This window comes from Sphingomonas sp. 35-24ZXX (assembly GCF_000786215.1).
In the GTDB taxonomy this organism is placed as follows: Bacteria; Pseudomonadota; Alphaproteobacteria; order Sphingomonadales; family Sphingomonadaceae; genus Blastomonas.
The window spans coordinates 169,430-225,120 of record NZ_JROG01000007.1 but is presented as its reverse complement, the minus strand read 5'-3'; the positions used below and the strand labels follow the sequence as shown (position 1 = coordinate 225,120).

General features: G+C 64.9%; 56 protein-coding genes and 1 tRNA gene (2 of these 57 running past the window's edge). 28 read left to right on the top strand and 29 right to left on the bottom strand.

Annotation, left to right across the window (positions count from 1 at the left end; translation table 11 throughout):
* The 4 genes from LI72_RS14150 to LI72_RS14135 all read left to right on the top strand — a co-directional run.
* Positions 1 to 464, top strand: the 3' portion of a protein-coding gene (locus LI72_RS14150; RefSeq protein ID WP_033926574.1) for a class III extradiol dioxygenase subunit beta. The gene continues 379 nt to the left of window position 1, outside the view; 464 of the gene's 843 nt are visible here — the last part of the coding sequence; its start codon lies off the left edge, out of view; it ends in the stop codon at positions 462 to 464.
* Complete coding sequence (locus LI72_RS14145; protein WP_033926573.1) at positions 461 to 1,402, top strand: Gfo/Idh/MocA family oxidoreductase; 942 nt, start codon at positions 461 to 463, stop codon at positions 1,400 to 1,402. The genes LI72_RS14150 and LI72_RS14145 overlap by 4 nt, the downstream gene beginning before the upstream one ends.
* Positions 1,399 to 2,577 carry a 4-hydroxybenzoate 3-monooxygenase gene (gene pobA / locus LI72_RS14140; RefSeq protein ID WP_033926572.1) on the top strand — a complete coding sequence of 393 codons (1,179 nt, stop codon included), beginning with the start codon at positions 1,399 to 1,401 and terminating at the stop codon, positions 2,575 to 2,577. The genes LI72_RS14145 and pobA overlap by 4 nt, the downstream gene beginning before the upstream one ends.
* Positions 2,578 to 2,747: 170 nt before the next feature.
* On the top strand, positions 2,748 to 5,105 hold the full coding sequence (locus LI72_RS14135) for a TonB-dependent receptor (RefSeq protein WP_081985023.1): 2,358 nt from the start codon (positions 2,748 to 2,750) through the stop codon (positions 5,103 to 5,105).
* A gap of 75 nt (positions 5,106 to 5,180) precedes the next feature.
* Here LI72_RS14135 and LI72_RS14130 read toward each other — a convergent pair whose 3' ends face one another.
* The 6 genes from LI72_RS14130 to LI72_RS14105 form a co-directional block, all read right to left on the bottom strand.
* Complete coding sequence (locus LI72_RS14130; protein ID WP_052129873.1) at positions 5,181 to 5,708, bottom strand: nuclear transport factor 2 family protein; 528 nt, start codon at positions 5,706 to 5,708, stop codon at positions 5,181 to 5,183.
* A gap of 1 nt (position 5,709) precedes the next feature.
* Positions 5,710 to 6,462 (bottom strand): SDR family oxidoreductase, encoded by a 753-nt coding sequence (locus tag LI72_RS14125; RefSeq protein ID WP_033926570.1) that lies wholly within the window; start codon positions 6,460 to 6,462, stop codon positions 5,710 to 5,712.
* Positions 6,459 to 7,013 (bottom strand): nuclear transport factor 2 family protein, encoded by a 555-nt coding sequence (locus LI72_RS14120; protein WP_052129871.1) that lies wholly within the window; start codon positions 7,011 to 7,013, stop codon positions 6,459 to 6,461. Before LI72_RS14120 ends, LI72_RS14125 begins: the two co-directional genes overlap by 4 nt.
* Positions 7,014 to 7,015: 2 nt before the next feature.
* Entirely contained in the window at positions 7,016 to 7,909 is an 894-nt protein-coding gene (locus tag LI72_RS14115; RefSeq protein ID WP_052129869.1) for an SDR family NAD(P)-dependent oxidoreductase, read from the bottom strand.
* 83 nt (positions 7,910 to 7,992) lie between these two features.
* Positions 7,993 to 8,958, bottom strand: coding sequence for a winged helix-turn-helix transcriptional regulator (locus tag LI72_RS14110; RefSeq protein WP_033926569.1), 966 nt, complete (start codon positions 8,956 to 8,958; stop codon positions 7,993 to 7,995).
* 63 nt (positions 8,959 to 9,021) lie between these two features.
* On the bottom strand, positions 9,022 to 9,555 hold the full coding sequence (locus LI72_RS14105) for a nuclear transport factor 2 family protein (RefSeq protein WP_197051917.1): 534 nt from the start codon (positions 9,553 to 9,555) through the stop codon (positions 9,022 to 9,024).
* A gap of 133 nt (positions 9,556 to 9,688) precedes the next feature.
* Here LI72_RS14105 and LI72_RS14100 point away from each other — a divergent pair, with 133 nt between their 5' ends.
* Entirely contained in the window at positions 9,689 to 11,191 is a 1,503-nt protein-coding gene (locus tag LI72_RS14100) for a carotenoid oxygenase family protein (protein ID WP_231562484.1), read from the top strand.
* Here the strand turns inward: LI72_RS14100 and LI72_RS14095 are convergent.
* Entirely contained in the window at positions 11,188 to 12,897 is a 1,710-nt protein-coding gene (locus LI72_RS14095) for a class I adenylate-forming enzyme family protein (RefSeq protein WP_033926567.1), read from the bottom strand. The genes LI72_RS14100 and LI72_RS14095 overlap by 4 nt on opposite strands.
* Positions 12,898 to 13,056: 159 nt before the next feature.
* Here LI72_RS14095 and LI72_RS14090 point away from each other — a divergent pair, with 159 nt between their 5' ends.
* Genes LI72_RS14090 through LI72_RS14080 form a run of 3 tightly spaced genes read left to right on the top strand, consistent with a single transcriptional unit; the run spans position 13,057 to position 16,130 of the window.
* Complete coding sequence (locus tag LI72_RS14090) at positions 13,057 to 14,064, top strand: NAD(P)H-dependent amine dehydrogenase family protein (protein ID WP_052129866.1); 1,008 nt, start codon at positions 13,057 to 13,059, stop codon at positions 14,062 to 14,064.
* Positions 14,061 to 15,206 (top strand): acyl-CoA thiolase, encoded by a 1,146-nt coding sequence (locus tag LI72_RS14085; protein ID WP_033926565.1) that lies wholly within the window; start codon positions 14,061 to 14,063, stop codon positions 15,204 to 15,206. Before LI72_RS14090 ends, LI72_RS14085 begins: the two co-directional genes overlap by 4 nt.
* Positions 15,207 to 16,130 (top strand): NAD(P)H-dependent flavin oxidoreductase, encoded by a 924-nt coding sequence (locus LI72_RS14080; RefSeq protein WP_033926564.1) that lies wholly within the window; start codon positions 15,207 to 15,209, stop codon positions 16,128 to 16,130. It abuts the gene before it with no gap.
* Between the two features lie 12 nt (positions 16,131 to 16,142).
* Here LI72_RS14080 and LI72_RS14075 read toward each other — a convergent pair whose 3' ends face one another.
* The 5 genes from LI72_RS14075 to LI72_RS14055 all read right to left on the bottom strand — a co-directional run bounded on the left by LI72_RS14075 (position 16,143) and on the right by LI72_RS14055 (position 21,132).
* The gene (locus LI72_RS14075; protein WP_033926563.1) at positions 16,143 to 16,931 is read right to left on the bottom strand and encodes a DUF1295 domain-containing protein; all 789 of its coding nucleotides are present in this window, start codon (positions 16,929 to 16,931) and stop codon (positions 16,143 to 16,145) included.
* Between the two features lie 36 nt (positions 16,932 to 16,967).
* Positions 16,968 to 18,749, bottom strand: coding sequence for an AMP-binding protein (locus LI72_RS14070; RefSeq protein WP_033926562.1), 1,782 nt, complete (start codon positions 18,747 to 18,749; stop codon positions 16,968 to 16,970).
* A complete protein-coding gene (locus tag LI72_RS14065) occupies positions 18,746 to 19,177 on the bottom strand; it encodes a nuclear transport factor 2 family protein (protein WP_033926561.1) in 432 nt (143 codons plus the stop codon). Before LI72_RS14065 ends, LI72_RS14070 begins: the two co-directional genes overlap by 4 nt.
* Positions 19,174 to 20,400: an acetyl-CoA acetyltransferase gene (locus LI72_RS14060; protein ID WP_033926560.1), complete on the bottom strand. Its 1,227-nt coding sequence runs from the start codon at positions 20,398 to 20,400 to the stop codon at positions 19,174 to 19,176. The genes LI72_RS14065 and LI72_RS14060 overlap by 4 nt, the downstream gene beginning before the upstream one ends.
* A 99-nt stretch (positions 20,401 to 20,499) precedes the next feature.
* Positions 20,500 to 21,132, bottom strand: coding sequence for a flavodoxin family protein (locus tag LI72_RS14055; protein ID WP_033926689.1), 633 nt, complete (start codon positions 21,130 to 21,132; stop codon positions 20,500 to 20,502).
* A gap of 188 nt (positions 21,133 to 21,320) precedes the next feature.
* Between LI72_RS14055 and LI72_RS14050 the strand changes: the two genes are divergently transcribed.
* From LI72_RS14050 to LI72_RS14040, 3 genes are all read left to right on the top strand, one after another.
* The gene (locus LI72_RS14050) at positions 21,321 to 21,815 is read left to right on the top strand and encodes a DUF427 domain-containing protein (RefSeq protein ID WP_033926688.1); all 495 of its coding nucleotides are present in this window, start codon (positions 21,321 to 21,323) and stop codon (positions 21,813 to 21,815) included.
* A 162-nt stretch (positions 21,816 to 21,977) separates the two neighbouring features.
* On the top strand, positions 21,978 to 22,514 hold the full coding sequence (locus tag LI72_RS14045) for a heme NO-binding domain-containing protein (protein ID WP_033926559.1): 537 nt from the start codon (positions 21,978 to 21,980) through the stop codon (positions 22,512 to 22,514).
* Entirely contained in the window at positions 22,511 to 24,550 is a 2,040-nt protein-coding gene (locus tag LI72_RS14040) for a bifunctional diguanylate cyclase/phosphodiesterase (RefSeq protein ID WP_052129864.1), read from the top strand. Before LI72_RS14045 ends, LI72_RS14040 begins: the two co-directional genes overlap by 4 nt.
* 287 nt (positions 24,551 to 24,837) lie before the next feature.
* Here LI72_RS14040 and LI72_RS14035 read toward each other — a convergent pair whose 3' ends face one another.
* Positions 24,838 to 25,278, bottom strand: coding sequence for an ATP-binding cassette domain-containing protein (locus LI72_RS14035; protein ID WP_033926558.1), 441 nt, complete (start codon positions 25,276 to 25,278; stop codon positions 24,838 to 24,840).
* On the opposite strand from LI72_RS14035, the gene LI72_RS20510 reads away from it, so the two are divergent.
* Positions 25,198 to 25,470 (top strand): hypothetical protein, encoded by a 273-nt coding sequence (locus LI72_RS20510; protein ID WP_231562488.1) that lies wholly within the window; start codon positions 25,198 to 25,200, stop codon positions 25,468 to 25,470. The genes LI72_RS14035 and LI72_RS20510 overlap by 81 nt on opposite strands.
* Before the next feature lie 95 nt (positions 25,471 to 25,565).
* On the opposite strand, the gene LI72_RS14030 is transcribed toward LI72_RS20510, so the two are convergent.
* Positions 25,566 to 25,658, bottom strand: a tRNA-Ser gene (locus LI72_RS14030).
* Positions 25,659 to 25,983: 325 nt separating this feature from the next.
* Here LI72_RS14030 and LI72_RS14025 point away from each other — a divergent pair.
* The 5 genes from LI72_RS14025 (at position 25,984) to dut (ending at position 30,226) form a co-directional block, all read left to right on the top strand.
* On the top strand, positions 25,984 to 26,727 hold the full coding sequence (locus LI72_RS14025) for a DUF1134 domain-containing protein (protein WP_443018123.1): 744 nt from the start codon (positions 25,984 to 25,986) through the stop codon (positions 26,725 to 26,727).
* A 244-nt stretch (positions 26,728 to 26,971) separates the two neighbouring features.
* Positions 26,972 to 28,147 carry an amino acid aminotransferase gene (locus LI72_RS14020; RefSeq protein ID WP_033926556.1) on the top strand — a complete coding sequence of 392 codons (1,176 nt, stop codon included), beginning with the start codon at positions 26,972 to 26,974 and terminating at the stop codon, positions 28,145 to 28,147.
* A 62-nt stretch (positions 28,148 to 28,209) separates the two neighbouring features.
* Entirely contained in the window at positions 28,210 to 28,533 is a 324-nt protein-coding gene (locus LI72_RS14015; protein WP_033926555.1) for a hypothetical protein, read from the top strand.
* A 33-nt stretch (positions 28,534 to 28,566) separates the two neighbouring features.
* Positions 28,567 to 29,775, top strand: a complete 1,209-nt coding sequence (coaBC, locus tag LI72_RS14010; RefSeq protein WP_033926554.1) for a bifunctional phosphopantothenoylcysteine decarboxylase/phosphopantothenate--cysteine ligase CoaBC — start codon at positions 28,567 to 28,569, stop codon at positions 29,773 to 29,775.
* Positions 29,762 to 30,226, top strand: coding sequence for a dUTP diphosphatase (gene dut, locus LI72_RS14005; protein ID WP_033926553.1), 465 nt, complete (start codon positions 29,762 to 29,764; stop codon positions 30,224 to 30,226). The genes coaBC and dut overlap by 14 nt, the downstream gene beginning before the upstream one ends.
* Before the next feature lie 74 nt (positions 30,227 to 30,300).
* Here the strand turns inward: dut and LI72_RS14000 are convergent, their stop codons facing one another.
* From LI72_RS14000 to LI72_RS13985, 4 genes are all read right to left on the bottom strand, one after another.
* Positions 30,301 to 30,993, bottom strand: coding sequence for a DUF4136 domain-containing protein (locus LI72_RS14000; protein WP_033926552.1), 693 nt, complete (start codon positions 30,991 to 30,993; stop codon positions 30,301 to 30,303).
* 116 nt (positions 30,994 to 31,109) lie between these two features.
* Positions 31,110 to 32,114: a tryptophan--tRNA ligase gene (gene trpS, locus LI72_RS13995; RefSeq protein ID WP_033926551.1), complete on the bottom strand. Its 1,005-nt coding sequence runs from the start codon at positions 32,112 to 32,114 to the stop codon at positions 31,110 to 31,112.
* A gap of 35 nt (positions 32,115 to 32,149) precedes the next feature.
* The gene (gene murJ / locus LI72_RS13990) at positions 32,150 to 33,727 is read right to left on the bottom strand and encodes a murein biosynthesis integral membrane protein MurJ (protein ID WP_033926550.1); all 1,578 of its coding nucleotides are present in this window, start codon (positions 33,725 to 33,727) and stop codon (positions 32,150 to 32,152) included.
* Positions 33,728 to 33,766: 39 nt separating this feature from the next.
* Complete coding sequence (locus LI72_RS13985; RefSeq protein ID WP_033926549.1) at positions 33,767 to 34,273, bottom strand: protein-export chaperone SecB; 507 nt, start codon at positions 34,271 to 34,273, stop codon at positions 33,767 to 33,769.
* Positions 34,274 to 34,477: 204 nt separating this feature from the next.
* On the opposite strand from LI72_RS13985, the gene LI72_RS13980 reads away from it, so the two are divergent.
* The 3 genes from LI72_RS13980 to LI72_RS13970 are packed head-to-tail and all read left to right on the top strand — an operon-like array spanning position 34,478 to position 37,113.
* Positions 34,478 to 35,140 carry a Tim44/TimA family putative adaptor protein gene (locus LI72_RS13980; protein WP_033926686.1) on the top strand — a complete coding sequence of 221 codons (663 nt, stop codon included), beginning with the start codon at positions 34,478 to 34,480 and terminating at the stop codon, positions 35,138 to 35,140.
* Between the two features lie 23 nt (positions 35,141 to 35,163).
* The gene (gene mltA, locus LI72_RS13975) at positions 35,164 to 36,480 is read left to right on the top strand and encodes a murein transglycosylase A (protein ID WP_033926548.1); all 1,317 of its coding nucleotides are present in this window, start codon (positions 35,164 to 35,166) and stop codon (positions 36,478 to 36,480) included.
* 3 nt (positions 36,481 to 36,483) lie between these two features.
* Positions 36,484 to 37,113 carry a Smr/MutS family protein gene (locus LI72_RS13970; RefSeq protein WP_033926547.1) on the top strand — a complete coding sequence of 210 codons (630 nt, stop codon included), beginning with the start codon at positions 36,484 to 36,486 and terminating at the stop codon, positions 37,111 to 37,113.
* A gap of 80 nt (positions 37,114 to 37,193) precedes the next feature.
* Here the strand turns inward: LI72_RS13970 and msrB are convergent, their stop codons facing one another.
* The 5 genes from msrB to LI72_RS13945 all read right to left on the bottom strand — a co-directional run bounded on the left by msrB (position 37,194) and on the right by LI72_RS13945 (position 42,290).
* Entirely contained in the window at positions 37,194 to 37,592 is a 399-nt protein-coding gene (msrB, locus tag LI72_RS13965; RefSeq protein WP_033926546.1) for a peptide-methionine (R)-S-oxide reductase MsrB, read from the bottom strand.
* Positions 37,593 to 37,638: 46 nt separating this feature from the next.
* Positions 37,639 to 38,676, bottom strand: coding sequence for a DNA polymerase III subunit delta (holA, locus tag LI72_RS13960; RefSeq protein ID WP_052129859.1), 1,038 nt, complete (start codon positions 38,674 to 38,676; stop codon positions 37,639 to 37,641).
* A 12-nt stretch (positions 38,677 to 38,688) separates the two neighbouring features.
* Positions 38,689 to 39,189: an LPS assembly lipoprotein LptE gene (gene lptE, locus LI72_RS13955; protein ID WP_033926545.1), complete on the bottom strand. Its 501-nt coding sequence runs from the start codon at positions 39,187 to 39,189 to the stop codon at positions 38,689 to 38,691.
* A gap of 119 nt (positions 39,190 to 39,308) precedes the next feature.
* Positions 39,309 to 41,822, bottom strand: a complete 2,514-nt coding sequence (leuS, locus tag LI72_RS13950; protein ID WP_033926544.1) for a leucine--tRNA ligase — start codon at positions 41,820 to 41,822, stop codon at positions 39,309 to 39,311.
* Between the two features lie 24 nt (positions 41,823 to 41,846).
* Entirely contained in the window at positions 41,847 to 42,290 is a 444-nt protein-coding gene (locus LI72_RS13945) for a DUF3576 domain-containing protein (RefSeq protein WP_033926543.1), read from the bottom strand.
* Positions 42,291 to 42,585: 295 nt separating this feature from the next.
* Here LI72_RS13945 and LI72_RS13940 point away from each other — a divergent pair, with 295 nt between their 5' ends.
* Positions 42,586 to 43,329 (top strand): hypothetical protein, encoded by a 744-nt coding sequence (locus LI72_RS13940; RefSeq protein ID WP_033926542.1) that lies wholly within the window; start codon positions 42,586 to 42,588, stop codon positions 43,327 to 43,329.
* A gap of 103 nt (positions 43,330 to 43,432) precedes the next feature.
* Here LI72_RS13940 and LI72_RS13935 read toward each other — a convergent pair whose 3' ends face one another.
* The 4 genes from LI72_RS13935 to LI72_RS13920 form a co-directional block, all read right to left on the bottom strand.
* On the bottom strand, positions 43,433 to 43,783 hold the full coding sequence (locus tag LI72_RS13935) for a hypothetical protein (RefSeq protein WP_033926541.1): 351 nt from the start codon (positions 43,781 to 43,783) through the stop codon (positions 43,433 to 43,435).
* The gene (locus LI72_RS13930; RefSeq protein ID WP_156139623.1) at positions 43,783 to 44,259 is read right to left on the bottom strand and encodes a hypothetical protein; all 477 of its coding nucleotides are present in this window, start codon (positions 44,257 to 44,259) and stop codon (positions 43,783 to 43,785) included. The genes LI72_RS13935 and LI72_RS13930 overlap by 1 nt, the downstream gene beginning before the upstream one ends.
* 86 nt (positions 44,260 to 44,345) lie before the next feature.
* Positions 44,346 to 44,654: a PadR family transcriptional regulator gene (locus tag LI72_RS13925; protein WP_052129851.1), complete on the bottom strand. Its 309-nt coding sequence runs from the start codon at positions 44,652 to 44,654 to the stop codon at positions 44,346 to 44,348.
* A gap of 169 nt (positions 44,655 to 44,823) precedes the next feature.
* Positions 44,824 to 45,348 carry a thiamine phosphate synthase gene (locus LI72_RS13920; RefSeq protein ID WP_231562482.1) on the bottom strand — a complete coding sequence of 175 codons (525 nt, stop codon included), beginning with the start codon at positions 45,346 to 45,348 and terminating at the stop codon, positions 44,824 to 44,826.
* 56 nt (positions 45,349 to 45,404) lie between these two features.
* Here LI72_RS13920 and LI72_RS13915 point away from each other — a divergent pair, with 56 nt between their 5' ends.
* From LI72_RS13915 to LI72_RS13900, 4 genes are all read left to right on the top strand, one after another.
* The gene (locus LI72_RS13915) at positions 45,405 to 46,070 is read left to right on the top strand and encodes a YggS family pyridoxal phosphate-dependent enzyme (protein WP_156139633.1); all 666 of its coding nucleotides are present in this window, start codon (positions 45,405 to 45,407) and stop codon (positions 46,068 to 46,070) included.
* Between the two features lie 111 nt (positions 46,071 to 46,181).
* A complete protein-coding gene (locus tag LI72_RS13910; RefSeq protein WP_033926537.1) occupies positions 46,182 to 46,961 on the top strand; it encodes a hypothetical protein in 780 nt (259 codons plus the stop codon).
* 8 nt (positions 46,962 to 46,969) lie between these two features.
* A complete protein-coding gene (locus LI72_RS13905) occupies positions 46,970 to 48,157 on the top strand; it encodes a M48 family metallopeptidase (RefSeq protein WP_231562481.1) in 1,188 nt (395 codons plus the stop codon).
* Positions 48,154 to 48,750: a hypothetical protein gene (locus LI72_RS13900; RefSeq protein ID WP_033926535.1), complete on the top strand. Its 597-nt coding sequence runs from the start codon at positions 48,154 to 48,156 to the stop codon at positions 48,748 to 48,750. The genes LI72_RS13905 and LI72_RS13900 overlap by 4 nt, the downstream gene beginning before the upstream one ends.
* A 26-nt stretch (positions 48,751 to 48,776) precedes the next feature.
* On the opposite strand, the gene LI72_RS13895 is transcribed toward LI72_RS13900, so the two are convergent.
* Both LI72_RS13895 and LI72_RS13890 read right to left on the bottom strand, forming a co-directional pair.
* Positions 48,777 to 49,529 (bottom strand): LuxR family transcriptional regulator, encoded by a 753-nt coding sequence (locus tag LI72_RS13895; RefSeq protein ID WP_033926534.1) that lies wholly within the window; start codon positions 49,527 to 49,529, stop codon positions 48,777 to 48,779.
* 236 nt (positions 49,530 to 49,765) lie between these two features.
* On the bottom strand, positions 49,766 to 50,782 hold the full coding sequence (locus tag LI72_RS13890; RefSeq protein WP_033926533.1) for a tetratricopeptide repeat protein: 1,017 nt from the start codon (positions 50,780 to 50,782) through the stop codon (positions 49,766 to 49,768).
* Between the two features lie 261 nt (positions 50,783 to 51,043).
* Here LI72_RS13890 and LI72_RS13885 point away from each other — a divergent pair, with 261 nt between their 5' ends.
* The 3 genes in view from LI72_RS13885 to LI72_RS13875 are tightly spaced (at most 46 nt apart) and all read left to right on the top strand, a layout consistent with a single transcriptional unit that may run on beyond the window.
* A complete protein-coding gene (locus tag LI72_RS13885; protein ID WP_081985005.1) occupies positions 51,044 to 53,599 on the top strand; it encodes a cyclic nucleotide-binding domain-containing protein in 2,556 nt (851 codons plus the stop codon).
* 3 nt (positions 53,600 to 53,602) lie between these two features.
* Positions 53,603 to 54,514, top strand: coding sequence for a hypothetical protein (locus LI72_RS13880; protein WP_033926531.1), 912 nt, complete (start codon positions 53,603 to 53,605; stop codon positions 54,512 to 54,514).
* A gap of 46 nt (positions 54,515 to 54,560) precedes the next feature.
* A protein-coding gene (locus LI72_RS13875; RefSeq protein WP_033926530.1) for a cytochrome c3 family protein crosses the window boundary here: on the top strand, positions 54,561 to 55,691 show its 5' portion. The gene runs 741 nt beyond the window's last position; the window shows 1,131 of its 1,872 coding nt (coding positions 1-1,131); the start codon lies at positions 54,561 to 54,563; its stop codon lies off the right edge, out of view.

Here is a 55,691-nt window from a genome sequence, read left to right as displayed (position 1 = left end):
TGACCGTGCCGCTCAGCATGATGTTCGGGGCGTGCGAGGCATGGCCGACCACGGTCATTCCGCTCGCGGTCAATGTCGTCACCTATCCGCCGCCATCGGGCAACCGCTGCTGGGCGCTGGGCGAGGCGATCGCGCGCGCGGTCGCCAGCTTCCCTGAAGACCTCAATGTGCAGATCTGGGGCACCGGCGGCATGAGCCACCAGCTGCAGGGACCGCGCGCAGGCCTGCTCAACCGCGAATGGGACAACCGCTTTCTCGATATGCTCGAGGCGGATGACGACGCGGTGCGGCACATTCCGCACATCGAATATCTGCGCGAAACCGGCAGCGAGGGCATCGAGATGGTGATGTGGCTGATCATGCGCGGCGCTTTGGGCCAGCGCGTCAGGACGCTGCACCGCCATTACCACATCCCGTGCAGCAACACGGCCATCGGACATTTAGTATTGGAGCCGCAGACATGAGAATTGCCCTCGCAGGCGCAGGTGCCTTTGGTGAAAAGCATCTCGACGGATTGAAGCTGATCGACGGGGTGGAAATCACCTCGATCGTCAGCCGCCGTCTGGAACAGGCCGAGGCTGTCGCGCAGAAATATGGCGCGGTTCATGCCACCACCGAGCTCGACGAGGCGCTGGCTCGCGACGACGTCGATGCCGTCATCCTGTGCACGCCGACGCAGATGCACGCCGCGCAGGCCATCGCCTGCATGAACGCGGGCAAGCATGTCCAGGTCGAGATTCCGCTGGCCGACAGCTGGGCCGATGCGCAGGCCGTGCTCGACAAGCAGAAGGAAACAGGCCTCGTCTGCATGGTCGGGCACACCCGGCGCTTCAATCCCAGCCACCAATATGTCCACCACCAGATCCAGGCAGGCGCGTTCAACGTCCAGCAGATGGACGTGCAGACCTATTTCTTCCGCCGCAAGAACATGAATGCCAAGGGTGAACCGCGCAGCTGGACCGACCACCTGCTGTGGCATCATGCCGCGCACACCGTCGATCTGTTCGCCTATCAGGCGGGCCGCATCGTCAAGGCGAACGTGCTGGAAGGTCCGCACCATCCCGATCTCGGCATCGCGATGGACATGTCGATCCAGCTCAAGAGCGAGAGCGGCGCGATCTGCACCTTGTCGCTGAGCTTCAACAACGACGGGCCGCTGGGTACCTTCTTCCGCTATATCGGTGACACCGCGACCTATATCGCGCGCTACGACGACCTAGTGAACGGCAAGGAAGAGCCGATCGACGTGAGCAAGGTGGACGTCTCGATGAACGGCATCGAGCTGCAGGACCGCGAATTCATTTCCGCGATCCGCGAAGGCCGCGAGCCCAACAGCTCGGTCGCACAGGTGCTCGATTGCTACCGGGTGCTGGGCGAACTCGAACAGCAGTTGCTGGCATGAGCGCGCGCCGCACCCAGGTCGCGATTATCGGATCGGGCCCCGCCGGGCTGTTGCTCGGTCATCTGCTCAAGGCCGAGGGCATCGGTTGCGTGGTCCTGGAACGCCAGACCCGCGAACGTGTCGAAAGCCGCATCCGCGCGGGCGTGCTGGAGACGGTGACCACCGATCTGATGCACCGGTTGGGGCTGGACGAGCGGATGAACCGCGAGGCCATGGTCGAGGACGGTTTCAACCTGGCCGATGGCGACATGCTGGTGCGCATCGACATCAAGGCTCTCACCGGCAAGACCGTGGTGGTCTATGGGCAGACCGAGCTGACCCGCGACCTGATCGCCGCTGCGCCGCAGCGCGAGCTCGAGATCGTGTTCGAAGCCGAAGACCTGGCGCTGCACGATGTCGACAGCGACCAGCCCAGCGTGACCTACACCAAGGACGGCGTGGCGCACACGCTGCAGTGCGATCTGATCGCGGGCTGCGACGGCTTTCACGGCCCTTCGCGCCGCGCGATCCCGGCGCATCTGGCGCGCGAATACATCCACGAATATCCGTTCGGCTGGCTGGGCATTCTGGCCGATGTGCCGCCCTGCCACGACGAGCTGATCTATGCCAATGGCCCGCGCGGTTTCGCGCTGGCCTCGATGCGGTCGACCACGCGCAGCCGCTATTACATTCAGGTGCCTTTGACGGAGCGTATCGAGAACTGGCCCGAAGACCGGCTGTGGGACGAGCTGGAAGAGCGGTTCAACGGCATTTCCAAGCATGGCGTGACGCGCGGCCCGGCGCTCGAAATGTCGATCGCGCCGCTCCGATCCTATGTGTTCGAGACGATGCGCCATGGCCGTCTGTTCCTGGCAGGTGATTCGGCGCATATCGTGCCGCCCACCGGCGCCAAGGGCCTCAACCTTGCGGCATCCGACGTGCACTATCTTTCCGATGCGATCATCGGATTCTACCGGCGGCAGGATGAGCAGGCGATGCTGGGCTATCAGGCCAAGGCGCTGTCGCGAATCTGGAAGGCCGAACGCTTCAGCTGGTCGCTCACCAAGCTGATGCACAGCTTCCCCGAGCAGGGGCCGTTCGAGCGGCGGATGCAGATCGCAGAGCTCGATTATCTGTCGCGTTCGCCCGCGATGCAGACCGCAATTGCGGAGAACTATGTCGGTCTGCCGGTGTAAGGCGGCCGGCCGACTCTGATTTTCCTTTACGGCATCGGGCGCTCGCGCTTGGTCCCTCTCAACTGCCCCCGAACCGAGGGCAGTAACTTGCATTGACGAACCTTTGAGTTAGGTCTAGTATTGCAAGTGACCGGCGACAAGCGCTGGCGATGAGGGGGAGGAACTGATTGATGCCAAAGCACAATTGCGTCGCGCGTTGCCGATTCAACCGTATTTCGATGACCGCGCTGGGCGTCGCGCTGATGGCGGCGGTCGCCACGCCCGCAACGGCACAGGATGCCGGAGAGCAGGCCGGGGGCGAGCAGGATAGCCAGGGTCCGCAGATTGCCGATATCGTCGTCACCGCGCAGCGGCGCGATTCCACCGTGCAGGATACGTCGGCCGCAATTTCGGCGTTCAGTGCAGAATCGATCGAAACTGCCCGCATCCTGAGCTTCGAGGATCTCGCCGGGCAGGCGACATCGCTGAGCTTCACCGCGCTGTCGCCGATCGACCAGGAATTCAACATTCGCGGCATCACCAATACCCGGCTCGACAGCCCCTCGGCGGACCAGTCGATCGGCATCTTCGTCGACGATGTCTATGTTGGCCGCTCGGGCCTGTTCAATTTCGACATGTACGATATTGAGCGGGTCGAGGTCGTTCGCGGGCCGCAGGGCGTGCTGCTGGGGCGCAACGTCGTCGGCGGTGCGATCAGCATTTACAGCGCCCGCCCGCAAGCCGATACGGGCGGCAGCCTGGCGGTCTCCTACGGCAATTACAACGAGAAGCTGGCGCGCGGTCATATCACCGGAACGATCAGCGGACCGCTGACCGGACGCCTGAGCTTCCAGTATCGCAACCGTGACGGCTTCAACCAGGATCTGCTGCACGATGTCGATCTCGACGATGTCGACAGCATCCAGTTCCGCGGCCAGTTGATGGTCGAGCCTGACGACAGCGATTTCACCGCACGGCTGGTATTCGACTATACCAAGGACAAGTCGAACGGCTTCCATTCGGTCGCCATCGATGGCCCGGCCGCAGGCTCCGGCCCGTGGAGCGCGGCGCGCGCTGCGATCGGCGTGATCCGCGGACGCCCGCTCAAGCTGCGCGAAGGCCTGCCCGAATGGCCGCGCTACAAGGGCGAGACCGCCGATACGCCGCAACAGCTCAACCGTGAGGCCTGGGGCCTGTCGTTGCGCATGGACCAGGGGCTGGGCGGCCTCGGCACGCTGTCGTCGATCACCGGCTATCGCAAGGGGGATGCGTTCAACGTCTATGACCAGACCGGCATCGGGCCGGACAACGGCTTTGGCGTGATCTCGCCGACGCTGTTCACCTTCCCGGTCAACGAGGACGAGAATATCCGCCAGTTCAGTCAGGAACTGCGTGTCGTCTCGGAAGAACAGTCGGATCGCGGGTTCGACTGGATTTTCGGCGCCTATTACCAGCACGACAAGGTGACCAAGCTCGACCGGTTCTGGGCCGAGGTGCCGCTGACCGTGCTGACCACGCTGTCGGGCGAAAGCCGGTGGGACAATCGCGCCACCAACGAGAGCTACGCGTTCTTCGGCCAGCTCGGCTATCGCTTCTCGCCGCAGTTGCGGGTGGTGGCGGGTGTCCGCTATTCGAAGGATCGCAAGTCGGGCCGCGTGACCGGTACCGCGGTCGAAGGCGGCGACAAGTTCAATCCCAACGACCAGGTGGCGCTGACTCCGCTCGCGGGTACGTTCCGCGAAGGGCAGAGCTTCACCGCGCGCTATTCGGACAGCTGGAGCGAGATCACGCCGCAGGCGACGATCGAGTTCAAGCCCAATGACGACATGCTGTTCTATGGCACCTTCTCGACCGGCTACAAGGGCGGCGGCTTCGAGGACGATCCGGCCAACGCGGCTGCTGCCGTCTCGAGCTATGACCCCGAGACGGTGACCAGCTTCGAACTGGGCGGCAAGGTCGATCTGTTCGATCGCAGGCTGCGGCTCAACGTCGCGGTGTTCGACATGAAGTACAAGAACCTGCAGGTCACCCAGACCTCCGCCGCGTGCCTGTGCAACATCACCGACAACGCGGCGGACGCCAAGATCCAGGGGGTCGAGGCCGAAGCGACGATTGCAGTGGCGACGGGGCTGACGCTGTCGGGCGGGCTGACGTTGCTCGACACCAAGTACATCGCGTTCACCGATTCGCTGGGCAACAACAATTCGGGCAACTTCCTGCAGCGCACACCCAAAGCGCAGTGGAATGTCGCGGCCGATTTCGTCACCGATATCGGCGACTGGTCGGATGCGCTGCGGTTCAACGTCAATTACAGCCACCAGGCGCGGCTGTTCTGGGCTCCGGACAATCTGCAGCGCGAAGGCGGCTATGGCCAGCTTGGCAGCCGCGTTTCGTTCACCCCGGGCAATGGCGACATCACGTTCTCGCTCTGGGGCCGCAACCTCACCAACACGCTCTATCGGACCAACATCATCGCCTTCTTCGGGGATGAGGTCAGCCGTCTGGGCGCGCCGCGCCAATATGGTGCGGAGATCTCGGTCAAGTTCTGACCGGGGTTGCCGGGTAACAAAAAGGGGCAGCCGGTCCGCACCGGCTGCCCCTTTTTCGTGACGGCTTCTGTCAGATCAGAAGCGGTTGTAGCTGAGGTCGCCTCGGCCCTTTTCGCCCATCAGCATGCGCGGATCCTCGGGCTTGAACAGGCCCAGGCACCAGCCTTCGGCCATCGGCATGTCGCGGTTCCAGTCGAGCGTGATCTTGCGGTGCGCGATCCGCCATTCGCCGTCGCGCTTCTCGAACCGGTCGACAATCCGTCCGCCGGTCAAGGTGTCCCATTTTTCGCCCTGCTTGGAAAAGCGCGCGAAGGTCAGCACATAGCATTCGGCATAAGCGAGCGTGTCGCTTTCGAACTCGACATGCAGGTTGCAAAGATAATGGCCCATGACGTCGCCGCCCTGCATCCGCTGGATAGCACCGTCGATATAGGCGCGCGCCGGGCCGGAATAGCTCGAGCCATGCTCCTCGATGCTGTCATCGAAATAGCAGCTGTGCAGCATCTCGCCGTCGGCGCGGTCGACCCCGCGCGCATAGCGCGCGAGGCAATCGGCAATGTCCTGCTTGGCGAGCATCGTCTCGAGCGTGTTGGCGTATTTCATTTCAGCGCCTCCCGTCGTGCAGGGCCTTGGCCATCGACCGTTTGAGCGTGTGCGGATCGCGCGCCAGGAAGGCGCGGACCGATTCGGCATGCGGATCGGTATCGTGCTCGTCGATGCGGCGGGCAGCGGCCATCAGCCCGGCCTTGCCGATATCGCGCGGGGACGATTTGGCCTGCCAGGTGACATGCTCGGCCATCCGGGTGTCGACCGACCCGACGATCAGCGCGGCGACATGCGTGCCCTGCGGTTCCAGCTCGGCGCGCAGGCAGTCGCTTGCGGCGCGCGCGGCAAACTTGCTGGGGCTGTAGCCGCCCATGTTGGGCACCGCGCAGATGCCGCCCGCCGACAGCACGTTGACGATGGCGCCGCCGCCGTTTGCCTTGAGGATCGGTGCAAACGCGCGGACCATGGCCAGCATGCCGAGATAATTGGTCTCGATCTCGTCGCGCGCGAAGCTGATGTCCGGCGCTTCGAGCAGGGTCTGGCGGTGGAAGGCACCAGCGTTGTTGACCAGCAGATCGACATCGGTGCAGCGCTCAGCGGCTGCTGCGACCTCGTCATGCTTGGTGACGTCGAGCTGGATCGGCACGACGCGGGCATCGCCGGTCTGCGCAGCGGCGGCCTCAGCGTCCGCCAGCTTGCGAGCAGCCAGATAGACCCGCGCTGCGCCCTGATCGAGCAGTTCCTCAATGAAACCAAAGCCGATGCCGCGGTTGGAACCGGTGACGATGGCGGTGCATCCCTCGATCTTCATGCTGCGGCCTCCACCTTGCTGCGCTCGCGCGCCCAGGCGCCATAGAGAATGTCGTCGGGCTTTTTCGCGCCGCGCACCGCCTTGCCCATGTCGGGGATGATCATGCCGCGGCCCCAGGTCTCGTTGATCGGCATTTCGTGGTTCCATTCCCAGGCGAGCCTGCGGTGCGCGATCTTCCATGCGCCTTCGCGCCGCTCGAACCGGTCGACGCAGCGGGCCATGGTCAGGCTGTCGAACGATCCATTGTCGGCCAGGCGGCGCGAGAAGGTGAGGAAATAGCATTCGGTCACGGCCAGATCGTCCTCGACGAACTCGACGGAGATGTTGGTGCAGATGTGCGACATCAGCGGCGCGGTGGGCAGGATCTTGGCCATCAGCGCGACATAATCCGCCGCGGGCCCGACATAGACGCCGCCATGATCCTCGATGGCGTCAGGATGGTAGGCGGCATGGATCAGATCGACATCGGCGCGGTCGGCGCCGCGCGCATAGCCGATCAATATGTCCTCTATTTCCTGCCTGTCGAGCAGTTGTTCCACGGTCAGTCGCATCCTCATTCTCCGGTTTCTGGGTGTTCCATGCTGGCATAGAGGTCGGCAAAGGCCGCCTCTGCGCCGGTAAATTCGCGGGTGTCGTCCATCGCGGCGATGGCGGCGATGTTGGCTTCGACCCAGCTGCTGCTGTTATCGGCGGCAAGCGCGCCGCGGCCTTCGATGGTGCGTGCGCGCCGATAGCGGCGGCCGCCCGCGAGAAAGATCTGGCCGTTGAGGGTGCACGCTGCGCTGGCAAGATAGGCCGCCATCCCCGCCGCATGGTCGGGCGCAAGCCTGGGGTCGTCGGCCACGCCATCCTGCGCGGTCATCGGGGTGGCGGCATAGGGGCACAGCACGTTCACGCGCACTTGGGTCCGCTTCAATTCATCGGCCAGCGTCAACGCCATGGCATTGAGCGCACCCTTGGATGCTGCATAAGGGATGCGCCCGCGCACGCCATGCAGCCCGGCGGAAGAGGATATGAACACCATCCGCCCAGCGGGGCTTTGCAGCAAGTGGGGCAGGGCGGCTTGCGCCAGCGCGGCCTGGGCGAAGAAATTGGTGTTCAGCACATCGTGCAGCGCAGCCATGTCCATATCGGGCAGCTTGGCAGCCGGGCCCATGATGCCCGCATTGAACACCACCGCGTCGATCCGCCCGAAGGCGCCGAGCGCTGCCTGCACGAGAGCCTCTGCTGCGCCTTGGGCTGCCACATCCTGATGGTTGGCGATCGCCACGCCGCCACGGGCACAAATTGCCTCGGCAATGGCTTTTGCGCTGTCGGGCTGGCCATCGCGCAGCCGGTTGTTGACCAGCACCGCAGCGCCGTCAGCGGCAAGTGCCTGCGCAAAAGCTGCGCCCAGGCCCTTGCCCGCACCTGTGACGATGACCGCGCGTTCGACGCTGGAAACCATGGCCTGTTCTCTCCCGATGGGGAAAGGCTAGCCAGTTTGGTATGATAATGAAAGCTTAAAATCGCCGGGTTCGGCGATGGCGATCAGGCGGGAATGGCATCGTGCCGCGGGGCCTCTCTTTCGGCGATCTCGACGATGCGGAAGTCCACCTGATGCGCCTCGATCGGTTCGCGGCAGTGCGAGCACACCACCTGCGGTTCGAGCCGATGACCACAATCGCGGTGCGTCAGCAACACCGGCGGGCCGTCGGGCGAGCAGAAATATTTGTCGCCCCACATCATCAGCATCAGCAGCGCGGGGTAATAATCCACCCCCTTGCGGCGCAGGCGGTATTCGAAGCGCGGCGGGCTCTCGACATATTGCTGCTGGCGGATCACCCCGATCGAGGTCAGCCAGGCGAGCCGTTCTGCCAGGATGTTGGTGGCGATGGCGGTGTCACGGCGGATATCGTCGAAGCGGTTGATGTTGGTGAAGATCGACCGCATGATCAGGCTGGCCCAGCGGTCGCCGATGATGCGCGCGGCCTCGTCGAACAAGGATGTCGCATCCTGCGTCGTCTCGCGCTGCTGGCGGCGGCGCGAATAGACCGGCTCCATCATGCCGACGCCGGGGCCGGGCTCCCACTCCACCTGTGTCGCGTCGATCGTCTGGTTGCACGCGCGGCACGCCGGTTCGGGCTCGAAGGTGTGGCCGCAGGTCTGATGGGTCAGCTCGACCTTGATCTTGTTGCGGCCCAGGCCCCAGCGCTGTTCCCAGCGCAGCAGCATTAGCGAGGTCCAGTAGAGATCGCGCCCCTTTTGGGTGAGCACATATTCGTGGCGGTTGCCGCCGTCGCTGCTCGGGCACTTCTCGATCATGCCATTGGCGATCAGACGCTTGAGCCGATCGCTCAGCAACGCCTTGAGAAGCCCGGTGCGCTTGCGCAGCGCATCGAAGCGGCGGGTGCCCAGCCAGATTGCCTCGATCACCAGCACCGTGGGCGCATCGCCCACCACTTCCAATGCGCGCCAGATCGAGCAGGTACGGATTAATTGCGGTTCAACAGTCACGGGACGGACAATAAGCGCGCCGGAGCGCTTCGTCGAGCCTTTCGCTCCGGCGCGGCTTTTGCCTCAATGGGCTGCGGCGGGCGTATGGAATTCTTCCTGGATGCCCATCTCGCGCAGCAGCTCGGCACGGTCGTAATATTCGCGCCAGACCTTCACGTGATCGCCCTCGACCTCGAGGATGCCGACCACCGGCACCTTGCCCTTGTGGCCCTTGTAGACGAACTCGTCGGTGCGCTCGATCACCACGACATCGCCGATGCGGCCGATGTTATGGATGTGCAGCGTGATGCTCTCGATGCCTGCGCCCAGCGCGTTGATCCGCTCGGCAATCGCGGGGCGGCCGTTGACCGGTTCGATCATCATCGAATGCAGCACGCCGTCCTCGGCGAACAGATCGCCCACCATCTTCCAGTCGCGGCGGTTCCAGGCGTCGATCATCTTCTCGACGACAGCAATCTTGGGGTCGGTCATTGCGCTCTCCTTGGCTGCGGAATCGGCTGCCACGTCATCCTTCGCCCAGGCCGTGCCGGGCAGCAATGCGCCTGCGGCCAGCGACAGGGCGGCAAACGCCCATGCAGCGGTACGGAATTGGGTCATGGCATCCTCCTTGGTTTTGGTTATGCGGCCGGTGCGTCCGGCCTGCCGCATCGCTGTACCGCAAACACACTTGCGTAACCAGACCATTCTGCTATCCGGACGGGATAGGACTGAAAAGCCAGAGGATGAGGTTATGGCCATGAGGATCGAACGGTTGCCTGCGATCCGTTCCACGTTGCAGCCGAGCAACCATCCGTATCTCACCGGGCCGTGGACCCCGCAGTACGAGGAGGTCAACGCCTTCGATCTGGATGTGATCGAAGGCGCGATCCCTGAGGACCTTGACGGCATTTACCTGCGCAACACCGAAAACCAGGTGCACCAGCCGCTAGGCCGCTATCACCCGTTCGATGGCGACGGCATGATCCACCAGATCGATTTCCGCCGCGGCACGGCGCATTACCGCAACCGCTTCGTCCGTTCGCGTTGCTTTCAGGCCGAGCAGGAGGCGGGCGGGTCGCTGTGGGGCGGGCTGCAGGACAGGCCGAGCCTCTCGCGTCGTCCCGGCTTCGGCGCGCACGGCAGTCTGAAGGACAGTGCCTCCACCGACATCATCGTCCATGCCGGCCAGGCGATCGCCACCTTCTACCAGTGCGGCGAGGGCTATGTGATGGACCCCGAAACGCTCGAGCCGATGGGTCCTGCACCCTGGGTGCCGATCGACGGCATTTCCGCGCACCCCAAGGTCGATGACCGCACCGGCGAGCTCTTGTTCTTCAACTATTCCAAGCATGCGCCGTTCATGCATTACGGCGTGGTCGACCCCGAAGGCCGGCTGACGACTTATGCGCCGGTGCCGCTGCCGGGGCCGCGCCTGCCGCACGACATGGCGTTCAGCGAGAACTGGGCGATCCTCAACGATTTTCCCGTGTTCTGGGATGAGCAGCTGCTCGAGCGCAACATCCACGCGGTGCGGATGCACGATCTGCCCTCGCGCTTTGCCCTGGTGAACCGCCATGATCCGTCCGACATCCGCTGGTTCGATGCCGCGCCGACCTATGTGCTGCACTGGCTCAACGCCTGGGAAGAAGGCGAGGAGGTTGTGCTCGACGGCTATTTCCAGAACAACCCCACGCCCGATCCGCTCGAGCATGAGGGCGGGCATGGCGCGATGATGGCGCATATCGACGAGAACAGCTTCAAGCCCACGCTGCACCGCTGGCGGTTCAATCTGCGCACCGGCAAGACGCGCGAACAATCGCTGGGCGATCAGCTGGTCGAGTTCGGCATGATCAACCAGCGCTATCTGGCGCAGCCCTATCGCTATGCCTATTCGACCACGACCCGGCCGGGCTGGTTCCTGTTCAACGGCTTCGTCAAGCACGACCTGCACACGGGCACATCCACCACGATCACGCTGCCGGAAGGCCGCTATGCCTCCGAAGCACCGTTCGCGCCGCGCGTCGGGGCCGAGGACGAGGATGACGGCTATCTGGTGAGCTTCGTGATCGACGAGAACCAGGGCACGTCCGAGTGCATCATCATCGATTGCAAGCGTTTTGCCGACGGCCCCGTCTGCCGCATCGCGCTGCCGCACAAGATCAGCAGCGGCACCCATTCGCACTGGGTCGAGCGTGATGTGCTGGAGCGCGACAAGGCCGCGCGGCGCGAGCGGGCCATGGCGGTCGCGGCCTAAGCCGCGCCGTTCATCGCTGCCAGCACCGCCTCGCGCAGATCGGCGCGGACCACCTTGTTCATCGCGTTGCGCGGCAGCGCGGGCAGGACGACCAGCCGTTCGGGGCGCTTGAACACCGCCACGCCTGCCGCCGCCAGATGCGCGCCGATGCCGGCGATATCGGGCGGGCTCGTGCCGTCGTCGATGACGACCGCAACGGCAATCCGTTCGCCCAGATCGGCGTCGGGAATCCCGACCGTGGCCGCCTCGCGCACGCCCGGCAGGGTGACCAGCAGTTCGTCGATCTCGGCCGGCGAAATGTTCACCCCGCCGCGCACGATGATCTCCTTCGATCGCCCGACAAAGCGGTAGAAGCGCGCCAGCGGTCCTTCGCCTGCGATCTCGAACAGGTCGCCGGTGCGGAACCAGTCGCCGTCGAAGGCGGCTGCGGTGAGCTCGGGTGAACGCCAATAGCCCGACATCACGTTGCCGCCCGCGATATGCATCTCGCCCGGCTGGCCAGGTTCGGTGATCACCGCGCCGCTCGCCGGATCGACCAGCCGGGTGCGCATCACGCCCGAGACCGGGTTGGACCATTCGACACCCTCGGCGCCGAAGCGGGGGAAATAATGCGCGCGCTCGGCGCGGTCGGGAATGTCACCGGGGGACGACATCAGCGCCATGCCCTCGTTCGATCCGAAGATGTTGCAGATCTCGATGCCGTGCGCTTGCGCCCAGCCCTCGATCAGCCAGGGGGTGAGCGGCGCAGAACCGCTGCCGATCGCGCGCAGCGACGACAGGTCCACCGAGGCGGCAATCTGCGGCTGCTTGAGCAAAGCGGTGAGCACGGCGGGCGGCGCGATCGTATAGGTGACGCGCTCGGCTTCGATCTGCTTGAGGAAGACGCTCAAGTCGAACGGGTGGTGCAGCACCAACGTGCCGCGCACCTCCAGCCAGGGCAGCACCAGCCCGCCGATCGAGGCGATGTTGACCAAGGGGAAGGGGTTGAGCAGCACATCGCCCGCCACCATGCCGGTTCCCCAGACGATCACCTTGGCGTTGAGCACCCAGTGGTTGTGATCGCGCGGCACGCCCTTGGGCCGCGCTTCGGTGCCCGATGTCCAGCAGATGGTCAGCACCTCGCCGCCATCGACGGGGTTTGCGGCGCACCATTCCGTCACCGGCGCGGGGTCTGCAGCGGCGGCGAGCGCCTTGAGATCGGTGCCGTGGGCCGCCGGGCCCATGGTCAGCACCTGCATGCCTGGGCGCACCTCGGCCAGACCTGCCGCCATCGCGCAATGATCATGGCCGTGGAACGTGGGCACGGTGACGAACGCCCGGGCATCGGTGAGCGACAGGATATGGGCCAGCTCGTGCTCGCGATACTGCATCACCACCGGGCTGACGATCAGCCCCAGCCGGGCGGCAGCAAGAAACAGGATCACCGCATCCACCGTGTTGGGCAGTTGCGCGCAAACGACATCGTCCCTGGCGAGCCCCAGCCCGATCAGGGCGGCGGCCATCGCATTGACCCGCGCATCGAGTTCAAGCCAGCTCAGCCGCTCCGGCGCGCAGCCATCGAGTGTTTCGCGGTTCATCGGATCGACGATCGCCAGCGCGTCGCCGCATTCGCTGACCGCGCGGCGCAGCATCGCATCGACGCTGATCCCTTCCCACCAGCCGCGCGCCATGTGGTCCGCAATCCGCTCTGCTGGGGTCAGAAACATCGCGCTCTCCTGTCTTGTGCTTTACAGCTTTCATAAAGATACCTAAACCCTTCGCAAGCCAAAGCTGCGGCCCGGGGGTGATTTATCGACCCCCTGAAAACAAACGGAACTGGGGAGGCTGGCATCACCATAAAGGTCATCCAATGGGCGACCGGTGCGATGGGTCGCACCGCGCTGCGCCGCATCATCGACGATCCCGCGCTCGCTCTGGCAGGCGTGCATGTCTATTCGCAGGGCAAGGCGGGCCAGGACGCAGGCGAGATCGCGCGCCGTCCGCTCACCGGCGTGCTGGCGACGTCCGATCTGGCCCAGACGCTGGCGATTGACGCCGATGTTGTCATCCACACGCCGCGGATCACCTTGCCCTATGATGCGCTGGTACCCGATGTCGAGGCGCTGCTGCGTTCGGGCAAGAACGTGATTTCCACCGCCGGTTTCCATTGGCCTGCAGCGCAGGGGCCGGACTATGCTGATCGGCTGCACCGCGCCGCGATCGAAGGCAATGCCACGCTGGCGGGCGTCGGGGTGAGCCCCGGCATGATCGTCGAGCGGATCGCGCTGGCCGCCACCGCGATGTCGGTCGAGGTCGAGCACATCCATGTCAGCGAGACGGTCGATGCCTCGGCCATGGCGAGCGCCGCGTTCGTGTTCGATCTGATGGGGCTGGGCAGCGATCCTGCGGTGCGCGACATCCGCACCGGGCCCCTGGCAGAGCTTTACCGTGCGCTTTTTTCCGAAGTGCTGGTGTTTGCCGCGCACCAAATGGGTACAAAGGTCGGAAAAATCGAACCAGATCATCGGCTGACCATGGCCCCCGCCGACATTGTCATACCCGCCGGTACCATCCCGCAAGACACCGTGGCGGCGACCGAATGGCGCTGGACCGCGCATTACACCTGCGGCACGCGCTTCACGCTGGCGATCCTGTGGACCGCTGATCCGGCGCTGCACGAGGGCGGGCGTGGGCATTGGGACGTGCGCATCGAAGGGCGTCCCAATATCCATCTGACCATGGACATCACCGAAACCGATCCGAACGCGCCGCCCTCGCGCGCGCTCACTGATGCGACGGTCGCGGTGGCGATCAACGCGATCCCCGCCGTGATCGCGGCACCGCCGGGGCTGTTCGCCTTTCAGCCGCCCAGCGCGTGGAGGGCTCCGGCATGAGCGAGGCCTATCTGCATGTCGCTTTGCGCACGCCGCGTGGGAGGGCACGGCCCGATGGCGGGCTGGCGCAAGAGACGCCGCACGGGCTGGTCGCGCATCTCGTCGATGCGATGGAGGCGCGCGGGGCCGATCCGCGCGGGCGCGCCGAGCGGATGACCCTGGGCTGTGTCGGCCAGGTCGGCGCGCAGGGCGGGCATATCGCATTGGTCGCCAAGCTGAAGGCCGAACTCCCCGATGGGGTTGCGGTGCATACGCTCAACAATTTCTGCGCTTCGGGCCTGTCCGCCATCGGCGCGGCGGCGGCGGCGGTCGCCTCGGGCCAGGCGCAATGGGCGCTCGGCGGCGGGGTGGAGATGCTGTCCAAGGTCGCCTTCATGGCCGACAAGGCCGATTATTATACCGCCGCCGACATGCCGCCCGACCGGCGTTACATGCAGGTGGCGCTGGCGGCCGACATGCTCGCTGAAAAGGAAGGCATTCCCCGCGCCGAGCTTGATGCGGTGGCGATGACCTCGCAGGCGCGCGCGGCGGCGGCAGAGGATCGCCCCGAATTGCTCGCCTCGCGGATCGCGGTGGCAGGGCTGGATCGCGAGGAAGCGGTGCGGCCGATGACGCTGGAGCGGCTGCAGGCGCTGCCGCCGGCGTTTCCGGCATTGGCCGAGGGCTATCGTGCGGTATTGGGCGAAAGGCAGATCGACCACCGCCACAGCGTCGCGCATGCCCCGCCGATGACCGATGGTGCCGGGCTCGCGCTGGTCGGCCCGCGCGAGGGTGCGATCGCGCGCATCGTCGCGCATGTCGAAGTTGGCGGCGATCCTTGGGATTCGCTGACCGCAGGTTTTGCCGCGATGGACAAGGCGCTGGCCAGAGCGGGGGTGACATTGGCGGACATGGACCGCATCGAGTTCATGGAGGCGTTCGCGGTCACCCACGCCAAGTTCCTGCGCGACCGCGCGCCCGATCCGGACAAGGTCAATGTCAGCGGCGGCCATGTCGCCAAGGGGCACCCGATGGGCGCGACCGGCGCGATCCTGCTTTCGACGCTGATCGATGCGCTGACCGCGTCGGGCGGCACTCTGGGCCTTGTGGTGGCGACCGGCGCGCAGGGCGTGGGCGTGGCAACAATCGTGGAGCGAATCTGAATGATCATCGACAAATTGCGCCTGCCGGTGGTGGCCGCGCCGATGTTTCTGGTGTCGGGCCCCGAGATGGTGATCGCAGCAGCGCGATCGGGCATCATCGGGTCGTTCCCCACGCCCAACTGCCGCACAGCCGCGGACCTCGACGCCTGGATGACGCGGATCGCCGCCGAGACCGCGGGTGCTCCTGGGCTGTGGGCGGCGAACCTCGTGACGCACAGCAGCAATCAGCGGCTGGCGGATGATCTGGCGCTGATCGCCAAGCACAAGCCGCCGATTGTGATTACCGCTCTGGGCAGCCCGGCCCCTGCGGTGGAGACGGTGCACGGCTATGGCGGCGTCGTGCTGGCCGATGTCATCACCGTGGCGCTGGGTCGCAAGGCGGCAGCGGCGGGCGCGGATGGACTGGTCTGCGTGTCGGCGGGCGCTGGCGGGCACACCGGCTTTCTCTCGCCCTTCGCCTTCATCACCGCGCTGCGCGCCGAGTTCGACGGCATCATCTGCGTCGGCGGGGGAATTTCGGACGGCGCGGCGCTGGCAGGCGCGATCGCGGCGGGCGCAGACCTCGTCTATATGGGCACGCGGTTCCTCGCGGCAGAGGAAAGCATGGCGGTGCCGGGCTACAAGCAGATGGTCGTCGACAGCGGGCTTGAGGATCTCGTCGTCAGCCCCGCGATCACCGGCACGCCCGCGTCCTGGTTGATCCCGTCGCTGGTCGCCTACGGCTATGACCCCAAGGACCTCGGCAAGCCCGCTACCCGCGATTATGGCGGCGATCCGCATGCCAAGTGGAAGGATCTGTGGGCCGCAGGGCAGGGGGTCGGCACCGTCCGCAGCATCGAGCCGATCAGCGCCATCGTCAACGAGATCGAGGCCGGTTTCCGCACCGCATCTGAGCGACTGGGTCAGCGGGCCGGAACCAACTGACCCGCGGGCCGCTCAGCCGCGTTTCGGCGGCATCGGGATGAAGCCGGAGGTGCGCGCGACATACTCGGCATAGCCTTCGCGCGTCTTGGCCAGCCGCTTTTCGACCGTCGGCGCGCCCGACCATTTCATCAGCGTCCAGGTCAGCAGCATCGGGCCGATGATGGCGGCGAGCCCGGTCGAGGTCTCTGCCGCGATCAGCCACAGACCCCACCAAGTGGTCGCATCGCCAAAGTAATTGGGGTGGCGGGTGTAACGCCACAGGCCGCCGGTCATCAGCTTGCCCTGATTTTCCGGCCTCGCCTTGAACGCAACCAGCTGCGCATCGCCGATCGTCTCGAACGCGATCCCGAACAGCGCAAGACCTGCGCCGATCAGGCCCAGCAGGCCAACGGGTGGCGCGGCATCGATCTGGCCCAGCTGCACCGGCAGGCAGACGACGAACAGCAACGGTGCCTGCGTGGCGAACACCAGCTGGCCCGAGGCGCGGGCAAAGCTCCAGCCCTTGTGCTGCTGGGCCTTGCCGAGCAGCGCCGAATAGCGCCTGTCGGGCCCATGGCTGCGCCAGCGCCACAGCATGAAGCTGCCCAGTCGCGCGGCCCACAGTCCGCAGATCGCCAGCAGCATCAGCATGCGGGTCGGGTCGCCTTCGGCCTGGACATAGGTGGATGCTGCCATCACCAGCATGCCCCACGCCCAGAAGCTGTCCACCGGGGTCACGTCGCGTGTCCCCAGACAGATCAGCCATAGAGCGACAAAGCATGAGCCCAGCACAGCCGCGTTGATCGCCAGAATCGTCAGCATCCCGTTTTCTCCCGATTATCGTTGGTATTGCGTGCGTCAGCCGGTGATGGCGACGCCTTGGCCTGGTGGATCGGCAAACACCCGCTCCACCCATTCGCGCCGTCCATCGAGCACCGCACGGCGGTTGATCGTGCCCTTGTCGGAAAGCTCGTGCGCGCCCGCATTGGGCGGCGTGTCGAACAGGGCTACCCGCCTGATCACCGCCCCGCCGCGCGCGCCTGTGTTATAGCTGCGCACTGCATCGGCCACCGATTCCAGCGTCGCGCCCGGCTTGGGCCAGGCGAGCATCGCAAGATAAGGCCGGCCGTCATCGGCCAGCACCAGATCGGCGATCAGACCGTCGCAGGCCTTGAGCAGCTTCTCGCGCACCGCGCCGCCATAGACCCAGTTGCCATTGGCGAGCTTGAACTCTTCGGCGAGCCGTCCGGCAAAGGCGAGGCCCTGGCCGGGATCGGTCTCGTCGTGGAAGACCGCGACGTCGCCGGTGCGGTAGAAGCCTTCCTCGTCAAAGGCCGCTGCCGTCTTTTCGGGATCGTCGAGATAGCCCTTCATCACGTTCGGCCCGGCGAGGCGCACCTCATAGCGGCCATCGCACGGCACCAGCTTGAGCGCCAGGCCCGGCGCGGGCAGGCCGATGCCGACCCGGGTGGCGGGAAAATGGATCGCCATGCAGCCCGAGACCGTCTCGGTCATGCCATAGCCGGTGGTCATGTGGACGCGGTGACCGGTCTCGGCGATCGCCAGTTCCTGCAACCGGTCGTAGACCGGCTGGGGGAGCCCGGCACCGCCATAGAGCATCAGCCGCATCTTGGCGAAGAAGCGCGCGCGCAGCTGCGCGTCCTTCTCCATCGCATCGACCAGCATCGCATAGCCGGTGGGCACGTTGTTGAAATAGGAGACCGAAATCTCGCGCAGGTTGGCGATGGTCTGGTCGAAAAGGCCGGGAAGCGGCTTGCCCGCATCGATATGCAGCGTGCCGCCTTCAAGCAGGCAGGTGCGCATGACGGACGCACCCGCCGCGTGATGCCAGGGCAGCCAGTCGAGCATGACGTCATCCCAGCCTGCTGCCTTTCCGATCATGTCCAGCCCCTGCGCGCCGCATGCGGCGAGCGCGGTCAGGCTGTGCGGCACGATCTTGGGCAGGCCGGTCGAGCCGGAGGTGAGCATGTAGATCGCCGGGGCCGCAGGATCGACAGCGGCGATGGCGTCATCTGCGACCGCACCGGGATCGGTGGCGATGACATCGGCATAGGCGGTCGCCCCGGCGAAGGGGGCAGGGTCGCTGCTGATGATCTGTGCGCCTTCCGGTGCGGTCGCTGCCAGCGCAGCGGCGATCGCGGGGTGCGGTTCGGCCAGGATCACATCCGGCGCCGTCCGCGCAACCACGTGTCGGAGACGCGCGTAATCGCCGCCCGCCAGACCGTAAGCGATGCTGACCGGTACGATGATCATGCCCGCAGCCCAGGCGGCAAAGGTCATCACCGCGACTGGCAGGCTGTTCTCGGCGATGATCAGCAGCCGTGTGCCACGCGGGAAATGGTCGGTGAGCCAGCGGGTCGCGCCATCCATGTCGCGCTTGATCTGCGCATAGCTGCGATAGGCCCATTGCCCATCGGCGCCGCGCCAGCCGATCGCCGGAGCATCGCCCTTCAACGCCGCGCGTGCCGCGAAGGCGCGCGGGATATTGGCGTCGAAATCGCGCAGCGGAACGCGGCTCTGGAGGATGATCGTGCCATCAGCGCGCCGTTCGACATCGAGGTCGACCGGCATGAACTCGGCTTCGCGAAACGGCGCGTCGGCCAGCATGATCGTCGTCATGCGGCGGGCCGGTCGAGCAGTTCCTTCACCTGAGCAGGATAGGGCTTGCCCGCCTTGATGGCGTCGACCGTCGCGCGGTCGAGATAATCGCGCCAGCCGATGATCTTGTCGCCGCTGTATTCGATGATCCCGGCATAAGGCGCGGCGACGCGGACGCCATCGGTGGTGACATATTCGTCGACGCCCTCGACAAACAGCCGGTCGGCGGTTTCGGCATGCGCGAAGATCCGCCAGTTGACCTCGGCAATCGTCGCTCCGAAGCGTTCGATGAACGCACGCGCCTCGGCCTTGCCGCGCGCGGGCGGGGCGATGGCGGCAGCATAATGCCACACGACATCCTCATGCAGCATGCCAAGCACGGCTTCGGCGTCCTTGCGGGTCCAGGCGGCGATCAGTTGCTTGAACTGGTTGAAACGGGCATCGCTCATGCTGCCTGCTCCACGATGAAGCTGACCGTGGTCGTGGTCGATCCACCGATGTTCAGCGTCTGCACGCGGCGCGCGCCTTCCACCTGGTTGTCGGCGGCATTGCCCGTCACCTGGCGGTGCGCGTCGAGCAGCATGCGCACGCCCGTGGCGCCCACCGGATGACCCAGGCCGATCAGCCCGCCCGAGGGGTTGATCGGCAGCTTGCCACCGATCTCGATATTGCCGCTTTCGACCGCCTTCCATGCCTCGCCAGGGGCGGTGAGGCCGAGATGGTCGATTGCCATGTATTCGGTCATCGCAAAGCAGTCATGCGTCTCGACCGCATCGATGGCCTCGACACCCGCGACACCGGCGCGGGCGCGCGCGTCGTCGATGGCGCGCTTGACCTGCGGAAACAGGTAAGGACTGTCGCCCGCCATGCGGCGCTTGTCGCGATAACCGAGCGCTGCTGAACGGTGGCCCCAGCCGGCGATGCGCGACAGCGATTCCATCGGAATGCCCCGCTTGGCCGCATATTCGCGGGCGCGGCTTTCCGACGCCAGGAACACCACTGCCGCGCCGTCGGTGACCTGACCGCAGTCATTCTTGCGGGTGCGGCCTTCGACGACCGGATTGGCCTCGTCGTTTTCCTTGAAGCTGTCTGGGCCGAATTGCCATTGCCGCGTCTGTGCGGCGGGGTTCCGCCTGCCATTGGCGAAGTTGATTTCGGCAATGCGGCCGAGGTGATCGTAATCGAGGCCGTAGAGTGCGTCATATTCCTCGGCCAGATCGGAAAAGGCGCGCGGCCACACGAACTGCGCATCGCCGAACTCGCGGCCCTGATAGGCGGCAGCGCCCAGATTTTCGGCCGCCTTCTGCCCTGGCACATTGCGCATCATCTCGATGCCGACGACGCAGGCAAGGTCATAGCGGCCCGCCTCGATCTCGGCGGCGGCGGCGAGCACCGAGACGCTGCCCGAGGCGCAGGCCGCTTCGTGGCGAGAGGTGGGAAGACCATCGAGCGCAGGGTCGACATAGGCGAAGAACCCGCCGAGCAGGCCTTGCCCTGAAAACAGGTCGCCGACGAAATTGCCGACATGGCCGCTTTCGATCTCGGTGGCGTCGAGGCGGGTCGCTTCGAGTCCCTGGCGGACCGTCTCGACAAAACCGTCACCTATCGAAAGGCCCTCACGCGCCCAGTTGCGCGCAAAATCGCTCTGGCATCCGCCCAGCACATATACCATCTCGCCTCTCCTGCTTTGATGGTATGCTTATACAAGCTTGAGGCGTCGCGCAACCGCGGCGTGACGGTTTATGTGCGGCGGCGGATACCGGCTCGCCGATCAGCTTTCGTCGTCATGCTCTTCGTCGCCGGGATAGGGCTTGGCCTTGAGCAATCCGGCCAGATGCGCGGTATTCGCCGCCAGCATCCGCGCCGTTTCGAAGGTCGCTTGCGGGGTCTCGTCCAGATCCTGGAAATCGGTGCTGCTCATCGCTTCGCCGACCCAATAGCAGGCCGCGCTCGCCGGGATGGTGAAGCCGACATCGTTCAATGCCTGGAACAGGTCGGCCGAAGTGCGGTGCGCGCCATCCTCGTTGCCGACGATCGCCGCCACAGCGACCTTGGAAAAGCTCGGCATCCGGCCAAGCTCGTCGGTTTCGCTCAGAAAGGCGTCCATCCGCTCGAGCACCCGCTTGGCGATGCTCGACATCTGGCCCATCCAGATCGGGGTCCCGAAGATGAGGACATCGGCGGCAAGGATGCGCTTGCGCAACTTCGGCCAGTCATCGCCCTCGCCCTCGTCCGAGCTGACGCCGGGCAGCACATTGTAATCGGCGATGCGGATCGTCTCGGTCAGCTCCACCTTGTGTTTGGCCAGCTGCTCGGCGATCAGGTCGATCATCGCGTCGGTCGAGGAACTTTCCTGGCCCGAGCGCTTGAGCGTGCAGTTGAGCGCGATGGCTTTGAGGGTCATGATGATCGGATCCTTGTCTGGCCAGCGGGGCAGGGTGTGCAATGATGCTGGGGTTTCAGCTCCAACGATCCATCCGCGCAGCGGTTGCCGGCTCGTCGCCTCCGCGACCGGGCGCGGTACGCGTATCGCGCACCGTTTTGCTATGCTAACCGGTTCCGGGGGCCGAAGTGCTGAAAGGAATGAGCATGTTGACGCCCGAGCGAGATCCCGTAGGCCCCGGCCAGCGCAGTGTCTGGGATTTCCCGCGGCCCGCGATCGCGGCGCCATGCGATGCGCATGTCCGGATCGAGCATCACGGCGTGGTCATCGCCGAATCGCGCGATTGCATCTGCACCTTCGAAACGAGCCACCCGCCCAGCTATTACATTCCGCCCGACGCGATCGCGCCAGGCGTGCTGCGCCGAGCCCAAGGCAGCTCGTTCTGCGAATGGAAGGGCGCGGCGGTCTATTGGGATGTGGTGGTGGGCAACACCGTGCTCCCCCGCGTCGGCTGGAGCTATCCCAGCCCCACCGCCGGCTTTGCCAGCCTGCGCGATCACATCGCCTTCTATGCCGGCCCTTTCGACCGCTGCACTGTCAACGGCGAGACCGTTCTTCCCCAGCCTGGCGGCTTTTATGGTGGCTGGATTACAGCGGGCTACGCGGGGCCTTTCAAGGGCGGCCCGGGGAGCATGGGCTGGTAGCCCAGGGACGTTTGCCAGCGATCGAAAATGGGACACCAGCGATAGCCAGATGCGGCGCTGACGTCGCGGAAATTTAACTTCTTGTCATCATAGCCTGCGTAAGAACGGACCCGGGACTGGACGTTGCCGTTCAACCGCCGGAATCGATTGCAGGGGGGCTGCATGAAGGGTGTCATTTTCAATCTGCTCGAAGAGGTGGTCGTCGACCATCACGGCGATTCCGTATGGGATGCCCTGCTGGCATCGGCGGGGAGCTCGGGTGTCTACACGTCGCTTGGCAGCTATGCTGATGCGGAGCTCTATGCGCTGGTCGAGGCCGCCTCGCAGCTTACCGGAATTCCGGTGCGCCAGCTGCTGCACTGGTTCGGCATCCATGCCCTTCCGAAGCTGGCAGAGCGCTATCCCGGCTTTTTCGAAAGCGCGCCCGATGCGCGCAGTTTCATCCTCTCGGTCAACACGATCATCCACCCGGAGGTGCGCAAGCTCTATTCGGGCGCATCCTGCCCGCATTTCCATTTCGCCGAGACCGCCAACACCCTGACCCTGGGCTATCGATCGCCGCGCAAGCTGTGCGATCTGGCGCACGGCTTTGTCGAGGGTGTCGCCGCGCATTACAATGAGACCATCGTCTTCTCGCAGCCCACCTGCATGCACGATGGCGCTCCGGGCTGCCAGCTGCAGGTGACCTGGCCGCAATGAGCGTTCGGCCCGATCCTGTTTCCTTCGATGTATCGCTGGAGGCGCGCTGCGCGCAGCTTGAGCGCCAGCTCAAGCGCGAGCGCCAGATCCGGCTGGAAGCGGAATCGATCGCCGAACGTGGCCTGCGCGAAGCCTATCTGACCAATCAGCGCTTCGAACTGCTGTGCAATGTCGCCAATGCCGCCAACCAGAGCGTCGATCCGATGGACACGCTGCGCTTTGCCATTGCCGAAATCTGTGCGGTCAATGACTGGGCCTTTGCCAATGTGCTGCTGCGCAAGGGCCAGGGCGGCGACGCCAGGCTGGAGGGCTGCGGGCTGTGGCATGCGCGCCATCCCGACCAGATGTACGCCTTTGTCGATTTGTCGAGCCGGCTGATCGCCTGGCCCTGCGCCACCGCGCCGGGCCGGTTGCTGATCCACCCTGCGGCGGTCTGGACTCCCGACATCCAGGCATCGGGCGATCAGGGCCGGGGCGGATTGGCGCGCCAGTGCAACCTGCGCGCCAGCATATCGGTACCGGTGCTGCTGGGGCAGGACCTGTTTGCCGTGATGGAGTTCTTCACCCAGAGCGCCGTCGAGCCGGATCCGCAGCAGCTTGAAGTGCTCACTCAGATCGGCACGCAGATTGGCCGGGTGTTCCGGCGCAAGGCCAACGAGAAGCGGCTGATCGAGAACGCGCTGCGCGATCCGCTGACCAATCTGCCCAATCGGGCCCAGTTCGAGAACCGGCTCGAAACGATCTTTCAGCGCAACACCGCCGCCGCCAGCCTACGCACCTCGCTGATCTATATCGATCTCGATGGCTTCAAGCTGGTCAACGACGCGCTGGGCCATCAGGCCGGCGACCGGCTGCTGGTCGAGATGGCGGGGCGGCTGCGCCAGGTGGCCGAGGCTTATGCCACCACCCCTTATGCCGGAGCGCCCGAAAGCGTGCTCATTGCGCGGATCGGCGGTGATGAATTCATCATCCTGGTCGAAGGCGAACAGCATTGCGACGACGCGGCGGACATCGCCAAGGATATCCATGCCATTCTGCGACCGTCCTATGTGATCGACAGCCATGAGGTCCGCTGCGCTGCCAGCATCGGCATCGCGCACGATGACGGCAGCTATGCCGCCGCCGCCGATCTGATGCGCGATGCGGACGTGGCGATGTACGATGCCAAATCGCGCGGACCCGGCCAGACGGTGACATTCGATCTGGGCATGCGCGAAAAGGCTGTGAGCCGCCTGAAGCTGGAGGCAGAGCTGCGCACCGCGCTGCAGCTGGGCGAATTCCGCCTGCGCTATCAGCCGATCATCGATATCGGATCGGGCCGGATCGTCGGGTTCGAGGCGCTGCTGCGCTGGCAGCGGGGCGATACGCTGGTCTATCCCAGCGACTTCCTGCAGGTCGCCGAGGACAGCGGGCTGATGAACGTGCTGGGCGCATGGGTGTTGCGCGAAGCTGCCACCGTCGCTGCCGGCTGGCGCCGCGCCTGTGCCGATCTGCCGCCGTTCTACATGAGCATCAACGTGGCGCCGTGCCAGTTCCTGCAGCCCAATTTCGTCGATCAGGTGCGCGATATCATCGCTGCGACCAATGTCGACCCGCGGGTGCTGGTGATCGAACTCACCGAGAATGCGGCGATCACCAACCGCGAGCATACCCGCACGGTGCTCGAAGCGCTGCGTGCGATGGGCATCCGCCTCAGCCTCGACGATTTCGGAACGGGCTATTCCTCGTTCACCCATCTGCAGACATTGCCGTTCGACAACATCAAGATCGATCGCTCGTTCGTGACCGATGGCCAGTCCAATGTGTCATGGGACATCATTGATGCGATGCTGGGAATCGCCCGCGCGCTCAACATCGGCGTGATCGCCGAAGGCATCGAAACGCACAGCCAGCTCGATCGCCTCGCCGAAGTGGGTTGCACCTTCGGTCAGGGCTTCCTCTACGACAAGGCGGTCACCGCCGAGATGGCGCTCGAAAAGCTGGGCGCCACCGCCGGCTACGCCACCCCGACCCGCGAGACCTTGCCCAGGCTATAGGACACCCGGCGTTGCCTTCCCACGCGGCAGCGCGCAATTTCGAGAATGACGTGGCCTTTCCGGCCTTGGGCGGCGGCTCGGTGTTGTCCGCCATTGCATCGGGTTCGACCTCAAAGAACTCGCCATCGACAAACACGCAATAGCGCAAAGGCTCTTCCGACCGCCTCGCCAGAGCCGCAAACAGTTCGCGTTCGACCCGGATGATTCCCGCCGGCGGCCGAAGCCAGAAATACGATCCGGTAATGTGCAGCCAAAGTGTCATTCATCATTCCGTTTGCGAGGTTTTGCTACCGATGCGGCCCATCCGTGGTTGCGACCATGCGGCCATTGTCCAATCGAATCACGGCATCGCAGCGGCTGATGGTCGTCAGGCGATGCGCGATCATGATGACCGTCTTTCTGCCCGCCAGCTGGTTCAACGCGTTGATCACCGCGGCTTCCGTGTCGGTATCGAGTGCGCTTGTCGCTTCATCGAAGATCAGCAAGTCGGGATCGCGATAGAGCGCGCGGGCAATACCGATGCGTTGACGCTGTCCGCCCGAAAGCGTGATGCCGCGCTCGCCGACGTTTGTGGCATAACCCAGTGGCAACCGGGTTTCGATGAACTGGTCGATCTGCGCCATCTTCGCGACCTCGGTCACGCGCGCATGGCCTATCGCCTCGGCATCAACGCCGAACGCAGTGTTTTCGGCGACGCTGCTGGCGGCAAGATAGATGTCCTGGGGCACATAGCCGATGCGGCTTTGCCACGCCTGGCGATTGGACTGCGTAATCGGGGGGAAGCTGCCGCCACCGCTGAAGCGCGACGATGGATGCTGTTCATCGCTGGACGCGCTGCGCTAGCAGTTCTGGCGTTAGGGGTGGTCGGGCTCGTTGTTCTGCGAACTGGCCATTGGATCGGTCAGGGGCAGAAGGCTTGAGCGGGTAACCGATGCAGTGTGTGGAGATAGACGTGAGGTCGGTTTGCCTCGCAGCAGTGATTTTTCTTATTTTTCAATTCTTTGATTTAAAGAAATGGCGGAGACGGAGGGATTCGAACCCTCGGTACCGGATTTACCAGTACGACGGTTTAGCAAACCGTTGGTTTCAGCCACTCACCCACGTCTCCGCATGGCGCGCATTGTGATGCGTGCAAGCCCCTGCCAGGGGGCCGGTCGATTGGCCAGAGCGCGCTATAGCGGGGGGCTCGTCGGGGATCAACCGGATAGTTTGGTGCTGCCAAAGCTTTTCCAAAATTTGGTCGAGAGCCCGAAAAATACAGTGGATTGTGCGGTTTGTCGCATTTCGGACTCGGGTCACCGCGCCACCGACTCGGGTCATCGCCGGTTCATTGTGCCCCGCGCACAAATGCGGGATTCGTGAGCGCACGTGCATGGGCGGGAGGCAAATTTATGCGATCGGGCTGGTTCAGACAGGGTCTGGCGATTTTCGCCATGGCAGCCATGGGACTTGGCGGCCCCGTCATCGCTACAGCGCAGGCGCAGGTGCGCACCGTCGATCCCAATGATGCGATCGACGCGGATCTGCAGTCCGGCCAGAGAACGCGCCAGGCCGAGCCTGTGACCGAGGCGCCGCTCGACCAGGGCTATGATTATGGCGAGCCCGACAGCGGTGCGACCAGCGACACGGTCTATGCCCCGCCGCCCGCTTCCCCCGCTCAGCCCGGCCTGGAGACAGCCCAGGCCGCTCCGGGCAAGGGCTATCAGAAGGACGATCTGATCGGCGCGGCCGAAGGCGTGTTCGGCAAGGGTGCCGAGGGGCTCGCCGGGCTGATCGAGGATATCCTGCGCAAGCAGGGTGAGCCCAATGGCTATATCATCGGGCGCGAAGCTTCGGGCGCGTTTGTCGTCGGCTTTCGCTACGGCTCGGGAACGCTGCACCACAAGGTCGAAGGCGAGCGCCCGGTCTACTGGACCGGCCCGTCGATCGGCTTCGACGCAGGCGCCAACGCAGGCAATACCTTTGTGCTGGTCTACAATCTCTACGACAGCGAAGACCTCTACAAGCGCTTCGGCGCCGGCGAGGGCGCGGCCTATCTGGTCGGCGGTTTCCACACCAGCTATCTGCGCCGCGGCGATGTGGTGCTGATCCCGGTGCGGATGGGGCTGGGCCTCAGGCTGGGCGTCAATGCCGGTTACATGAAGTTCACCCGCAAACGGAATTTCGTTCCCTTCTGATCGCGCCGCCGGCGCGCACGGGAACGCTGCGAGATAGCCCGCAGGGTCGCAACTGCCAAAGGGCACCAGGAGGCCGGTTGTCGCGACGTTGCGGCAACCGGCCTTTTTTCTGTGCAGCTTGGCGCAAAGGGGCTTTTGGCCTTGCCCCGGCGCGCATCGGTCGGCATGGAGGCTCGCGCATTTTCCTGACGCCGGAAGGGTGTTTTCCGGCAATATTCAAACCAAGCCATTGGGGGATTGATCCGTGTTGGAACAACTGCAAGCGCAACCTGCAGACGCGCTGCTCGCGCTTATCAAGCTTTATGCCGCCGACCAGCGGGCCGAAAAGATTGACCTGGGCGTGGGCGTCTATCGCACCGCCGATGGTGCGACGCCGGTGTTCAAGGCGATCAAGGCCGCAGAAGCCCGGCTCCTCGATGGTCAGGACAGCAAGAGCTATCTTGGCCCCGAAGGCGACATGGGCTTTGTCCGGGCGATCATGCCGTGGATGCTGGGCGATTTCGACCCCGCAGGCCGCATCGACGGTCTGCAGACTCCCGGCGGCACCGGCGCGGTGCGACTGGCCGCGGACCTGCTGCTGAAGGCGGGCGTCAAGCGGATCTGGATGGGCACGCCGAGCTGGCCCAACCATGCGCAGATCCTCAATGCGGTGGGCCTGGCTTGCGAAACCTTCCGCCACATGGACGTGTCGACGCAAAAGCTGGATTTCACCTCGCTTGAAGCCGCGCTGGACAAGGCTGATGCGGGTGATGCGGTGCTGTTGCACGGCTGCTGCCACAACCCCACCGGCGCCGATTACAGCGAGCAGCAGTGGCAGCAGATCGCCGAGACGGTCGCGGCCAAGCGGCTGTTTCCGCTGATCGATCTGGCCTATCACGGCCTGGGCCATGGCTTCGAGGCGGATGGCTATGGCCTGCGCACCGTGCTGGCGCAGGTGCCCGAGGCGCTGATCGCCTATAGCTGCGACAAGAATTTCGGCCTCTACCGCGAGCGTGTCGGCGCGCTCTATGTGATGACCGAAAGCCCCGCGCAGCAGCCCGCGATCCAGTCTAACCTTGCAGCGCTGGCGCGCGCCAACTGGTCGATGCCGCCTGATCATGGCGCAGCGTCGGTGCGGATCGTGCTGGAAGATGAAGGGCTGACCAAGATCTGGCTGGATGAGCTCGATTCGATGCGGGCGCGGATGCGTGGCGTGCGCGATTCGCTGGCGGCGCACCAGGCGATCGGATCGGTCAACCTCGCCGCTGTCGGTCATCAGAACGGCCTGTTCTCGGTGCTGCAGCTGACGCCCGACCAGATCGCCGCGCTGCGCGCCGACTGGGGCGTGTACATGGCAGGGTCGGGCCGCATCAACATTGCGGGCTTTACTGATGCCAACATCCCGCACTTCATCCAAGGGCTTCGCGCCGTCACGGCCTGATTTTTGGCTCGGATGCGATCTGCCGCACAGCGCGCCTGGCGCGCGCGGTGTAGGCAGATCGCATGAGCTTTCACGCCAACATCCTCCGGCTGCGCGATCACATCGCCGCGATGGCAGCAAGCCTCGCCTGCGCGCATGGCATCGGCCTGATCGATCTGCATCCGGCCATCCCGCAAGGTTCGCTTCTGGCAGACGGCCTCGCCGGGCAGGCGGTCGGTCTGGCGCTGAGCGCGCTTGCCTATGCGATCATTGTCACCTTGCTGTACCGGCGCAGGCTGGTGGCAGGCCCGCTCTATCGCTGCGGCGAGACGCGGCCGCATGGTGACTATGCCCGGCCCTATCGGCGCGGGACATCGACGTTGCTGGACAGCTGGCACTATCGTTGACCGAAGGGCGTGCAGCAATTACCGCTGCACGTCATGAAACCACCCCATATCCTGCTCATCGTCGGCGGCGGCATCGCGGCGTACAAGGCGTGCGAGCTGATCCGGCTGATCCGCAAGGCGGGCATGACCGTGCGCTGCGTGCTCACCGAGGGCGGGGCGCAGTTCATCACGCCGATGACGCTGGCGGCGTTGAGCGAGAATGAAGTGTTCACGACGCTGTGGGATCTCAAGAACGAGACCGAGATGGGGCATATCCAGCTGAGCCGCGAGGCGGACCTGATCGTGGTGTGTCCCGCGACCGCCGACCTGCTCGCCAAGATGGCGGCGGGGATTTCGGACAGCCTGGCGACGACCGTGCTGCTGGCGACCGATACCCCGGTGCTGGCGGTGCCGGCGATGAACGTGCGGATGTGGCAGCATGCGGCTACGCAACGCAATGTCGCCCGGCTGCGCGACGATGGCGTGACCGTGATCGATCCCGATGATGGCGCAATGGCGTGCGGCGAATTTGGGCCGGGACGCTTGCCAGAGCCTGTGGCGATCATGGAGCGGATCGAGGCGGCGCTGGCCCGCCCCTCGGGTCTGCGGGAGGGGCAGGGATTGCCGCTTTACGGCAAGCGCGTGCTGATCACCGCTGGGCCGACGCACGAGCCGATCGATCCGGTGCGCTATATCGCCAACCGGTCGAGCGGCAAGCAGGGCTTCGCGATTGCTGCAGCCGCCGCCGCGCTCGGCGCCGATGTCCACCTGATCGCGGGGCCGGTGCACCTGCCCACCCCGCCGGGCGTGACCCGGATCGATGTCGAGACCGCGCGGGAGATGGCCGCCGCCGTCGATGCCGCGCTGCCTGCCGATATCGCGATCCTGGTCGCAGCGGTCGCGGACTGGCGCACGGCGGATGCTGCCGACCAGAAGATCAAGAAGACCGGCGGCGCGCTGCCGGTGCTGCAACTGGCGGAAAACCCGGACATCCTCGCCGGACTCGCGCACGATGCGCGGCGGCCGGCATTGCTGGTGGGCTTTGCGGCGGAGACCGAAAACGTGGTCGAGCACGCGCAGGCCAAGCTGGCGCGCAAGGGCTGCGACTGGATTGTCGCCAACGACGTGTCGGGCGATGTGATGGGCGGTGCCGACAATGCGGTGCACATCGTCACCGCCCAGGGCGTCGAAAGCTGGTCGAACCTGCCCAAGGATCAGGTCGCGCGCAAATTGATGGAGAAGATCGCCGATGTCGTCCGCTGAACACCCGTTGCCTGCGATCACCATCCGGGTGAAGCGGCTGGCCCATGGCGAGGGTTTGCCGCTGCCGGCCTATGCCACTTCAGGCGCGGCGGGTATGGACGTGGTCGCCGCCGAAGAGCTCGATCTGATGCCTGGGCAACGCTACGCCGTTGCCACCGGCTTTGCGATCGCCATTCCCGATGGCTATGAGGTGCAGGTGCGCCCCCGGTCGGGGCTGGCGCTGAAGCACGGGATCACGGTGCCCAACACGCCGGGCACGATCGACAGCGATTATCGCGGCGAGCTCAAGGTCATCATGATCAACCATGGCGAGGCGGCCTTCCCGATCCGCCGAGGCGACCGCATCGCGCAACTGGTGGCGGCACCGGTTCAGCACGCGGCGTTCACCGAGGTGGACGATCTCGACGAGACAGCGCGCGGGGCAGGGGGCTTCGGCTCCACGGGAGTATAAAAATCCTCCCCGAGACAAGCTCGAGGAGGATCTAGAGCGGCTCGCCCGTCATCGAGGGGAAGGAGGAAAGGGTGTCACCGCATTTCGCGGATGGGCTTCACCTTCTTGCCTTCGGGCGCGATCGAGATGCGCACGGTCTCGCCCGACTGTCCCGGGAAATCGGTGAAGATCGCATCGACCAGATTGGGCACCAGATACTGCAGGTTCTTGCTGCGCGATTGCGCCTCGGCCTTGCCTTCGAACAGGCGCTGGTTGTCGGCAACGCGGTCGATCTTCAGGTCCAGCGCGCTGGTGTAGACGGTGTAGCTCCGCACATCGTTGTTCCAGCCGGGGCCGAAGATGAACGGATCGTAGAAGCCGAAGCCGAAGGCGCGGCGACCGTAGAACCCGCCGAAGGGACCGCCCCAGGGGCCAAAGCCTGCGCCAAAGCCGCCACCCAGACCATCGGACACGACCTTTTCACGGCCATTGTCGACGGCATAGGCAAAGCTCACCACCATGTCGGCGCGCGAAGGATCATTGGCGGGAACATAGCCCAGCTGCGTCATCTGCCGGGTGACGAGCCCGGCATATTGGCCGAACTCGAGCCCGCCCTGCAGGCGCGGATCGGATGCGGTCACGACAAAGCTCTGTCCCTGGGGAGCGGGCAGCGCCTGGAAGCGGGCGACATCGGCCTTGAACGGGGTGGCGCATGCCGAAAGCGCGAGCGCCAGCGCGGGCACGGCGAACAGCGCGGTGCGGCGGGAAAAGCGGCTGCGAGCAGTCATGTGTGTCTCTCCATCGTGGACCGGCGCGACCCTGCGCGGTCCAGCTATGGATATAGGACTAAACCACCGCGAATGAACCCCGTTTGAACGCAATTCCGGGGCCGTTCATAATCGGCTCAGCGCATCAGCCCCAGCGCCTCGTAAGCCCCGTCCAGCGTGGGGGCGGCCACGGCCCGCGCCTTTTCCGCGCCCTTGTCGAGGATCGCATCGAGCGCGGCTTCATCCTCCTTGAGCGCGATGAAACGCTGGCGAATCGGGCGCAGGGTTTCGACCAGAACCTCGGCCAGCGCGGGCTTGAACGCGCCGAAGCCTTTGCCTGCAAAGCTCGCACAGACCGCATCGGGCGTCTGCTCGGTCAGCGTCGCATAGATGCCGACGAGGTTGAGCGCTTCTGCGCGGCCTTCCAGCGCGGCGGCCGTTTCGGGCAGTGGCTCGGGGTCGGTCTTGGCCTTGCGCACCTTCTGCGCGATGCCATCATCGTCATCGGTCAGATTGATGCGGCTCATGTCCGACGGGTCGGACTTCGACATCTTGGCGGTGCCGTCGCGCAAGGACATGATTCGCGCCGATTCCTTGGGAATGTAGGGATCGGGCAGGGTGAACAGCTCGACGCCGAAATCGGTGTTGAACTTGGTCGCGATGTCGCGGGTCAGCTCCAGATGCTGCTTCTGGTCCTCGCCCACCGGAACATGTGTCGCCTGGTACAGCAGGATGTCGGCGGCCTGCAGCACGGGGTAGACGAACAGGCCGATGCTGGCACCTTCGCGGTTCTTGCCGGCCTTGTCCTTGAACTGGGTCATCCGGTTCAGCCAGCCGATGCGCGCGGTGCCGTTGAGCAGCCAGGCGAGTTCGGCATGGGCCGGCACGCGCGCCTGGTTGAACAGCACGCTGCGGTCGGCATCGATGCCGCAGGCGATGAGGGCTGCCGCCATCTCGCGCACGTTGCGCATCCGCGTTGCCCGCTCTTCGTGCACGGTGATCGAGTGCAAATCTGCGAGGAAAAAGAAGCAGGCGCTGTCTGCGTCCATCTCGTCCTGCATCTTCACCCAGTTGCGGATCGCGCCTAGATAATTGCCCAGGTGCAGATTGCCGGTCGGCTGGATGCCGGAAAGGACGCGCATGTGTTTACTCTTTCGGTTGCGGATGGTGGCGCAGCTTATGCCTTGCGGCGGAGCATCGCCTTGATCTCGCTGATCCGGTAGGCCCCGAGCGCCAGCGATGCGAGCCCATATACCGCCGCGCCGCCACCGCACAAGACGGCGAGTGCGGCGATGCGCTGTTCGAGCGGGCCTTCCATCCAGCTTTCGGCCAGCCGTCCGCCGAGCCAGAGCGCCACGCCCATCAGTGCCGCCGCCAGGCCAATGCGCCACAGCTTGGCGATCAGCCGCTTGTCGGGCTGGATATGACCGCGCCGGTAGAGCACGCCGAACAGCAGGCCGACATTGACCCAGGCCGACAGCGCCGTTGCCACGCCGACGCCGACGGGGCCGAGCGGCCAGATGAGGATCAGGTTGCCGACGAGGTTCACCAGCATCGCGGCCAATGCCAGCCGCACCGGCGTCTTGGTATCGGCGCGGGCATAGAAGCCCGGGGTCAACACCTTGATCAGCACATAGGCGGGCACCCCGCAGGCGAAGGCGGCAAGCACCTGCGCGGTGGCGATCGTGTCGGAAGGGGTGAACGCGCCGTACTGGAACACGCCGTGCACGATCGGCATCGATGCGACCACCAGCGCCACGGCGGCGGGCAGTGCCAGCAGCAGTGCCAGTTCGAGCGCGCGGTTCTGGGTGTTGAGCGCCGCGCCCTGATCACCCCCGCCGATCTGGCGCGAGAGCATCGGCAGGATCGCGGTGCCGACGCCGATGCCGATCAGGCCCAGCGGCAGCTGGTTGAGCCTGTCGGCATAATAGATCCACGACACCGCGCCTTCGCTCAGGTAGCGCGCGGCGAGCGAGGTGGAAATGAGCAGGTTGAACTGGATCGCGCCCTGGCCGATCGCGGCGGGTGCGATCAGCACCAGCATCGCCTTGACGTCGGGCGACAGCCGCGGGCGCGACAGCTTGAGCACCACGCCATTGGCGCGGCACGAGAGTATCAACCACAATAGCTGCATTGCGCCCGACACGGTGACGGCGATCGCCTGGGTCAGCGCGGTCTCGACCTCGCTCTCGCCCCGGAAGAACAGCAGCGCGACGATCATGCAGATATTGAGCAGGATGGGGGCTGCAGCGTTGACCCAGAAGCGGCCCAGCGAATTGAGGATACCGCCGAGCAGCGACACCAGCGAGATCAGCGCAAGATAGGGAAAGGTGACGATCGTCAGATGCCGCGCCAGCGCGAACTTTTCCGGTCCGCCATCGGGAAAGCCGCCGGTCATGGCATAGACGACAGGGCCTGCTGCCAGCATCATCAGCGCAGTGAACAGGATCAGGAACGGCAGCAGCACCGAAAGGACCTGCCCGGCGAAGGCCTTGGCGACCTCCATGCCGGTGCCTGGCGCGTCCTTCTCCGCCTCGGCCAGCTTGCGGTTGAACATCGGCACGAACACGGCCGCGAACGCGCCTTCGGCGAACAATGCGCGGAACAGGTTGGGCAGCCGCCAGGCGATCAGGAATGCGTCCGACGCCATGCCTGCGCCGACATAGCGCGCCATCAGGATGTCGCGCACCATGCCCAGGACGCGGCTGACCAGAGTGAGCCCGCCAATCGTGGACACAGCGCGAAGCAGGTTCATGGCAGCAGGCTCATTGGGCGATGACCCGGCGAACGCGGATCAGGCGTTGCCTTCTGCCGGCGGCATCGGAGCGCCGAAATTCGGATCCTGGCTCTGCTGTTCGTACAGGCCGGCAAAATCGATCGGCTCGAGCACCAGCGGCGGATAGCCGGCATCGCGGATCACATTGCCCAGGATCAGGCGGATGTTGGGGAACACCATGCGCGGCGTATCAGCGAAGAGGAAGCGGCGGATCTGCTCCTCATCCATCCCGCGGATGCCGACCAGCGCGCCATAGGCCAGCTCGACCAGATAGGCGGTGCCCTGCTCGGCCTTGGCGGCGATGGTGTAGGTGCAGACCATCTCGTGCACCTCTTCGCTCAGCTGGCGCGATTCGGCGCGGAACTGCACGTCGAAGCTCAGCTGGCCGGGCCACTGGAAGCTGTCGGGCGCGTTCGGGTTCTCGACAGACAGGTCCTTCACATATTGCGAGATCAGGCCTGCCTGCGGACCGGATGCGCCGTTCAGCGCCGGATTTTGCGAGTTGACGGTGCCGTCTTCGGCCATGGAATTTCCCTTTCAATGCTCCGCGCTGCCAGCGCGTCTTGCGCGGCGCTCTAATGCCGCATGCCCGCAGGCGCAAGGCTTGCGAAAGCGACGGGATATCCGCCCAAAGCAATTTGCATATTGGCGGACATGCCCTATGTTATGCATTCGACCTGCTGCAATGTCAGCATTACCTTTCATGCGGGTGGGCAAACGGGAAAACTTGTGACGGTAGAAATCATCATTCTGGCCATGGTAGCAGCGTTTCTGGGCCTTCGGCTCTATTCGGTGCTGGGCAAACGCACCGGCCATGAACAGGAGCCGCTGACCCGCGGCATGGATAGCCCTGCCGCCAAGCGCCCCACCTCGATCGAGCGGCCGCAGCTGGATGACAAGCCCGCGCCGCTGACGCCGGGCACGTCGACCGTCTTCGATATCGCTGCCGAGCCCGGCATCCGCCAGATTCTCGCGACCGACCGCACATTCGATGTCGGTCGGTTCCGCGAAGGTTCCAAGGCCGCGTATGGCATGATCCTCGAGGCGTTCTGGTCGGGCGACTGCGAACAGTTGCGCACCCTGTGCGACGACGAAGTCTATGAAAGCTTTGCCGAGTCGATCGATCAGCGCACCGCGCGCGGCGAGACACTGGAAAACCGGCTGGTCCGGATCGACGAGGCGCGTATCGTCGATGCCGAATATGAAGCGCCGATGGCGCGGATCACGGTGCGCTTCGACGCCGACATCGCGGCCGTGGTTCGCGGCCCCGATGGCGAGCTGGTCGCCGGTTCGCTGACCGATGCGGTGGAAACGCACGATGTGTGGACCTTTGCCCGCGATCTGCGCAGCAACGATCCCAACTGGATTCTGGTCGAAACCGACCAGGCCTGATGTCGTCGCAACGGGGGATTGCGATGCGGAGGCTTGCGCTTGCCCTTCTGCCGCTGATGCTGGCGGGATGCGCGGGGGTCGTGCCGTCCGCCGATGTTGCGCCGACACCCAGGCCGGCATCGCTCCCTTATGAAAACGAGCCGCCGGTCGCTGGCCGGACGCCGACCGCGCCCGTCCCTGTCATCGACGATCGGCAGGCCTCCAGTTACATCATTCCCCGCGCCACGCCGTTGCCCGCGATAACGGGGGCCGGCGTTGTTGCCAGCGCTGATATCGGCCAGGCGGCAGGACAGACGCTGCGGCGCGGCCCCGATATCGCGAGTCTTCCGATAGCGCCCGATGATGCCCGCGCAGCGCTCGCTGCCTTCCGTCTGAGCTGCCCTGCGGTCATGCGGCGAGCCGACGCCAGCGGCCTGACCCGGCCCGATGACTGGCGCGCCTCCTGCGAGGCTGCCGCCCGCTGGAGCGATCAGGACGCAGCGCGCTTCTTTGCCGACCAGTTCGAGGCGGTGCAGGTGGGCGAGGGCGCGGCCTTCGCCACCGGCTATTTCGAGCCCGAGATTGCCGGCACGCGGACGCGTCAGCCCGGTTTCGAGGTGCCGGTCTATGGGCGTCCGGCGGATCTGGTGGATGTCGACCTGTCGCAATTCTCTCCCGAATGGGCGGGCAAGAAGATCCGCGGCAAGGTGAAGGGCAGCGATTTCGTTCCCTATGAAGACCGCACGCAGATCGAGGAAGGGGCGCTCGAAGGCCGCGCTCCGATCATCGCCTGGGCGGCCGACCCGATCGAATTCTTCTTCCTGCAGGTGCAGGGCTCGGGCCGCTTGCGTGCGCCCGATGGATCGGTGATCCGGATCGGCTATGCCAGCCAGAACGGCCGCGATTACACCGGCATCGGCGCGCTGATGCGCACGCGCGGGCTTCTCGCGCCGGGGCAGGCGAGCATGCAGGGCATCGTCGCCTGGCTCCGCGCCAACCCGGCAGAGGGGCGCGCGATCATGCGCGAGAACAAGAGCTTCGTTTTCTTCCGCGAGCTGACCGGCCCGGGGCCACTGGGCGCGTTGGGATATCAGGTCGAGGCGGGCAGCACGGTGGCGGCCGACCCCAAGTTCATCCCGCTGGGTGCGCCGGTGTTCCTCTCGATGGACCGCGCCGAACCCAACGGGCTTTGGGTCGCACAGGATACCGGCGGCGCGATCAAGGGTGCGAACCGTTTCGATACCTTCTGGGGCGCAGGCGACCGGGCGCGCGTGATTGCAGGCGGCATGTCCGCGCGCGGGCTGGCGCTGATCCTGCTGCCCAGAGGCAGCTTCGACCGGCTGGCCGCACAGGCGCGCTGAGCGATGAGCCGGAGGCCGCTGACCGATGCGGAAGCGGCGCTCTGGAAGCGGGTGATCGCGACCGTCGAGCCATTCAAGGATCGAGCGAAACCTTCTCCCGTTCCGCCTTCGGCAGGGGCAAACCTGACCAGCAAGGCCGGGCAGGGCGGGGGCGGGCCAACAAGGTCCGCTGCGGCGAGCCTGCCCATCCCCGGTGTAAAGCCTGCAGCTTCGGTCGATCCCTCATGGCTGCGCGATGCCAGAGCGCAAAAACCCAGCCCCGCCTGGACCTTCACGCCCGCGCCGGTGCCCGCCGTCAAGGGCAACCTTGATGGCCATTGGGACCGGCGGATGGCCAAGGGCGGCGTGCAGCCCGATGTCACCATCGATCTGCACGGCCATACGCTCGCGAGCGCCTATGCGCGGCTCGATATGGCTTTGGGTCAGGCGATCGCGGCGGACATGCGGCTGATGCTGCTGATCACCGGCAAGGCGCGCGGGGCAGAGACCGGGCGCGGTGCGATCCGCGCGGCGGTCTCCGACTGGCTCGCCTCGTCGCGCCATGCCGCCGATATCGCCGCCGTGCGCAATGCGCATCCCCGGCATGGCGGGGATGGCGCGCTGTATATCGTGCTGAGGCGGCGGCGGGGTTGAGCCGCTAGCGCACTCGCGATGTCCTTTGACTTCCCAGCATCGCCGGGAAGCCGAGGGACGTGCGCGCGAGACACGCGAACTCAATCCTTCTTGGGGTCGAACTCCAATGACGCGCTGTTCATGCAATAGCGCAGGCCTTCGGGGCCGGGGCCGTCGGGAAACACATGCCCCAGATGCCCGTCGCAGCGCGCACAGCGCACTTCGGTGCGCACCATGCCATGGCTGGTGTCGACGATCTCGGCGACCGCTTCGCCCTCGACCGGGGTGGTGAAGCTGGGCCAGCCCGATCCGCTGTTGTACTTGGCATCCGATTCGAACAGAGGCGCGCCGCAACCGGCGCAGCGGTACATGCCGTCGCCCTTGTGATCGTTATACTTGCCGGTGAAGGCCCGTTCGGTGCCGCCTTCGCGCAGCACGTGATACTGTTCGGGGCTGAGCTTGGCGCGCCACTCGGCGTCGCTGATCCTGGTATCGGTCATGGGTCTCTCCTGGGGAGTGATCAACATGGGCCGACTGGGGAAACAGTCAAGATGCGCGTGCGGCAGCGCGGGCGATTTCCAGCAGTTCCTGCTCCAGCAGCAGCGCCGGGCCGGGGCTTGCGCGCATCATCGCCTGCTGCAGCGCAAGCAGCCGTTCGGACAATCGCGCCATCGCCTGCGGGCGGCCCCAGGCGCGCAGCTGCCGTGTCCAGTCCTGCGCGCTGCCCCCGCCCCACAGCCGGCGGCTCCGAATCTCCTGCGTGACCCATGCTGCCACGTCACGCGTATTGCCCATGCGCTGGGCGACCGCGGCCAGCTGCATCACCTGGCGCTGCATCACGATCACCAGGCCGACCTCGGACACCGCCTGCTCGCGCATCCGCTTGAGCTCTTCGGGCAGGCGGCGCAGGTCGCCCGACAGCGCGGCACTGATGATCGGCTGCATCGCATCGTCCTCGGCATCGGCACGCAGCGCGGTGATGACCTCGCGGGTGACCGCCTTGGGCTCCTGCGGGCTCGAGTCGAGGTACAGCGAGAGCTTCTCGATCTCCTGCGCGGCCAGCCTGCGGTCGGCGGCGGTGAAGGCGGCGATGACGTGCGCCAGATCATTGTCGATGGTCAGGCCAGCGGCGCGGCCAAGCTCGGTGACGATCCGCGCCATGTCGTCCGGGCCCGGCGTCTTGGTCTGCACCGCGAGCGCGTTGGGCGCGGCCAGCACCGCCTTGGCGATGCGCGACTTGTCGGTGACGCTGCTCGCCAGCATCACCACGGGATTGACCGTCTTGTCCGCCGCCAGCAGCGCCTCGACCGCGGGCAGGCTTTCCTCGCCGCTGGTGCTGACGCGGATATAGCGCGCATCGCCGAACAGCGAGAGGGACGCCGCCTCGGCCGCCAGCAGCGAGGGGTCTCTCGCCAGCTGCGGTCCATCCAGATCGGTGCGCTCGGCACCCTTGGGGAAGCTCGCAATGATCTCGGCCGCGAGCGACGCGTTGCCGCCATCATCGGTGCCGAAGATCAGGTAGAGGCGGATGTCGGAGCGCGGCTTGCGCGCCAGCGCATGGATTGCAGCGGCGTCACCCTTCATGGGGAGGCGCCTTCATTGGGCCGCCGAAACCTCGCGCGCGAACAGCGAAAGCCGCGTCACGATCTGGTCGGCGATCTCGAGCGAGAGGTTCTCCAGCGCGCGATTTTCCGCGGCGATGGTGGCATATTCGCTGCTGACGATATCGATACCGGCGTCGGATGCGGCGGTGGCATCGAGCACGGTTTCGCCGGTGGCGACCTCGACCAGCTGATAGCGTGCGCGCAGGGTGCGCCGTTCGCGGGTCACCTGGTCGTTGGCGAGCAGGCCGAAGCCGGTGATCTTGTCGTCGAGCACCACCTGCAGGCGGAACCGCTGGTTGCCGTTGCCCAGCGCATCGAGCTTGTCGTCGAGCGCATTCTTGACCAACCACCCGGCGCGGCCCTGGATCGGCGCGACCGTGACATCACCCAGGGTCGTCGCGACCGCCCCTTGCGTGCCCGAGGAATAGAGCGGTTGCATCCCGCAGGCGGAAAGCGATGCGGCAAGCAGCATCAGGGGGAAAATCCGTTTCATCTGCACCGACCTATAGACCAATACCGGTTTCCCGCGAAGGCGGGAATCCATCTCCTGCCATGGCGTCTGCCGCAAAGTTGGAAGACGGGTCCCCACCTTTACGGGGAACCCCAACGGCATCACACCACCAGATTGACCAGCCGGTCGGGTACCACGATCACCTTGCGGATCGGGGCGCCGTCCAGGCTGCGCTGCACCTTGTCCGATGCCAGCGCCAGCCGCTCGAGCTCGTCGTTCGGCAAGCCCTTGGCCACTGTCAGCGTATCGCGCAGTTTGCCCTTGATCTGCACCGCGATGGTGACCTCGTCCTCGACCAGCAGAGCCGGGTCGACCTCGGGCCAGGCGGCATCGGCGATCAGACCATGGCCTTCGATCAGCGCCCAGGCTTCCTCCGCCAGATGCGGTACCATCGGCGCGACCAGCCGGATCAGGCCGCGGATGGCGATATTGCGGCTGGCGGATTTCTCGGCCTTCTCGATGGCGTTGGTCAGCTCGTACAGCCGGGCGACCGCCTTGTTGAATGCCAAGGCCTCGATGTCCTTGCTGACCAGATCGATCGTCTGATGCAGCTTGCGCTCGAGCGCCTTGTCTTGTCCTTCGGAGGCTTCGACCGAATTGAACACGCGCCACAGCCGCTGGACGAAGCGCCAGCAGCCTTCGATGCCCGCCTCGCTCCACGGCAGATCGCGCTCTGGCGGGCTGTCGGAAAGCATGAACCAGCGCACCGCATCCGCGCCATAGCGGTTCACGATCTCGTCGGGGTCGACGACGTTCTTCTTGGACTTGGACATCTTCTCGACGCGGCCTGCGATCGCAGCCTCGCCGGTTTCGGTGATGATCCAGTCCTCGCCGGACTTTTCGACCTGATCGGGCCCGAGCCACTTGCCGTTGGCATCCTGCCAGGTCTGGTGCGTGACCATGCCTTGCGTGAACAGGCTGGCGAACGGCTCGGTCACATCCAGCTTGTCGATGCGGGCCAGCGCACGCGTCCAGAAGCGGGCATAGAGCAGGTGCAAAATCGCATGCTCGACACCGCCGATGTACTGGCCGACGGGCAGCCATTTGGCGATTTCCTCGCGGTCGAACGGCTTGTCCGACGGCTGGCTGGCAAAGCGCAGGAAGTACCAGCTCGAATCGACGAAGGTGTCGAGCGTATCGGTCTCGCGCTGCGCCGGCTTGCCGCACTTGGGGCAATCGACATGCTTCCAGGTCGGGTGGCGTACCAGCGGGTTGCCGGGGATTTCGAAGCTGACGTCCTCGGGCAGGGTGACCGGCAGCTGGTCCTTGGGCACGGGAACGACGCCGCAGTCATCGCAATGGATGAACGGGATCGGCGTGCCCCAGTACCGCTGGCGCGAGACGCCCCAGTCGCGCAGCCGCCAGACGGTGGTGCCTTCGCCCCAGCCTTCTCCTTCCGCGCGCGCGATGACGGCGGCCTTGGCCTCATCCGCGGTCATTCCGTCGAGGAACGACGAATTGATGATCCTGCCCGGGCCGGTATAGGCCTCGTCGTGGATCGGCGCGGCTTCGTCGCCCTCGGCCGCGACAACACGCGTTACCGGCAGCATGTACTTGCGGGCAAAGTCGAGGTCGCGCTGGTCGTGCGCGGGCACGCCCATCACCGCGCCGGTGCCGTAATCCATCAGCACGAAATTGGCGATGAACACCGGCAGTTCCCAGGTGATGTCAAACGGATGCAGCGCGCGCAACCCGGTGTCGAAGCCCAGCTTCTCGGCCGTTTCCAGCTCGGCAGCGGTCGTGCCGCCCGCCTTGCAGCGTTCGATGAACGCGGCCGCTTCGGGGTTTTCAGCGGCGATCGACTGCGCAATCGGGTGATCGGCGGCGATCGCGACAAAGCTCGCGCCAAAGATAGTGTCGGGCCGGGTCGAATAGACCGGAATGGTCGTCGCAGAGCCGTTCAGCGCAAAGCTGAAGGTCAGACCCTGGCTCTTGCCTATCCAGTTCGCCTGCATCGACCGCACCTTCTCGGGCCAGTCCTCCAGCGTATCGAGGCCTTCGAGCAGTTCGTCGGCAAAGTCGGTGATCTTGAGGAACCACTGGCTCAGCTTGCGTCGCTCGACCTGCGCGCCGGAGCGCCAGCCCTTGCCGTCGATCACCTGTTCGTTGGCGAGCACGGTCTGGTCGACCGGGTCCCAGTTGACCGCGCTCTCCTTGCGATAGACCAGGCCGGCGGCGTACAGATCAAGGAACAACGCCTGCTCGTGGCCGTAATATTCGGGCTCGCAGGTGGCGAGTTCGCGGCTCCAGTCGAGCGCGAAGCCCAGGCGCTTGAGCTGCTTGCGCATCGCGGCGATGTTGTCGCGGGTCCAGCCGCCGGGGTGGACGCCCTTTTCCATCGCGGCATTTTCCGCTGGCATGCCGAACGCATCCCAGCCCATCGGATGCAGCACTTCAAAGCCCTGCATCCGGCGATAGCGCGCGATGACATCGCCCATGGTGTAGTTGCGGACGTGGCCGATATGGATGCGCCCCGATGGATAGGGGAACATCTCCAGCACATAGGCCTTTTTCTTGGGGCTGTTGCTGTCCGCCTTGAAGGACTGGCGCTCGTCCCAAACCGACTGCCAACGGGCATCGGCGGCCAGCGGATTGAACCGCGTAATCTCGTTCATTGTATCCCTCTGAAACGTCGGGGCTTATTCGCGAATGGCAGACTGGCGCAGATCGCGCGCCTTGGTAAGGATAACCTCTTCCAGCTTCTGCACCGTGGCGGCGCGCACCGGGGCATCGACCCACTGGCCGTTCTGGCTGACCTGGCGGCTGGCGGCGACGCGCAGCGCATCGGCGCGCAGATCCTGGTCGAGGATCGACACCGTGACCTTCATCCGTTCGGACGGAGTCTGCGGATTGGCATACCAATCGGTCACGATCACGCCGCCGGCGCTGTCGGCCTGAAGCAACGGCATGAACGACAGCGCATCGAGCGAGGCGCGCCACAGATAGCTGTTCACGCCGATCGTCGTCACCTGGCTCGCGGCGATATCGGCTTCCACGCGCTTCTCGCCGCCACCGCATGCGGACAGCAGCGCCAGCGTGCCAACTGCGCACAGGCCGGCGCGGGCAAAACTCAGAACGGGCATGGCGGCATCCTTACATATCGACTGCGTGAAACAGCGGCCTTCTATAGTGGCTTGGCGGGCTTGGGCAAGCACTTGCGCATGGGCCCACATGTTCAGCCCGCAGCAAGAATCTGCGCGATATTCTATGGTCTGCGGGGTGTGCGCTGGCCGGGTGTGACCGGGCGCGGGCTGCAACCGATTGTGGATTGTGTGCAACGGTTGAAGATTATTTTCTCCGTGAAGGGCTTTGGGCATATATGTCCGCGTAATTATGATAACTCTGTCGTCAGGGACGGAGCGGGGTCGGATAAAGACAATGAAAACGGGAGTTTCGAAAAAGCTGGCGATATCAGGGCTTTTGCTCGGGTCTGCGGCATTGTTGCCGTCGATCGCGCTCGCCTTTTCCTCCGGTTTCGATTCGCGCCCCGTATCGATCGACGCCCGCGGCGGCATCGGTTCGTTCACGCCGGCGTCGGTGGATCCGCGCCTGGCCGACAAGCTCAAGTTCTCGGCACTGCGCGGCGACAAGATGTTCCGCTTCACGCCGGCTGCCTCTGCCGCGACCGACGGTCCGCGCGCACTGACCATCGCGGTGCGCGTGCGCCCCGATTCGGCCAAGGCCATCAACATCCGGCCTGACCTTGCCAGCGACAGCGGCAAGGGCGAAGGTCTGGTCCAGATCACGCCGACCGCATTCAGCCTGGGCGTCGCCAAGGGCTTCACCAAGTTCGCGCTGCCCACCAGCATCCGTCAGCAGGACGAAGCCCTGCCGGACATCAGCAAGCTGGGCCGCGCTGCCGCTGGCACCACCGGCACCAAGAGCCGCTTCAGCCCGCGGATCGAGCTGGACGATGTCCAGGCTCCGACCACCCGCGCGGTTCGGCCGTTCAACGACCAGGGCAGCTATTCGCTCGATGTCGGCGGCGCCTACAAGGTCACCCGCAATCTCGACGTTACCGCCGGCATTCGCCTGCGCAGCGAACGCGACCGCCTGACCGGCCTCACCAACGAGCAGTATGACAGCCAGGCTGTCTATGTCGGAACTGAATTCCGCTTCTGATCCTGCCGGTTAGCTGACATCACGGACAGGTTTTCCCCTGCCGATCGCGGGGACCTGTCCCATGCTGCCCGCGACAGGCGCGACCGCGTTCGCGCGCGTCCCTTCAGCGTTGCACCGTTGTCCGTGCCTGTGGAGCCAGCGAGCAACAGGCGAGGCAGAGGAAAAGCGCGCCACCGACGAAGACCTGAGGCCCGGGCAGGACCAGCCAGGCCGCCGCGAAGAAGCCCGTCATGGCAAGGTTGATCGCGGTCAGAATCCCGCGGTTGCCCACACCTGGCGATCGGAAGCCCAGGAGATTGGCGGCGGCTGCCAGGAGGATCGTGAGGCCTGAGCCGACGAACCACAAGGCCTCGATCGTCCAGTCGGCATAGGCCAAAGGGGTCAGCGCGATGTGAACGAGCCCCAGCAGGCCGCCAACAATCGCCAGTGACACCGCGCATGTCTGCAGGCGCATCAGCGGATGGCCTGCCGGGCGGTCGCGATACGCGCAGCGGCACCTGCGACCAGCAAGGCACATGCGAGGACGAGAAGATCCTCCACGACCAGAGCCAGATAGAGGCTGGAGGTGGGCGTCGCCACGCTGCCGAACCGGATCAGCGCCGCCGTAACTGCCAGCACCGCCATCAAGGGGGCGGCGAGGGTAATCGTGGCCCGGTATCCGAACCGCGCCGTGGCGAGCGCGCCGACGGCAAACATCGTCGCTATGATGTAGCCAAACGCTTCCAGCACGATGGCATCGCTGACGGACATGCGCCCTGCGAAGCGGATGTTCAGCGCGGCCCATGCCACCGCCCCGCCGATCAACAGGCTGCGCGCAGCCGCGTTCAGGAATTGCGGGGACGTCAGCCGCTCCCTGACGGCGACGACCAGGCAGCCGAAGGCAAAGTGCCCGCGCCTGGCTTCGGGGACATGGTCAAGTTCTGCAGCCATTGCCTCGAACCACGCCCTGCGTTCTGCAGGCGCAATCTTGAAGGCAAGTGCGACAAAGCGCTGCGCCCCTGGTTTCGGCTTTCGAATCATAGTGCAAATCCCTTTCCAAGGTCGGCATGGGGCCCATCGCTGAGCGTAATGGTGCGGGCGAGGGCCAGACCCGACGGGGTCAGGCGATAGGCATGCCGCGGTGGCCGTCCTTCGCGCGGCGAGGGAACCCAGCGCGCCTCGAGATGGCCCTGATCGCACAGCCGGATCAGCATCGGATACAGCGTGCCCGAAGCGATGCCGGTGATCTCCATCAATTCATAGCCGTAGCGCCAATCCTGGGGCCGTTCGTGGAGCGCCAGCAAGGCTGTTTGCGTCTGTCTGGAGATGTTGGAGCGTCTTGGCATTCCATCGATCTACATATGTAGAGTTTTAAGTACAAGCAGGATTGTCGCATGCCACGAACTTTCCGAACGCAGATGCTGCCGCCCCGCATCTGGAAGGCGTAACAGGCGAGGTTATCGTCGATGATCGGTTGGCAAACGGGCGCCAATCGTCGCGGGGGAGGGTGACGGGCTAGCGCGACAGCCCATCGATGGCAGCCCAGCCGTCGATCACCGCACCGTTCTGCTGCGCCCGTGCCCTCGTCATGCCGCCCAGTGCGATCACCGGCAGGCGCGAGAGCCGTGCGAGCGCGGCGAATCGAGGGACGCCCAAATGCGCGCCGCCGGGATGGGTGCGGGTGGCGAAGACTGGAGAGATGAGGGTCTGCGCCGACCCTCTCATCGCATTGGCGCGGGCGAGTTCGCGCATGTCGTGTACCGTCAGCAGCCGGATCAGGCCGTGGCCCGCACCGCTGACGGGCGCGCCGTAGCAGCCATCCGCGCGCCAGCGTCGCGCCATCGCGGTATCGCCTGCCAGCACGATCACGCCGCCCCGGTTGCGGATCTGCTTGGCCAGTTGCACGAATCGCTGGCGGCGCTGCTCCGGGGGAAGATGATAATGCCGGAACACCAGCCCCGATCCGCGTGGCAGCCGTGCGATTGCGCGCTCCAGCAGCGCATCGTTGCGCGCATCGCTGATCAGCCAGAGCGTGGGCATTGTGTTTCCGGGCTGGCGGCGGCGCATGACCGGGCTTATAGCCGCGCCCCATGAATATGCCCAGCCACCCCGCCGACACCCCGCTCGCCACGATCCGCGCGAACATCGCTCAGTCCGAGAAGATCGCAGGGCGTCCCGCCGGATCAACCACATTGATCGCGATTTCCAAGACCAAGCCGGCAGAAGCGATCGAGGACCTGATCGAACTGGGCCACAGGGTGTTCGGCGAGAACCGGGTGCAGGAAGCACAGGCCAAGTTCCCGGATCTGCGCGCGCGCTATCCCGATCTGCAGCTGCACATGGTCGGCCAGCTGCAATCGAACAAGGCAGATGAGGCGGTTGCGCTGTTCGATTGCATCCACTCGCTAGACCGCATGTCGCTCGCCAAGGCGCTCGCCGCCGCGATGACCAAGGCGGGCCGGCAGGTGCCGTGCTTCGTCCAGGTCAATATCGGCGAGGAAGAGCAGAAGGGCGGCTGTGCAATCGCCGACCTCCCGCAGTTCCTGGCGGATGTCCGCGCTTTGGGCTTGCCCGTGATCGGCTTGATGGCGGTGCCGCCGGCCGATGTCGAACCCTCGCCCTATTTCGCCCTGCTCGCCAAGCTGGCGCGTGACCATGGGCTCGATCAGCTCAGCATGGGCATGTCGGGTGATTACGAGACCGCGGTGCGCATCGGTGCGACCCATGTCCGCATTGGCTCTGCCTTGTTCGGTGCGCGCTAAGCAACTTTGACCAGATCAAACTATCGTATCCAAAATGAAGCAATTTTGCGCTTTACCGTAGAATAAAAGGTAGAATAGCCGCTATGCCCCTGCCCTCAAGCGGGGGTGTTGATGCGTACGGTATTCGGCCTGTTGGCCGCGCTCATTCTTAATGGGGTAACGGTTTCGACGCCGTTGATGGCGCAGGAGCGTTCAGCGGTTCGGCAGGGATTTGTTCTGCCTGCACAAAGCGGCAAGACCATCTTGGTGCTGCGCCCGTCGGTTCGCGTGGCCGAACAATCGACGGGAGGGCTACCCGAGCCGCGCGCCGAATGGACCGACCAGGCGCGCCGGAATATCGATGCCGCGCTGGTCGAATTGCAGCGGCAGCTTGGCAACACGGTGATCGCCGCACCCGAAACCTATGGCGAGGATGCCCGCCGCGTGGCCGAGCATCTGGCGCTGTTCGGTGCCGTGTCCGAAGCGGTCATCCAGTACCAGTTCTTTGTCGGCAACCGGCTTCCCACCAAGAAACGCGACAACAAGGCAGGCCAGTTCGACTGGTCGCTGGGCTCCGATGTTGCAAAGCTGCCCGGCGCAGATGAGGCCGATTATGCGCTCTTCATCGTCACCAATGACCATTATGGCTCGACCGGGCGCAAGATGCTGCAGATTGTCGGGCTGGTCGCCGGGGTCGGCGTGACGTCCGGGTTGCACGCGGGCTATGCCGGGCTGGTCGATCTCAAGACCGGCCATCTGCTTTGGCTTAACGCCGATGGCCAGATGGGCGGCGATGTGCGCGATCCCGAAGGTGCGATGAAGCGGGTACGCCAGCTGCTCGAGGATTTTCCTGGTAGCGCGATCGCCAAGGATCCGCCGCCCCCCGAGACCGCATCCGGGACCAAGCCATGATCGCGCGGGTGCTGCTGACGATCGGTTTGCTGGCGCTGGCCATGGGAGGCTCCGCCCAGGCTGAACCTGCATTACCGCCACCTTATGCCGGCGCCTATCAGCCCCAGGGAGTGGACGAGCAGGGCCAGTGGCAGCAAATGGATGAGGAGGAACGTCGACTTGCACAGTCGGATATCGTCGTCCGCGATCCAGCCCTGCATGCCTATGTTCACAAGATATTGTGCGACACAGTGGGGCAGGATCGGTGCGGATCAGTCCGGCTTTATATTTTGCGGGTCCCGGTCTTCAACGCCAACATGGCGCCCAACGGAACCATGCAGGTCTTTACCGGATTGCTGCTGCGTGTGCACAACGAAGCAGAGCTGGGTGCGATACTGGGCCACGAATTCGGGCATTTCGAGGCGCGTCACACTCTGGAAAGGTTCCGAGCGGCCCGTTCAAGTACAGATATTCTGGCCTGGGCTGGCGTTCTGGGTAGTCTTGCCCCCAGCTATGATGTGGTCAGGGCTTATCGCAACCTCGAAATCACACTCATCAGCAGTTTCTACAGCTTCAACCGCGACCACGAGCGCGAGGCTGATCGGCTGGGGATTGCGTATTTGAACAGCAGCAATTTGCGACCGCAAGCTGCAGCGCAGGTGTGGGAGAAGCTGATTGCAGAATATCAGGCAGATGCGCGTTCCAAGGGATTGAAAAAGCCGCGCCTCGACCGGGTACCTTTTTACGCTACCCATCCCCCACAGGTCGAGCGTGCAACTACGCTCGCTCTGCTCGCCCGCGCCGATGCGGCGCAGCGCGATGATGGTGCGGCGCGCTATCGTGAGGCGCTCGCACCCTGGCTGCCGCAGTTGCTCGACGACCAGATCAAGCTCAACGATTTCGGCGCGAGCGAATACATCATCCAGGCGCTGGCGGAAGGCGGCTGGACCGCGCCGCTCTGGCACGCCCGCGGTGAGCTCTACCGGATGCGCGGGGCGCCGCGCGATCTGGTCAATGCCGCGACATTCTACGGCGAGGCCATCGCGCTCGATCCGGCGCATCCCGAGGCGCATCGCGGCCTGGGCCTCTCCCTGCTCAAGACCGGGCAGGCGGCTTCGGGTCAGCAGGCGCTGCGCCGCTATCTGGAACTGCGGCCGGATGCAGCGGACGCAAAGCTGATCGGCATGATGATCCCCAAAGAGGTGCCTGCGCCATGATCCCTGGTTTTCGCTACGCCGCTGCGGCCTTGCTGCTCTGCGGGCTGCTGCCTTCTGTCGCTGTCGCGCACAAGCTGCGCGAGCAGGGGGCTGTGGTCGCCATCGCGAATACTTCGCTCACCGTCATGCCGGGTCGCGACTGGAACAGGCTTGATGGCAATATCGGCAAGCATACCGAGACCTGGACACTTGACGGCAGCCAGCTCAACGATCTCACCTTTTTTGCCGGAATCGAGCCGGGCAAGCCGCTGGCACGCGAACGCAGCAAGAAGCGCGACCCTTTGCCCAAGTTCACGGCATCGACATTGCTGGTCGAATTGCCCGAATTGTTCGAAGCCACCTATCGCAGCGCCAAGCAGATCGCCGATTTCCGCGTCACCGATGTGCAGCCTCAACCCTTTCTGGGGCGAGAGGGTGTGGTGTTTGCCTATGAATATGTCGATGGAGATGAACTCACCCGCATGGGTGAGGCGCACGCCGCGATCATCGATGGGCGGCTGTACATGATCAGCTTCGATGCGCCGCGGCTGCATTATTTCGCGCGCGGTATCGAGGATGCGCGGGCAATCATGCGCAGCGCGCGCCTGCCCTGACGCACGCGTGCGCGCTATAGCCTGGTCTATTCGGTCACATCGTCGAGCGTGAAATAGCCCTGTTTCAGCGACTTGAGCACCAATTGCGCGCGGTTCGACACCGCGAGCCGCCGTCGCGCATCGGTGAGATATTCGCTGACCGTCTGGTCCGAGATCTTCAGCACCGCCGCGATTTCCCAGCTGGTCATGCCGCGCGCCACCAGCTTGATGCAATCGACCTGACGCGGGGAGAGCTTTTCATCGTTGTTCACGGTGATCTCGGGAAGCTGCGCCTGCCACAGGCTGCGCGCCTGCTGGCCCGCTGCCACGCCGATTAGCATCGCCAGCATGAACGGGCGCGACTGCAATTCCTGTCCGTCCTCCACCACGAAATGCACGGAGATCGTCGGGCGATCGGGCATGTGGCTGGCGATCGTGCAGCCCGAGCCCAATCCCAGCTTGCGCATCTCTTCGAGATATTCGCGCTGGATGCGGGTGAGCGGAATGATCGATTCGAGGTCGGTCCAGCGGATGGCCCCACCGCGGCGCTGGCATGCGGCCAGAACCGGGCTTGTCAGGCTGTATTCGCGGCGCTGGAACAGGTCGTGCCATGCCTGCGGATAGTTGGTCACCATCTCGGGCTGCATCAGCCCCGACTGGACGTGAACATGCCGCGCCAGCGCCGTATAGGCAAAGCCGAACGGCCGGGCGGCCTCGGCCGTCACATGCAGCAGGTCTTCCAGCGTAGCGGCGGCCTCAATAGCTGCCGATGCACGCTCGACTAGGTCCAGTTCCGGCATAAGCCTGGCTCAATTCCCGATAGATTGCGATAGCCCGAAAAGGTCCGAAACGGCCTGCGGGCAACAAGATCAGATGCAAACGTTTGGTTACCTGCTATTTACCTGCTGGCGAGCAGGCAACCAATATACGGTTACATTGGTCCAGATCGGTGCGATCTTGTTTGCTGCAATGTGGCCGGAAACCTTGAGACTAGCGCAATTCTGCCGGGTAACAGGCTGTCTGGCCGGTCAGCCGGTCATGCTCCCGGAACGCCCAGCGCAGAGGCCGCCTCGCGCACGCGGCGCTGATCCGCCGCCTTGTTCTTCAGCGCGGCGGTGGCATCGCGCAGCGCGGCCTGCGCCTTGCCGGTCTCCCCCAATTGAATGCGGCTGCGCAACAGCATGATCCAGCCGTCGGTATCGCCCGGCTCGCGCTTGAGGCGCTCGGCCAGCCCGTCGACCATCTGCGCGACCATCATGTCCTGCTGGCCCTGAGGCAGCGCGGCGGCCGCCGCCATCTGGTCGGGGCTGGGGCCGGGTATGCCCGCGGTCGCTGCCTGCGCGCCATCGGTGCGGAACCCGGCAGTGGGAGCGGCGAACTTGGCGGACGCCAGCCGCTTTTCCACTTCGATGCCGCGTTCCTTGCCGACATTGCGGATCACGTCGCGAATGTCCTTGGCATAAGGCGCATCGGCAGGGGTCTCGGCGAGCAGCGCAAACCAGTCCTCGATCGCCTCGGCATGCTGGCCATCGATATCCTTGGCCGCTGCGAGGAAATAGCGCGCGCGCGCATCCTTGGGGTCGATCTCCACTGCGCGCTTGAACGCGGCGCGGGCATCCTGGCTGATGGCCTCGTCCTTGCTGGCCATCACCAGCGCCTCGCCCAGCATCGAGTGATATTCGGAATTGCCGGGCGCAAGCTGGATCGCACGGCGCATGGCGGTGGCCGATTCGGCAAAGCGGCTGGTCTCGAAATAGCTCCAGCCCAGCATCCGCCAGCCTTCGGCATCGTCCGGATTGTCGCGAAGACGGGTTTCCAGCGCGGTGATGACCTCGTCGACCGAGGCAGGTTGCCCTTCGGCGTTGAGCGGCGCGACCGGAGCGGACGCCGCGGGCGCCTGGTCGGAATAGATCTTGTAGCCCACTGCGCTGACCGCAATCAGCGCCGCGGCGGCGAGCGCGATCTTGCCGGCCCCCAGGCCACCGCCGGAGGTTCGGGCAGGGGCATCGCTTGCTGCGGAAGGGAGGGCAGGATCGTTCATGGCTTGTGTCATCCGGGGTCTCTTTGTGCGCGTCCGTTAGTGAAGCTAGCGGATCAGCCAAATTTTCCAATTTCTAAGTGGTAAAGATCACATTCTTTGCTAGAAATATGGCCATAGGGTTCGCAACCGGATTTTGGGCAATTTCTTGCGGCAGCGGGGCATTCCGGCGACAGCAGCACCGATCGGGGAGAAATCGGACTGCAGTGCGCTGGGCTGAGCCGATGCCAGGCAAGCGCGGGCGTATCTGCGTCCGCAATTGGGGGGCGCGAACCAGTGAGCGAGATTTTCCGCGTAGCCATCATCGGATCGGGCCCGGCGGGCAAGAGCGCCGCTGCGCGCGCCGCCAGCCTGGGCATGAGCCACATCCTGCTCGAAAAGACCGATCACCTCTCCGACACCATCTACAAATACCAGAAGGGCAAGCATGTGATGGCCACGCCATCGCAGCTCGTTCTGCGCTCCGACCATGAATTCGATGCGGGCAAGCGCGAGGCGATCCTCGAAAAGTGGAATGCGCGCACCAAGGAACTGGGCGTCAACGTCAAGTTCAATGCCGAGGCCAAGGCGATCCGCGGCACCGGCCCCGCGATCGAGGGCAGCGTCCATGTCATCGAGCAGCGCGGTCGCGACGGCTCTGTCACCAAGAAAGAGATCCAGCGCTACGCCCCGCCCTATGAAATCGAGCTGACCAGCGGCGAGAAGGTGATGGCGGAGAACGTCGTCTTCGCCATCGGAACCCAGGGCAATCCCAACCGCATGCGTTGCCCCGGCGGTGACCTGCCGCATGTCCAGTATCAGCTCGATGACCCGACCGAATATGTCGACGAGCATATCGTCGTGATCGGCGCGGGCGATGCGGGGATCGAGAACGCGCGCGGCCTGGCCGAGGATTCGGCGCAGGGCAACGTCGTCACGATTGTCAACCGCGGGCCCGAAGCGCCCAGCCCGAGAGAAACCTTCCCGACCGCCAAGGAAGCGAACGCGCTGGCGCTGCTGGCGGACCGCAATGCCGGCAAGCTCAACATCCGCTTCGAGACCGACACCGCGAGCATCGAACCGGGCTGGATCACGTTCAGCACCCGCGACGGCGAGGAGCGCGTGCGCTGCGACCGCATCATCGCGCGCATCGGATCGGCCCCGCCGCGTGCGTTCATCGAGGAATGCGGCATCGCGTTTACCAGCGCCGACCGGCTGGCCTTTCCGCAGCTGTCGCCGGTGTTCGAATCGACCGCGCCCAACATCTTCATCATCGGCGCGCTCGCCGGTTACCCGCTGATCAAGCATTGCATGAACCAAGGCTATGACGTCATCGAGTTCATCAACGGCAATGCCGATCTGAAGCCGGCGGACGAACCCATTCTGGAGGCCAAGTTCCGCGACCTGCCGGGGCGCAAGTCGGTGGCCGAATGGCTCGATGTGCTGCGCGAGAATGTAACGATCCTCAACGGCATGAACCCGCTGCAGATGCGCGAGTTCATGCTCGATTCGGATGCCAAATTCTATCGCAAGGGCGATGTCATTTTCGAACGGGCCGCACCTGGGTCATCGCTGTTCGCGATCGCGCAGGGCTCGGTCGCGGTGCAGATCGACCCCAATGACACATCAAAGACGGTGCCGATCGGCCAGGGGTCGATCTTCGGCGAGGTGGGCCTGATTTCGGGTCGTCGGCGCGGTGCGACGGTGGTCGCGGCCGAGGACACGATCTGCGTCGAGATTTCGCGCAACGCCGCGCTCAAGCTGCAAAGCCAGGTGCCGACCGCAAAGAAGGCGATCGAACGCATCTCGACCGAGCGCCTGCTGCTGCAGATGTTCGGTTCGGGCCTCAAGCCCGACGACATCCGCGAGGTGGTCGATACCAGCCGTATCCGTCAGGTGAAGCCCGGCGAGGCGATCCTCAAGGAAGGCGACGAGGGCACCGAGATCTTCGTGATCCGGGTGGGGTCGATGATCGTGGAAAAGGAAATCGGCGGCAAGCCGGTGTTCCTCTCCTATCTGCCCGCCGGCTCCTATGTCGGCGAAATGGCGCTGATCGCAGGCGGCAGGCGCACCGCGACGGTGAAGGCGGCCATCAAGTCCGAGGTCATCCAGATCGATGGCGAGGCGTTCAGGAAGGTGCTCGACGCTCATCCCGAACTGCTCAAGCGCGCCAAGCGCGACATGGCCAGCCGCCAGGATATCAACGCGTTCATCGAGGCGAAGAAGGACAGCTTCTCGGGCGTGGTCGACATGTATTCGGGCGTTGCCAACTTCCTGGTCGAAAACGGCATCGGCGAGGCGACCGACGTGCTGCTGATCGACGAGACCCTGTGCGTGGGCTGCGACAATTGCGAAAAGGCGTGCGCCGACAGCCATGACGGCCTCTCGCGGCTCGATCGCGAGGCCGGGCGCACCTATGCGCATCTGCACGTGCCGACCAGTTGCCGCCATTGCGAACATCCGCACTGCATGGCCGATTGCCCGCCCAATGCGATCAATCGGGGCCCGGACGGCGAGGTCTATATCAACGATACCTGCATCGGCTGCGGCAACTGCCAGCGCAACTGCCCCTATGGCGTGATCCGCATGGACAAGGTGCCGCCGAAGAAGCCCAGCCTGCTCTCCTGGCTGTTCTTCGGCTTTGGCCCTGGCCCGGGCGAACCGAGCAAGAAATGGTCCTATGCCAACAGCGACCACAGCGTCGAGAAGCCCAAGAAGGCGATCAAGTGCGACATGTGCGCCGGAATCGAGGGTGGCCCCAGCTGCGTGCGCGCCTGCCCGACGGGCGCGGCCATCCGCGTGGCGCCCGACGAGTTCCTGACCGTCGCCCGGCTCGAGCAGGAGGAGGCTTGACCCATGGCTAGCCAGGCTCAACCCGCAGCGCCGCCAGCGCGCAAGAAGACCACCGGCCGTCAGCGCAATTCGATGCACGACGGCTTCCTGCGGCATCGCAACTTCCGCTGGATGAAGATCGCCACGGTGCTGTCGATCACCTGTCTGGTCAGCTATTTCCTCGTCGACGTGCAGCCACGCCACAATGGCGGCTCGTGGTATGGCTATACTCTGGGTACCATCGGCGCGCTGCTGATCGTCTGGCTGACGTGCCTGGGCATGCGCAAGCGGGCAATCACTCCGGGGGGCTGGTCGCTCAAGGCCTGGACCAGCGCGCATGTGTACCTGGGGTTGAGCCTGATCGTCATCGGCACATTGCACACCGGCTTCCAGCTGGGCTGGAACGTGCATACCCTGGCCTGGTCGCTGATGATGATCGTCATCGTCTCCGGCATCGTCGGCATCTATTTCTACGCGACCCTGCCCGACAATCTGTCGAACAACCGGGCCGATGGCGATGGCGCGGTGACCGAGCGGATGATGATCGAGCAGCTGCGTTCGCTTGACCGCCAGCTGCACGATGCCGCGCAACCGCTCGATCCCGCACAGGCGGGGCTGGTCCAGGCCTCGCTCGAGCAGGATCCGTTCGCGGGCAATTTCTTCCAGCGCATCGGCAACAGCTATTCGGGGTGCGAGACACGCGCGGCCATGGCGGAGCTGCGCCGGATGCGCGCGTATCAGCCGCGCATGGGCGATGATCCGCTCGACAAGGTCGACGGGCTTCTGCAGCGCAAGGAATCGACCCTCGCGCGGCTGCGCAAGCATCTCCAGATCAAGGCGATGCTGCAGGTGTGGCTGTACGTGCACGTGCCGATGACCTTCGCGCTGCTCGCGGCGCTCTCGGCGCATATCTTCAGCGTGTTCTTCTATTGGTGATCGCAGGTCCGGGGGCGGGGTTTCGGCAAGTTTTGGGGGCAGTTTCATGATGTTTATCGTCCGCCAGGTCGCCTTGAAGGCAGATGGCAGCGAGATTGTCCGCCAGACCGAAGTGGCGGGCGAAGAGCTTTTTATCGGCCGCAACGCCAGCAATGGCGTCCATCTGCCCGATCTTGCGGTCAATCCCGTGCATGCGCGCGTCGAGCGGCGCGGTGGCGAACTTTTCATCACCTCGCAGTCGCAGCAGCCGTTCGATGTCGATGGCCGCAGCGTGGAATCGGCCAAGGTCGATCTGGCGCGCGGCGCCGAGCTGCGTTTCGGTGGGCATATCATCGCAGTGGGGGTCGAGGGCGAGGCGGTAACGCTCACCGTTCGCCGCATTGAGGCGGTATCGGACAGCGCCGAGGACAAGGATGAAGCGGCGATCTATTCGCTCAAGGGCCTGCTGCCCGGCAAGCGGATGAGCGCCTGGGGCTTTGCGCTGCTGGTGCTGATCGCGTGCCTGGCCTGGCCGGTCTACACCTGGTCGAGCTACAAGGACCTGGCGTACAAGGAAAAGGTGTCGCGTCCCGCAGGTTTCCATGCCGATAGCCTGTGGTCGTCGGGCAAGATGAGTCAGGCGCACAAGACGCTCAAGAACGATTGCCAGGCCTGCCATGTCGATGCGTTCGTTTCAGTGCGCGACAATGCCTGCATGACCTGCCACGAGAAGGACGCAGGGCCGCATGCGCCGATGACGCGACAGCTCACGGCGCGCGGCGACCCCACCGGATTTGCCGCGTTCACCCGATTCGTTGCCGCCAGTTTCAACAAACCGGCGGGACGCTGTGTCGAATGTCACACCGAGCATGAGGGTGCCGGTGCTATGGAACCTACGCAACAGCGATTCTGTGCGGAATGTCACGACGGGATGGACACGCGCTTGACCGATACCAAGCTCGATAACGCGGCCGATTTCGGCAATGCGCATCCGCAGTTCCAGCCTGCCGTGCTGCTGCGTCCGCTGGTCGGAGACGACGCCAAGGCCCCGCGCAAGCGCATTTCGCTCGACAAGAAACCGCGCGAAAACAACGGGCTGAAGTTCCCGCACGACCTGCACCTGAACAAGACCGGCGGTGTCGCGCAAATGGGGCGGCGGCTTTCGGCCAAGTATGACTTCGGCGATGCCCTCGAATGC

Coding starts and splice junctions, on each gene's coding strand:
- LI72_RS14085 (WP_033926565.1), top strand. CDS start 14,061: ATGAGCGAGGCCTATCTGCATGTCGCTTTGCGCACGCCGCGTGGGAGG.
- LI72_RS13985 (WP_033926549.1), bottom strand. CDS start 34,273: ATGGCCGAAGACGGCACCGTCAACTCGCAAAATCCGGCGCTGAACGGC.
- lptE (WP_033926545.1), bottom strand. CDS start 39,189: ATGAAACGGATTTTCCCCCTGATGCTGCTTGCCGCATCGCTTTCCGCC.
- LI72_RS14095 (WP_033926567.1), bottom strand. CDS start 12,897: ATGTTTCTGACCCCAGCAGAGCGGATTGCGGACCACATGGCGCGCGGC.
- LI72_RS13920 (WP_231562482.1), bottom strand. CDS start 45,348: ATGCCCACGCTCTGGCTGATCAGCGATGCGCGCAACGATGCGCTGCTG.
- LI72_RS13935 (WP_033926541.1), bottom strand. CDS start 43,783: ATGCGCCTGCAGACATGCGCGGTGTCACTGGCGATTGTTGGCGGCCTG.
- LI72_RS14135 (WP_081985023.1), top strand. CDS start 2,748: ATGCCAAAGCACAATTGCGTCGCGCGTTGCCGATTCAACCGTATTTCG.
- dut (WP_033926553.1), top strand. CDS start 29,762: ATGTCGTCCGCTGAACACCCGTTGCCTGCGATCACCATCCGGGTGAAG.
- msrB (WP_033926546.1), bottom strand. CDS start 37,592: ATGACCGATACCAGGATCAGCGACGCCGAGTGGCGCGCCAAGCTCAGC.
- coaBC (WP_033926554.1), top strand. CDS start 28,567: ATGAAACCACCCCATATCCTGCTCATCGTCGGCGGCGGCATCGCGGCG.
- LI72_RS14115 (WP_052129869.1), bottom strand. CDS start 7,909: ATGGTTTCCAGCGTCGAACGCGCGGTCATCGTCACAGGTGCGGGCAAG.
- LI72_RS14090 (WP_052129866.1), top strand. CDS start 13,057: ATGGGTCGCACCGCGCTGCGCCGCATCATCGACGATCCCGCGCTCGCT.
- LI72_RS14055 (WP_033926689.1), bottom strand. CDS start 21,132: ATGACCCTCAAAGCCATCGCGCTCAACTGCACGCTCAAGCGCTCGGGC.
- LI72_RS13890 (WP_033926533.1), bottom strand. CDS start 50,782: ATGACACAAGCCATGAACGATCCTGCCCTCCCTTCCGCAGCAAGCGAT.
- murJ (WP_033926550.1), bottom strand. CDS start 33,727: ATGAACCTGCTTCGCGCTGTGTCCACGATTGGCGGGCTCACTCTGGTC.
- LI72_RS20510 (WP_231562488.1), top strand. CDS start 25,198: ATGGCCTATCGCCTCGGCATCAACGCCGAACGCAGTGTTTTCGGCGAC.
- LI72_RS13910 (WP_033926537.1), top strand. CDS start 46,182: ATGCGTACGGTATTCGGCCTGTTGGCCGCGCTCATTCTTAATGGGGTA.
- LI72_RS14080 (WP_033926564.1), top strand. CDS start 15,207: ATGATCATCGACAAATTGCGCCTGCCGGTGGTGGCCGCGCCGATGTTT.
- LI72_RS13945 (WP_033926543.1), bottom strand. CDS start 42,290: ATGCCCGTTCTGAGTTTTGCCCGCGCCGGCCTGTGCGCAGTTGGCACG.
- LI72_RS14060 (WP_033926560.1), bottom strand. CDS start 20,400: ATGGTATATGTGCTGGGCGGATGCCAGAGCGATTTTGCGCGCAACTGG.
- trpS (WP_033926551.1), bottom strand. CDS start 32,114: ATGCGCGTCCTTTCCGGCATCCAGCCGACCGGCAATCTGCACCTGGGC.
- LI72_RS13880 (WP_033926531.1), top strand. CDS start 53,603: ATGGCTAGCCAGGCTCAACCCGCAGCGCCGCCAGCGCGCAAGAAGACC.
- pobA (WP_033926572.1), top strand. CDS start 1,399: ATGAGCGCGCGCCGCACCCAGGTCGCGATTATCGGATCGGGCCCCGCC.
- LI72_RS14120 (WP_052129871.1), bottom strand. CDS start 7,013: ATGCGACTGACCGTGGAACAACTGCTCGACAGGCAGGAAATAGAGGAC.
- LI72_RS14015 (WP_033926555.1), top strand. CDS start 28,210: ATGAGCTTTCACGCCAACATCCTCCGGCTGCGCGATCACATCGCCGCG.
- LI72_RS14125 (WP_033926570.1), bottom strand. CDS start 6,462: ATGAAGATCGAGGGATGCACCGCCATCGTCACCGGTTCCAACCGCGGC.
- LI72_RS13900 (WP_033926535.1), top strand. CDS start 48,154: ATGATCCCTGGTTTTCGCTACGCCGCTGCGGCCTTGCTGCTCTGCGGG.
- leuS (WP_033926544.1), bottom strand. CDS start 41,822: ATGAACGAGATTACGCGGTTCAATCCGCTGGCCGCCGATGCCCGTTGG.
- holA (WP_052129859.1), bottom strand. CDS start 38,676: ATGAAGGGTGACGCCGCTGCAATCCATGCGCTGGCGCGCAAGCCGCGC.
- LI72_RS14000 (WP_033926552.1), bottom strand. CDS start 30,993: ATGACTGCTCGCAGCCGCTTTTCCCGCCGCACCGCGCTGTTCGCCGTG.
- LI72_RS13895 (WP_033926534.1), bottom strand. CDS start 49,529: ATGCCGGAACTGGACCTAGTCGAGCGTGCATCGGCAGCTATTGAGGCC.
- LI72_RS14105 (WP_197051917.1), bottom strand. CDS start 9,555: ATGACCCAATTCCGTACCGCTGCATGGGCGTTTGCCGCCCTGTCGCTG.
- LI72_RS14145 (WP_033926573.1), top strand. CDS start 461: ATGAGAATTGCCCTCGCAGGCGCAGGTGCCTTTGGTGAAAAGCATCTC.
- mltA (WP_033926548.1), top strand. CDS start 35,164: ATGCGGAGGCTTGCGCTTGCCCTTCTGCCGCTGATGCTGGCGGGATGC.
- LI72_RS14025 (WP_443018123.1), top strand. CDS start 25,984: ATGGCAGCCATGGGACTTGGCGGCCCCGTCATCGCTACAGCGCAGGCG.
- LI72_RS14100 (WP_231562484.1), top strand. CDS start 9,689: ATGGCCATGAGGATCGAACGGTTGCCTGCGATCCGTTCCACGTTGCAG.
- LI72_RS13970 (WP_033926547.1), top strand. CDS start 36,484: ATGAGCCGGAGGCCGCTGACCGATGCGGAAGCGGCGCTCTGGAAGCGG.
- LI72_RS13940 (WP_033926542.1), top strand. CDS start 42,586: ATGAAAACGGGAGTTTCGAAAAAGCTGGCGATATCAGGGCTTTTGCTC.
- LI72_RS13915 (WP_156139633.1), top strand. CDS start 45,405: ATGCCCAGCCACCCCGCCGACACCCCGCTCGCCACGATCCGCGCGAAC.
- LI72_RS14045 (WP_033926559.1), top strand. CDS start 21,978: ATGAAGGGTGTCATTTTCAATCTGCTCGAAGAGGTGGTCGTCGACCAT.
- LI72_RS14075 (WP_033926563.1), bottom strand. CDS start 16,931: ATGCTGACGATTCTGGCGATCAACGCGGCTGTGCTGGGCTCATGCTTT.
- LI72_RS14070 (WP_033926562.1), bottom strand. CDS start 18,749: ATGACGACGATCATGCTGGCCGACGCGCCGTTTCGCGAAGCCGAGTTC.
- LI72_RS14065 (WP_033926561.1), bottom strand. CDS start 19,177: ATGAGCGATGCCCGTTTCAACCAGTTCAAGCAACTGATCGCCGCCTGG.
- LI72_RS14040 (WP_052129864.1), top strand. CDS start 22,511: ATGAGCGTTCGGCCCGATCCTGTTTCCTTCGATGTATCGCTGGAGGCG.
- LI72_RS13925 (WP_052129851.1), bottom strand. CDS start 44,654: ATGCCAAGACGCTCCAACATCTCCAGACAGACGCAAACAGCCTTGCTG.
- LI72_RS13930 (WP_156139623.1), bottom strand. CDS start 44,259: ATGGCTGCAGAACTTGACCATGTCCCCGAAGCCAGGCGCGGGCACTTT.
- LI72_RS14130 (WP_052129873.1), bottom strand. CDS start 5,708: ATGAAATACGCCAACACGCTCGAGACGATGCTCGCCAAGCAGGACATT.